The organism is Streptomyces sp. NPDC059454, assembly GCF_042749965.1.
GTDB lineage: Bacteria > Actinomycetota > Actinomycetes > Streptomycetales > Streptomycetaceae > Streptomyces.
Genome location: NZ_JBHYVC010000001.1, coordinates 94,241 through 149,168, shown reverse-complemented (window position 1 = coordinate 149,168; position 54,928 = coordinate 94,241). Strand labels below are relative to the sequence as shown.

The window sequence follows — 54,928 nt, the reverse complement described above, 5'->3', positions numbered from 1 at the left end:
CGTCGTGGAGGCCGCCGAAAGGCTGTTCTACGAGCGTGGCATCCATGCCGTCGGGGTGGACCTGATCGCCGCCGAGGCCGGGGTGACGAAGAAGACCCTCTACGACCGGTTCAGCTCCAAGGAGCAGATCGTCGTGGAGTACCTCGCGGCCCGTGACGAGCGCTGGCGGGCCTTCCTCGCCCTGTATCTCGACGCCGCGGGGCCGAAGCCGACGGCGCGCGTCCTGGCCGTCTTCGACGCCTCACGCGCGTGGGCGGCGGAGCACGGTTCCAAGGGGTGCGGCATGGTCAACGCCCACGCCGAGATCGGCGGTCCGGCCCACCCGGCGCACCCGGCCCGCTCGGTCGTCAACGGTCAGAAGCAGTGGATGCTCGCCCTGTTCACCGACCTCGCGGGGGGCGTCGCCCCAAAGGGGGCCGGCCGGCTGGGCGAAACGCTCATGCTGCTGCACGAGGGGGCACTCGTCGCCCACGGCCTGGACATGTTCGCGGATCCCATCGGCCGGGCCCGAGAGGAGGCGCGCGCCCTCCTCGCCGCCGCCGAGGGCTCCGCGACGCGGCGGTGAGCCCGGGGCCGAGGGGTTCGGCGCCCCGATCTCCGCGATCGGCGTGGGCCCGGCCGTGCCGGGACGGTCGAGATCAACTCGTTCCTGCGGGAGCACCCGTTCCGGCCGGCCGCCGGCGTCCCCCGACGAGGGGCGCCGGTGGTTTCGTCGGCACGGGCATATCCTGACATTCAGTGCGTGCATCGAACGGAAGAGGGTGAGTGCGATGCGCGTGATGCTCAAGGCGACGCTGGACACCGAGAAGTCGAACGAGCTGCTGCGCAGCGGGAAGATGCCCGAGCAGATCAAGGGGATCCTCGACCGGCTGCAGCCGGAGGCGGCCTACTTCGGTCCGCTGGGCGGGCGGCGGACGATGGTGCTGGTCCTCCACATGCAGGACAGCTCGGAGGTGCCCCCGGTGGGCGAACCGTTCTTCACCCACATGAACGCCGAGGTCGAGATGTGCCCCGTCATGAACGCGGAGGACCTTCAGAAGGGACTCGCGCAGCTGGGCTGACCCCCTGCCGTCAGCTGAAGACGATCATCGACCCCTGTGCCAGGCTCCGTGTCGCCGCCGCGTGCAGGCCCAGCCAGACGTGGCGTTCGCGGGCGAAGGGGCTGGGGTCGTAGGGGGCGGGGCCGGCCGGCTCCTCCAGCTCGGTCGGACCGCGCGGGGGCTCGGGTGCGGCCGGGGGGTTCGCCGGGTCGATGCCGATGGACGCGGCGACCAGCTCCAGCTCCCGCAGCAGCACGTGGGAGGAGCCCAAGGGGCCGCCGCCCGCGAGGAGTTCGTCGTTGGCGAGGGGGTGCGGGAAGTCGACGGGGACGTACGCGCCCGCGTGGTCGTAGTGCCAGACCAGGTGGGACTGCTGGGCCGTCGTCTCGAACATCTCCAGCAACTGCTCGTAGTCACCGCCCAGTTCGTCCACCGGCGTGACCGGCAGTCCGCACACCTGGAGCAGGTACACCCGCCGCAGGAAGTGCAGCGCGTCGTAGTCGAAACCCGCGACCGGGGCCACCTCGCCGGACAGTCCCGGCATGTACTGGTACACCGGCACCGGTGGCAGGCCGGCCCCGGCGAGCACCGCGTTGTACTGCGCGAGTTCCTCGGCGAACGGATTGTCGGGCGTGTGGCACAACACGTCGACGAGCGGTACCAGCCACAGGTCACAGGCCAAAAGAGGGCTCCTCGCACAGCGCGGTGGTCAAGGTGGTCGGGGTGTTCGTCGTGGTCAGGGAAGCGTAGCGGCGCCCGGCGCGGGCGGCTCCTCCCGTGCGGACCCCGGTACGGGTCACTTACCCATCCCGTCGGCCGTCAGCCCCTCGATGAGGGAGAGCGCGTGCGTGTTGTACGACTCGACGATCGCGTGGGCCGAATCGGTGTCCCGGCGTGACAGGGCGTCGACCAGATCGGTGTGTTCGGCCCACAGCCGCCCGCGCAGATCGGGCAGCCGCCGCAGATGCTGCACCACACACACCCAGGTCTGGACGCGCAGCCGGTGCAGGAAGTCGGTGAGGTACGGGTTGCCGAACACGGACCCGAGTTCGCGCCAGAAGCGCAGGTCGTAGCCGATCAGCACGGTGACCTCCCCGGCGAGGGCCGCGCGCTGCGCCTCCTCGCCGCGCCTGCGCACTCCGGCGAGGGCGGCGGCGACCCGGGGTTCGTCCGGCCGGAGATGGGCCATGTGGCCGTCGGTCAGCGCGCGGAACATCCCGTCGACCACCAGGGTGCGGGCCTCGATCATGCCCCGGAAGTCGTCGACGGAGTACTCGTGCACCCGGAAACCCCGGTGCTGGTCGGCGTCGAGGAGCCCCTGCGCCGACAGGTCGACCAGCGCCTCCCGGACGGGGGTCGCGGACACCCCGTACTGATCGGCGATCTCCTTGACGGTGAACTCCTGCCCCGGCTGGAGCCGCCCGGCCAGCACCTCGTCACGGAGCGCGTCCGCGATCTGCTGCCGCAGGGTGCTGCGGGTCACGGTGCCGCTGCCGCTGAAGCCGGGCATGGTCGGGCGTCTCCCTCGTCGCGTTCGAGTGACGTGCGCGCGGATGTCTACGAACACGCCACCTTACGCGTTCGAACGGGCCCCGGGGTGTTCGAAAGGGTGCGAGGGGGAGACCGCCTCGCACCCGCTCACGTCGGCCTCCCGGCGCGATCACCCCACGTAGTCGTCCGCCACCGACAGGGCCGCGTCCAGCGCCGCCAGCCCCTCCTTCAGCTCCGCCTCGCTCGCGTTGCACGGCGGCACCACGTGGGTCCGGTTCATGTTCACGAAGGGCCAGACGCCGGCCTCCTTCGCGGCGGCGGCGAAGGCCGCCATCGGGGCGTTCGCCTCACCGGCCGCGTTGTACGGCACCAGCGGCTCCCGGGTCTCCCGGTCGCGCACCAGCTCCAGCGCCCAGAACATGCCGGTCCCGCGGACCTCGCCCACGCTCGGGTGCCGCTCCGCCAGCTCCCGCAGTCCGGGCCCGACGACGGACGCGCCGAGGGCCGCCGCGTTCTCGACGACGCCCTCCTCCTCCATCACACCGATCGTCGCGACGGCGGCGGCGCAGGCCAGCGGATGCCCCGAGTACGTCAGACCGCCCGGGTACGGCCGCTTTCCGAACGTGTCGGCGATCGTCCCGGAGATCGCGACGCCGCCCAGCGGCACATACCCGGAGTTCACGCCCTTCGCGAAGGTCATCAGGTCCGGGACGACGTCGTACAGGTCCGCCGCGAACCACTTCCCGGTCCGCCCGAACCCGGCCATGACCTCGTCGAGGACGAAGACGATGCCGTGCTTGTCGCAGATCTCGCGCACGCCCGCGAGGTAACCGGCGGGCGGCAGCATGATGCCCGCCGTTCCCGGGACGGTCTCCAGGACGACCGCCGCGACGGTCGAAGGACCCTCGAAGGCGATCGTCGTCTCCAGGTGCTCGAGCGCCCGCGCGCACTCCTGCTCCTCGGTCTGAGCGTAGAAGCGGGAGCGGTACAGGAACGGCGCCCAGAAGTGCACGACCCCGGCCGTGCCGCTGTCGGAGGCCCAGCGGCGCGGGTCACCGGTGACGTTGACCGCCTGCTGGGTGCCGCCGTGGTACGAGCGGTAGGCGGAGAGCACCTTGGGGCGGCCGGTGTGCAGCCGCGCCATGCGCAGGGCGTGCTCCACGGCGTCGGCGCCGCCGTTGGTGAAGAAGATCCTGTCCAGGTCCCCCGGGGTCCGCTCGGCGATCAGCCGCGCCGCCTCCGACCGTGCCTCGACGGCGAACGCGGGCGCGAACGTCGTCATCCGCGCCGCCTGCTCCTGGATCGCGGCGACGACCTTCGGGTGCTGGTAGCCGATGTTGGTGTAGACGAGCCCGCTGGTGAAGTCGAGGTAGCGCCGGCCGTCGTAGTCCCAGAAGTACGACCCCTCCGCCCCGGCGACGGCGAGCGGGTCGATGAGTTCCTGAGCGGACCAGGAGTGGAACACGTGCGCACGGTCGGCGGCCTTGACGGCGGCCCCGAGCTCGGGGTTCGGCTGAGGGGTCATACGGCCGAGGGTAGGCCGGGGCCGCGGGGCCGCGACATCGGCGGCCTGTCTGCGGTGGGGGAGTTTCCGCGACAGGTTGTCGACGACATCGATGGACAGCAAGCTGTCTTAATGACAAGATACTGTCATCTGCTGGCGTACCCACAAGGGAGCGGTCATGACCCGCAAGCCCGTGCATCTCGCCCTCTACGACACCTTCGCCGACTGGGAGACCGGTCACGCCACCGCGCATCTGGCGCGCGCCGGCTACGAGGTGCGTACGGTCACCCCGGCCGGGGAGCCCGTCACCGGCATCGGCGGACTCCGCGTCCTGTCCGACCTCGCGCTCGACGGGCTGCGGCCCGAGGACAGCGCGCTGCTGATCCTTCCCGGCGCCGACCGCTGGGACGAGGGCGACGACCTCGCCCCCTTCGCCCGCACCGCCCGCGCCTTCCTCGACGCCGGTGTGCCCGTCGCCGCGATCTGCGGCGCCACCGCCGGGCTCGCCCGCGAAGGGCTGCTCGACGAACGGGCGCACACCGGTGCCGCCGCTCCCTACCTCGCCGCGACCGGGTACGCGGGCGCCGCGCGGTACGTCGAGGCCGACGCGGTCACCGACGGCGGTCTCGTCACCGCCGGTCCGACCGAGCCCGTCGCCTTCGCCCGCGAGATCTTCCGGCTGCTCGGGGTCTACGACGAGGAGGTGGCCGACGCCTGGTACCGGCTGTTCCACGACTCGGACCCCGAGGCGTACGCCGCGTACGCGAAGGCCCTGGCCCGGTGAGCCGGGAGCGTCAGGACCTGCTCAGCCGGGGCGCGATCGGCGCCTTCCGGCTGAACGGCCGGTTCCTCGCGGTCGCCGAGGAACTGGCCCGGCCCGCCGGGCTCACCGCGGCCTGGTGGCAGGTGCTCGGCGCGGTCCTCGGCGAGCCGCTGCCGGTCTCCGGGATCGCCAGGGCCATGGGCATCACCCGGCAGAGCGTGCAGCGCGTCGCCGATCTGCTGGTGGAGCGCGGGCTCGCCGAGTACCGGCCCAACCCGGCCCACCGCCGCGCCAAACTCCTCGCCCCGACCGAGGAGGGACGCGCGGCGGTCAGCCGCGTCGACCCCGGCCACGCGGCCTTCGCGGAGCGGCTGGCGGAGGCGTACGAAGCGGCGTACGGGGAGGCGGAACTCGCCCGGGCGGTGGAGGCGCTGGAACGCCTGTCCACGGTGCTGGACGCACTCGGACCGCCTGTTACGGAACCGTAGACGTCGCCCGGCCCACCGGGTACCGGCCCCGCACTATCCTCGGGATGTTGCTCATCGGGGGAAGGCGGCGCGGCGATGGACAAGCTCGGGCCCGGGGATCCACAGCGCATCGGGGCGTACCGGCTGCTCGCGCGGCTCGGAGCCGGCGGCATGGGGCAGGTCTACCTCGCCCGCTCCGACCGGGGACGTACCGTCGCCGTGAAACTGGTCCGCGAGGAGCTGGCCCAGCGGGAGGAGTTCCGGGCGCGCTTCCGCCAGGAGGTGCGGGCCGCGCGACAGGTCGGCGGCGACTGGACGGCGCCGGTCCTCGACGCGGACACGGAGGCGCCCGTGCCGTGGGTCGCCACCGGGTATGTCGCCGGGCCCAGCCTCCAGCAGGTGGTCGGGCGCGACCACGGGGCGCTGCCCGAGCGTTCGGTACGCATCCTCGCCGCCGGTCTCGCGCACGCGCTGAAGGACATCCACGCCGCCGGGATCATCCACCGGGACCTCAAGCCGTCCAACGTGCTCGTCACCATCGACGGTCCGCGCGTCATCGACTTCGGGATCGCGCGGGCGCTGGAGACGGTGACCGACGGCGGGCTCACCCGCACCGGCGCACTCGTCGGCTCGCCCGGCTTCATGGCGCCCGAGCAGGTGCGCGGCGACCGCATCACACCGGCCTGCGACGTGTTCTGTCTCGGCGCGGTACTCGCCCACGCCGCCACCGGCACGTTCCCGTTCGGCACCGCCGACAGCGGTGTGCACGCGCTGATGTTCCGCATCGCCCAGGAGGAACCCGACCTGGAGCGGGTGCCCGAGGGTCTCGCCGATCTCGTACGCGACTGCCTGCGCAAGGACCCGGCGGCGCGGCCCACGCTGGACCAGGTCCTGCGACGCACCGGTGCGGACGACACCGTCGCCGGCGGCCGCTCCCGCGACCCCTGGCTGCCGGGTGCCCTGGTGGCCCAGCTCGGCCGCCACGCGGTCCGCCTCCTGGACGCGGAGGACCCGGAGACCCCGGTGCCCCCCACACCGGCGGGCGCGCCTCAGACCGCCTGGCCACCGGTACCGCCGGTCAACCCCGCCCCCGCTCCGGCAGCCGGGCAGGGCGGTCCCGCGGGGTATCCCGGTGTGCCCGGAGCCGGGCAGCCGGGTGGTGCCCCCGCTCGGGCGGCCGGGCAGGAGCTGCCGCCCGGGGCGGCGTACCCCGGCGCGCCCGCTGCCGCACAGGACGGTTCCGCCGGAACGGACGCGCCGGCGGCCGGGCAGGCGGTGTCGCGCGGGGCGTACCCCGGCGCGCCCGCCGACGGGCGCCAGGTGCCGTCAGGACCGGCGCATCCCGGCGCGCCCGTCGGGTCATCGGTACCGCCCGGGGCGGGCCACCGCGCCGGTACCCCCGAGCACGCCCGTGCCGCCGACGACTCCGCCGTGCCGCCCGCGGCCGGCCCGGCCTCCCCGCCCTCGCCCGGGCAGCCGGGGATGAATCATCTGCCCACCCTCGTGGCGGGTCAGAACACCCCGGCCCCGGCGCCGGGGCCGTACGGGCACCCCCAGCAGCCCGCGTACGGCTACCCCTACAACGGGTACGCCGCCGGCCCGACTCCGCCCTACGGGTCACCGCCGTTCGGGCCGGCGTCCGAGCCGCGGCGGGACGGCCGTTCCACCGTGCTGCTCGTGGTGATCGCGCTGGTCGTCGCGCTCGCCGCCGGCGGCACCGTGTACGCGTTGATGAGCGGCAAGGACGCCGACAACCGGGCCGGCGGCGACCCCACCACACCCCCGTCGCCCAGCAGCGCGCCCCGGAGCACCGCCCCCGCCACCCCGGACGGCACACAGCCGACCGACACACAGCGGCCCAGCACCTCCGCGCCCGCGGACGGGACCGTTCCCGCCGACTACCTGGGCAGTTGGTCCACCACCATCGACAACGCGAGCGGCGAACACACCCGCGTGCTCACCCTCCAGCAGGGCGAGGTCGGTGACACGGTGATGTCCCTCGTCGCCGACGGGCCCACCGGCAGCGGCACCTACCACTGCGTCTTCGAGGCCCGGCTCACCGGCAGCTCCGGCGGCCGGCTGGAGCTCGGCCCGTCCTCCGTGACGGTCGGGCAGCCGCGCAGCGCCTGCACCCCGGGCTCCGCCAGCGAGATCACCCTCCTCTCCGACGGCTCGCTCCAGCGCGTGAACACGGGCGACGGCGAACAGCTCACCTACACGCGGGACTGACGCACCGCACCGACTCCGCGTTCTTTCAACGGGGTTGAACGTTCGGCGAACTCCTGCGGACGGACATCGCCGACCGCTCCGCACGACCGTACGGTGACTGCCCGGTCGGACGTGCGGGCAGTGGCGGGGGCGGCACGATGCAGTGGCTGAGCGCGGAAAATCTGGTGGCCGTGGCGACGGCGATCCTCGGTGTCGTCGCCTCCGCCGTCATGGTCTGGTACGAGCGGCGGGTACCCCGCCGCAAACGCATCGGGTACCGCGTGCAGTTGGATGTCCCGATCGGTGACGGCCAGCGGTCGAGCCGCACCAGCCGGCGGGAGGGCTGGTTCGACACGGCGGCGGGGATGACGCACGCCAGCATGGTGCTGCTGCGCATCGAGAACGACGGCTCGCAGACCATCGTCCGCGACGACTACCAGAGCCCGGGAAGCCAAGGTCTGACCGTGGAGTTCAGGGAGCGCACCATCCTCGGCGTCTCGGTCACCCAGCCGTCGGAGACCAGCCACCTCCTCGAGCACTTCACCCAGGAGGGCGGCTTCGGCTATCAGGACGGCATCCTGCGCCTCCCGTGCGTCCCACTGAACCGGGGTGCCTACTACAAGCTGCTGGTGCTGCTCTCCGGTGGCCGCGTGGGTGACGAGATCCAGTTGAGCGGCGACCTCAGCGAGGGCGACGTGCACCGCAACCGCAGTGCCACCCCGGACGACAAGGCCCCGCTGTTCAGCCGTGCGGCGCGGCTGATCACCATCACGCTCACGCTGTGCGTGGTGGCCCTGGCGGTGATCGTCGTGGCCCAGGACGACAGCCCGCCCCCCATCGGCTGCAGGAGCGGCACCCTGACCCTCGCCGGCTCGACGGCGTTCGCACCGGTGCTGCGGGAGGTCGCGGAGAAGTACGAGCGGGACTGCGCGGACGAGGACCCACGCATCGAGGTGGACCCGCACGGGTCGACGGCCGGGATACGGGACCTGGCGGCGGCCGGGGCGGAGGCGGAGAACGGCTCGCCGCCACTGGTGGCCCTGTCGGACGGACCCAAGCCGAGCGGGCTGTCCGAACTGCGCGAGAACCAGGTGGCGGTGTCGGTGTTCGCGCTGGTGGTGAACGAGGACGTGCGGCTGCGGAACCTGTCGACGACGGACGTACGACGGCTGTACCGGGGCGAGATCGCGAACTGGAGCGAGCTCGGCGGCCCGGACCTGGCGGTCCACCTGGTCAGCCGGGACGCCAACTCGGGCACGAGACAGGTCTTCCAGCGCCGCGTGCTGGACCGGGGCGAGATCGCCCACTCCTCCGTCGACTGCGTGCACAAGGACGATCCGACCGCCCCCGTCATCCGCTGTGAACTCGACTCCACCGACCAGGTGCTGGAAACCGTCGCCGACATCCCCGGCGCGATCGGCTACAGCGAACACGCCCGCGCCTCCCGGGTGAAAGGGCTGCACCGGCTGAACCTCGACGGGGAGGTCCCGTCCGTCGACGCCATCGAGCGCGGCACGAGCTCCTACCCGTACCGGGAGATCGAGTACGCCTACACCTACGGGCAGCCGCCGGCGAACTCGCTGGCGTCGGGTTTCCTGACGTACCTCACGCGCGGCATCGGCCAGGAGGTGATCCGCACCCACGGCCACCTGCCGTGCTGGACACCGGCGGGGATGGAGCTCTGCGAGCGGCCCGCACCGTGACGAACCGGCTCAGCGCGGCTCGGGCGGACGCTGCCGCGGCATGTTGGGGCGGGCCGGTCCCTGCGGGGACGGGAAACGGCCGGGCGGGAGGGACCCCTCCGGGCGTCCGGCACCCGACACCGCCGTCTGGATGCCCAGCGGCGCGCCACCCGTGCGGAACTCCACCATCCAGTCGGCCGTCTCGACCCGCACCAGCTCGGTGACGTCCTCCGAGAACCGCCGCAGCACCGACAGGCACCGCTCGGCCGCCTCGCTCGCCGTGCCGTCCGCCGGGCCGAGCACCTCGCGCACGCACTCCGACGCCCAGTCGAACTGGAACGCCTGCAGCCGCCGCTGCACGGCCTGCGCGGTCGCCACGTCCCGCATCCAGCCGGACGTCATCCCGAAGAACCGGTCCCCGGCCACACAGGCCACCCCGAGCAGCAGCGCCAGATAACCCCAGGGCGCGGACCCGTCGGCCATCCCGGTCAGATCGAGCAGCGGCAGCGCGGCCCCGGTCAGCGCGCCCACGGCCGTCCCGGCCCGCAGCGCCCACGCGCACCGCCGCTTCCACACCCGGTCCGCGAGGTACCAGGCGGCCGTGTCCAGCGCGCCGCGCTCCACCCACCGGTACAGCTCGTCCAGCCGGGCCGCCGGCTCACCCCAGTCCCCGAGCGGGAACTCCCGCCCCTCCAGGTCGCCCGGCCGCAGCCCGGCCTCCCCTTCGCCCCACCCGTCCTGAGGCCGACCCTCGGGCTGCATCTCCGGCTGACCCACCCGGTATCTCCCTACTGACCCCTGCTGACTCCGCGTACTTTCCGTCCATGAAGTGTGACGCCAGGTGCTCACGCGCCTGACCCTTCCTACCGCCCAACGGGTGGCGGCGCCGGGGGTTCGGGCTCTTCGTCGCCCGGAAGATGGCCGTGATCAGGTATAGGGCCCCACCGTGACTCACTCGAAAGAGTGCCGGGGCAACGGCCTCCGTGACCACGTAGGCTCGTGCCGAACGGTAAAACCCTTACCGACGGACCGACCAAGGAGCTGAATCGTGATCCCCGGTGGTGGCCAGCCGAACATGCAACAGCTGCTCCAGCAGGCCCAGAAGATGCAGCAGGACCTGGCCAGGGCCCAGGAGGAGCTGGCGAGGACCGAGGTCGACGGGCAGTCGGGAGGCGGCCTGGTGAAGGCCACCGTCACCGGCTCCGGCGAGCTGCGCGGCCTCGTGATCGACCCGAAGGCGGTGGACCCGGAGGACACCGAGACCCTCGCCGACCTGATCGTCGCGGCGGTCCAGGCGGCCAACGAGAACGCGCAGGCCCTCCAGCAGCAGAAGCTCGGCCCGCTGGCCCAGGGGCTGGGCGGCGGCGGTCTCCCAGGTCTCCCCTTCTGACCCCTCGAACCTTTCGAAGACGGCCCGCGGGCCTCTACCGTACGTACTGAAGGAACACCAGGAAGGGACGGCAGTCCGTTGTACGAAGGCGTGGTCCAGGACCTCATCGACGAACTGGGGCGGCTGCCCGGCGTCGGTCCCAAGAGCGCGCAGCGGATCGCCTTCCACATCCTCCAGGCGGAACCGACGGACGTACGGCGTCTGGCGCACGCGCTGATGGAGGTCAAGGCGAAGGTCCGCTTCTGCGCGACCTGTGGGAACGTCGCGCAGGAGGAGCAGTGCAACATCTGCCGCGACACCCGCCGCGACCCGGCCGTCATCTGCGTCGTGGAGGAACCGAAGGACGTCGTGGCGATCGAGCGCACCCGTGAGTTCCGGGGCCGCTACCACGTCCTCGGCGGCGCGATCAGCCCGATCGACGGGGTCGGGCCCGACGACCTGCGTATACGAGAACTTCTCGCGCGGTTGGCCGACGGTACGGTCACGGAGCTGATCCTGGCCACGGACCCGAATCTGGAAGGCGAGGCCACGGCGACGTACCTCGCCCGCATGATCAAGCCCATGGGCCTGAAGGTCACCCGCCTGGCCAGCGGCCTCCCGGTGGGTGGCGACCTGGAATACGCGGACGAGGTCACCCTCGGCCGCGCCTTCGAGGGGAGACGACTCCTAGATGTCTGATGCCACGCTGCACGCGACCGACCGGAACCCGGACGACTTCGCGGTCCAGATCGCGGACCAGATCGAGAGCTTCCTGGTCGCCGTCACAGAGGTCGCGAAGGGCGACGAGCCGGACTCGGCGGTCCCCTTCCTCCTCCTGGAGGTCTCCCAGCTCCTCCTGGCCGGCGGCCGTCTGGGCGCGCACGAGGACATCGTCCCCGACGAGCGCTACGAGCCCGACCCCGGACCCGAGGCCGACGTGGACGAACTCCGCGAGAACCTCGCCCGGATGCTCGACCCGATCGACGTCTACTCCGAGGTCTTCGACCCCTACGAGCCCCGCAAGGCCCCGGTCCCGGCCCGCATCTCCGACGACCTCACCGACGTCATCTCCGACCTCCGCCACGGCATGGTCCACTACAAGGCCGGCCGCACCACGGAGGCCCTGTGGTGGTGGCAGTTCTCCTACTTCTCCAACTGGGGGTCCACGGCGTCCGCGGCCCTGCGCGCCCTCCAGTCCGTGGTCGCCCACGTCCGCCTGAACCAGCCCCTCGCCGAACTCGACGGCCTCGACACCGACCAGGGCATGGGCGACGACACCCTGGAGTTCGAGGCGGGCCAGGTCATGGCGGAGGAGATCGGGGAGCCGCTGGGCGTCCGCCCGGTCACGTGACGAAAAAAGCGTGAGCATATAGCAGGCAAGTGTCCATTGGGTGCTCAAATGAGTGCTTGATGGACAGTGTCGGCCGATGTGCTCACGCTTTTTGGATGGGTGTGCCCCTGCCGGCGTCCGCCGCGTGAACGACCGTGTGTACGTGGGCGACGCGGTCAAGGCCGCGGCGCCGGACCGGGGCCGGCTCCTCCCTGTCGAGCGGAAGCCGCCGGTGGGCTTCCGCTTCGTCGTCCACGAGGCGGCGTTGCACAGCCCACAGGCGGACGTGGACCAGTTGCGTCATCTGCTTGAGGTGTCTCGGCTCCGGAACGTCGTGCTTCAGGTGCTCCCGTTCGACAGGGCCGTCCCCGTTGCGCTGATGGGACCGATGGTCCTGCTGGAGACTCGTGACCACGAACGATTCGTTGTCGCCGAAGGTCCGTTGGTGAGCGGACTTTCGGCCGATCCAGGGGTTGTCGGCCTTGCGACGGAGCGGCTTGGCGTGATCCGCACGCAGGCGCTCAGCCCTGCCGAGTCGGCCCGTTCCGTCGAGCGGATGGTGGATCGCCATGAATGACCAGCCGACGTGGTTCAAGTCGAGCTACCGCGACTCGGAGGGCGGCAACTGCGTCGAGGTCGCCGTGACCGACGCCGTCCACATCCGCGACTCCAAGAACCCCACGGGCCCCGGACTCCACGTCACCGCACCCGCCTGGTCGGCGTTCGTCGCCGCTGCTCGGCCGAGCTGACCGGTGCGTCGAACCGAACCTTCGATGGATCAGGCGCCCGTCGCCCGGTCCGAGCGGAGCCGGGTGCGCAGGGCCGGCAGCCGGGCGTGGTCCCCGGAGTCGGCCAGGCCCTCGTCCAGGGCCAGGAGCGAGAGGAGCCGCACCGGGCGGCCGGCGGTGGCCGCGGCCTCCAGTTCGTGGTGGCCGTCGAGGAGGAAGTGGGTCAGGCCCCAGTGCCGGTAGTGGTCGGCCGACAGGTCGAGAGCGGGTTCGCACACGTCCGGCGTCGAGACCGCCACGGCCGTCGGGACCGTTCCCCGGGCCATGAGTTCGACGTACTCCTGGACGCGCTCCCGCGTGTTCCATGTCGGGGGGACCATGGGCACGATGAACTCGTAGAGGTGGGCGGACGCGTCGACCGTGGTCTCGAAGGTCCGGTAGTACGGCGTGTGCGGGTACTCCGGGAGGCCCCAGAACTGGTCGAGCCCCCACGTGGCCACCTGCTCGCCGCTGAAGCAGTCGCCCTCCCGGCCGGGGACGACCGGCCGGGGCTCCACCTGGAGCAGCACCGGAAGGTACTCGCCCTCCGGCAGCAACGCACCGAACGCCTCGACGACGCCGCCGTCGTCCGGACCGGCCAGTGTGCCGGTGAGCCGCTCCCGCACGCGCTCCAGTGACAGCGTCTGCCGGGCGGTCTCCAGTCGGCGGAACAGGAACGGGCACGTTCCGCACCAGGGGCTGAGTTCGAAGGCGGGCTCCCCGTCGACCACGAGCAGCCTGCGGCCCGGTCCGCTCCCGCTCTCCCGCCGTTCCGCCTCGAAGCGCAACCGCGCCCCGGACTCCGGTACGCCGAGCCTGCGCGGCTCGCCCGATTCGATCAACACGTGCCCGACCGTACGGGACGCCGCAGCCAGGCCGTCCGAAAGGCAGCGGCCCGTGTGTGACGCGGGGCACTTTTCCGAGTGGTCCGTGTCGGGATGGGCATGAGCCCCCTGCACGGGCGCCGGGGAGTCTCACCATGCGATATCGCGGAGGCGATTTTCGGGCGCTCGATAGACTGAGCCGACCGCAGCGCACACATATGTGTGCGGGCTGCGGAAAACGACGGACTGAGCGAGGAGCGCACGTGGGCCTTGTCGTGCAGAAGTACGGAGGCTCCTCCGTAGCCGATGCCGAGGGCATCAAGCGCGTCGCCAAGCGGATCGTGGAAGCCAAGAAGAACGGCCACCAGGTGGTCGCCGTGGTTTCCGCGATGGGCGACACGACGGACGAGCTGATCGATCTCGCCGAGCAGGTTTCCCCGATCCCTGCCGGGCGCGAGCTCGACATGCTGCTGACCGCCGGAGAGCGGATCTCCATGGCCCTGCTGGCCATGGCGATCAAAAACCTGGGCCACAACGCCCAGAGCTTCACCGGCAGCCAGGCAGGTGTCATCACCGACTCGGTCCACAACAAAGCCCGCATCATCGATGTCACGCCGGGCCGGATCAAGGCCTCGGTGGACGAGGGCAACATCGCCATCGTCGCCGGTTTCCAGGGCGTCAGCCAGGACACCAAGGACATCACCACGCTCGGCCGCGGCGGCTCCGACACCACCGCCGTCGCCCTCGCCGCCGCGCTCGACGCCGAGGTGTGCGAGATCTACACGGACGTGGACGGTGTGTTCACCGCCGACCCGCGCGTGGTGAGCAAGGCCCGGAAGATCGACTGGATCGCGTTCGAGGACATGCTCGAACTGGCGGCCTCCGGGTCCAAGGTGCTGCTCCACCGCTGTGTGGAGTACGCCCGCCGGTACAACATCCCGATCCACGTCCGCTCGTCCTTCAGCGGACTGCAGGGCACGTGGGTCAGCAGCGAGCCGATGAAGCAAGGGGACAAGCAGGTGGAGCAGGCTCTCATCTCCGGTGTCGCGCACGACACCTCCGAGGCCAAGGTCACGGTCGTCGGTGTGCCGGACAAGCCCGGCGAGGCCGCCTCGATCTTCCGTACGATCGCCGATGCCGAGATCAACATCGACATGGTCGTGCAGAACGTGTCCGCCGCGTCCACGGGCCTGACGGACATCTCCTTCACCCTGCCGAAGACCGAGGGCCGCAAGGCCATCGACGCCCTGGAGAAGAACAAGGGCGCCATCGGCTTCGACTCCCTGCGCTATGACGACCAGATCGGCAAGATCTCCCTGGTCGGCGCCGGTATGAAGACCAACCCGGGGGTCACCGCCGACTTCTTCACGGCGCTCAGCGACGCCGGGGTGAACATCGAGCTGATCTCGACCTCCGAGATCCGTATCTCGGTCGTCACCCGCAAGGACGACGTGCCGGAGGCCGTGCGCGCCGTGCACTCGGCGTTCGGCCTCGACTCGGACAGCGACGAGGCCGTGGTCTACGGAGGCACCGGCCGCTGATGGCCGAGTCCGTACGGCCCGGACGTTCCGGGCGGCCGACGCTCGCGGTCGTGGGGGCGACCGGGGCCGTCGGTACCGTGATGCTCCAGATCCTGTCCCAGCGGGCGGACGTCTGGGGCGAGATCCGACTGATCGCCTCCCCGCGCTCGGCCGGCCGCAAGCTGGCCGTGCGCGGCGAGGAGACCGAGGTCGTGGCGCTCACCGAGGAGGCCTTCGACGGGGTCGACGTCGCGATGTTCGACGTACCCGACGAGGTCTCCGAGCGGTGGGCGCCCGTCGCCGCCGCGCGGGGCGCGGTGGTGGTCGACAACTCGGGCGCGTTCCGCATGGACCCGGACGTGCCGCTCGTCGTCCCCGAGGTCAACCCGCACGCGGTGCGGAGGCGTCCGCGCGGGATCGTCGCGAACCCGAACTGCACCACTCTGTCGATGATCGTCGCGCTGGGCGCGCTGCACGCCGAGTTCGGCCTGCGCGAGCTGGTCGTCTCGTCGTACCAGGCGGTCAGCGGTGCCGGGCACGCGGGCGTGCGGACGCTGCGCGAACAACTGTCCCTGGTGGCCGGTACGGAGCTGGGGACCCATCCCGGTGACGTACGGCGGGCCGTGGGGGACAACACCGGGCCGTTCCCGGAGCCGGTCGCGCTGAACGTCGTACCGTGGGCCGGGTCGCTGCGGGAGGACGGCTGGTCCTCGGAGGAGATGAAGGTGCGGGACGAGTCCCGCAAGATCCTCGGTCTGCCCTCACTGCCGGTGGCGGTCACCTGCGTACGCGTCCCGGTGGTCACCACGCACTCCCTCACCGTGCACGCCCGCTTCGAGGGCGAGGTCACCGTCGACAAGGCGCGCGAGATCCTCGCCACGGCACCCGGAGTGGTCCTGTTCGACAACCCGGCCGCGGGGGAGTTCCCCACCCCCGCCGACGTCGTCGGCACCGATCCGACCTGGGTCGGGCGGGTACGGCGGGCCCTGGACGACCCCACCGCGCTGGAGCTCTTCGTGTGCGGGGACAACCTGCGCAAGGGAGCGGCGCTCAACACCGCGCAGATCGCCGAACTGGTGGCGGTTGAACAGTAAAAAGTTCTGGATCGCACAGCATTCGTTTGTAGGATCTGTGTAAGTCCTGTGCGCGCCGGATTCCCGGCCCTGGCCACTTGATCAGGCCGTTCCGGCGACAGAGGATTGCACCAGGCGTGTACAAGGATTCACCTCCCCGTCATCCGCAACCGGGCGGAGGGCGGGGAGCGTCTTTGCGGTCACCCCCTACCGGGGGCGTGGGGGCGCTGCTCTCCGGACGTGGGGACGTCCGGAACCGGGCGTGGGGACGCCCGTTCATATGAGACACAGGGGAAGAGCGGGACACATGCGGGCATTCGATGTGCTGTCGGTGGTGCTGCCTGACGCGGGCGGGCGGGCGGCCACGTCGGCCGCCGCAAAAGTGCCGCCCCGCGCGTACAACCCTTACGAGGGGAAGCGTGTCCAACTGGCGTGGCTGAGGTACTCGACTTCACAGCGCCGCGTGGCACGGCCCTCCGGCCGCCCCGCCCGGCTCGCCGACCCCGCACGCCCGGCGCGTCCGGCGGCGGCATGCCGGTGATCGCCCCCATGCCCGCAGCGCGCCCCGCCCGCATCCCCGGTCAGCGTGACGGCACCGACGACGTCGTGGCGGCCGGCACCACCGTCGACCACCTCACCGAGACCTACCGCGCGCACTACCGCTCGCTGCTGGGCCTCGCGGCGCTCCTCCTCGACGACACCGCCTCGTGCGAGGACGTCGTGCAGGAGGCGTTCATCCGCGTCCACTCCGCCCGCAAACGCGTCCGGGAGCCGGAGAAGACCCTGGCCTACCTGCGCCAGACGGTCGTCAACCTGTCCCGTTCCGCGCTGCGCCGTCGCATCCTCGGCCTCAAGCTGCTCTCCAAGCCCATGCCCGACATGGCGAGCGCGGAGGAGGGTGCCTACGACCAGCTGGAGCGCGACTCCCTCATCAAGGCGATGAAGGGCCTGCAGCGCCGCCAGCGCGAGGTGCTGGTGCTGCGCTACTTCGCGGACATGACCGAGGCGCAGGTCGCCGAGACCCTCGGCATCTCGCTGGGCTCGGTGAAGGCGTACGGCTCGCGCGGTATCGCGGCGCTGAGGCTGGCCATGGAGGCGCCGGCATGAGCGACGACGAGGACGCGCGGCGCGAGGAGCGCGGGCCGGAGGTCCGGGGGACCCCCCGCCCGTCCGGCGCCGCGCGGACGTCCGAGGGCGTGCCCGCGCCCGAGGACGTACGGGGATCCGGCGACGGGAACGAACCGAAGCACACGCACGCTGGGAACGGAACTGTGAACGACGGCCTGGACGGACAGAGCCCCAAGGGGCTCGACGCGGACGAGCTGGCACTGCGCACCCTGCTGCAGCAGGCGGTGCGGGAGGTGGAGCCGGGCGACGGCACCCTGGAGTATCTGCGCCGGGCCGTCCCGGCCCGCCGGGCCCGCAAGCGCCAGGCCCTCGTCGGGGCGGCCGCGGCCGCCCTCTTCCTCGGCACCGCCGTTCCCGCCCTCGTCCACGTCTCCGGCGTCACCGGCTCCGACGCCAACCCCTCCGCCGTCGGCCACGCCGCGCAGGCACAGGGCGGCACCGGCCAGGGCAAGGACCCGAAGGGCGGCGAGAGCACCGCGGGCGGCACCTCGGACCAGGTCGAGGGGACCGACAAGGGCGACAAGAAGGAGAAGGAGAAGGACGGCGAGAGCACCGGCTCCGGTACGGGTACGACGGAGGGGGCCGATCCCTCGTCCACCGTCGCTGCCGGGACGCCCGCCTGCACCGCCGCCCAGCTCGGCCCGGCGGCCGCGTCCAGCGCCGCCCCGGAATCCACGGGCGCGGTCTACGGCTCGTTCCGGGTCACCAACGTTTCCACCGCGAGCTGTACCGTCGAGGCCGCCGGCTCCGTGAGCGCGATGCCGCAGGGTGCCGCCGACGCCACCAAGGTGGGCTCGGCGCGGCATGTGGCGGGAGACGCGGCGGCCGGGCTGCCCGACCCCTCCCTGGAGGCCGCGGAGCTGGTGCTCGAGCCGGGTGCGGCGTACGAGGTGAAGTTCGCCTGGGTGCCCTCCGAGACCTGCACGGCTCCGGGCGACAGCACGGGCGGCGGCACCGGCGGCCCCTCGCCCGACCCGACACCGACCGGCGACCCGGACACGACGACCGGTACGTCCACGGGCACCGACAGCGGCACGGCCACCCAGCTGGTCAGGGAGGACGGCACGGTGGAGGGCAGCGTGGCGGTGACGTACACGCCGCCCACGGGCTCGGGCCCGGCCACCACGACGGTGAGCAACGCGTGCGCGGGCACGGTGTACTACACAGGGCTGCTGACGGCGGTGTGACGGGCGGGCGGCCCTTCCGGTCCGTCGTCAGACCGCTGACGGACTCGACCGCTCCGGTTCCCGCTCCCCGTCTCCGTCCTGGTCCTCGTCCGGGACCAGGCCCAGTTCCGCGTCGCGGACGAACTCCAGCTCGCGGCGGAACAGCCGGAACCACATGAAGATCACGAAGCCCACGAAGGCGAACCACTCGGCGGTGTAGCCGAGGTTCTGGAACGCCTTCAGGTCCAGCCCGGTACCGCCCGGCGCGGTCGCCGGCACCGCCTCCATGCCCGAGTCGCCGCGGTTGAGCGTGATCCAGGCGTCGTACACGTCGTACTCCACGAGGTTCACCAGCGACGCCGAGCTGATCGCCGCCGTCTGCCCCCGCGGCAGGCCGCCGCGGGCGCTGACGCCGTTGTTGCCCGGGGTCTCGGACGCCTGGAGCGCGCCGGTGACGGTGACCTCACCGGTGGGCGCCGCGGGCACCTCGGCCGGATCGGGGGTGCCGGGCAGCCAGCCCCGGACGACGGGCAGCGCCCGGCCGGTGTCGGTGCGCAGCAGGGTCAGGACGTAGTAGCCGTCCCTGTCGTCCAGCTTCCGGTCGGGCACCAGCAACTGGGTGTCGTACCGACCGCTCGCGGTGGTCTGCTTGCCGGAGGTGGCCTTGGTCACGGGCAGCAGGCCGTCCAGCGGCCTGGCCGCCTCCCGCTTGTCCGTGGCGATCCGCGCCTCGGCGTCGCGGTGGCTGTCCACCCGGTCCTCGAACCGGCCCAGCTGCCAGGACCCCATGAAGACGCAGAAGGGGATGGAGAGCAGCAGGAAGACGTTGATCCCCCACCAGCGGGGCGTCAGCAGAAACCGGTACACGCCCTCAACGGTACGGGTCCGCGGGTGGTTCCCGGCCCGCGGGGTCGTCCTGCGGCGGGCCGTCGCCACGAGGGGCCGGTGAAGGATCGGGGAGAAGTTGTCCACAGGCTGGGGAGCTCGGCGGCGCGACGCCCTCCCGGACGGGCAGTATGGGGTCATGACTGAGAGCAACGGGTCCGACGCGCCGGGCCGGGCGGACCACCAGACCGAACGAGTGGAACAGGGCGCGGGCATGCCCGACTGGGAGAAGCGCTTCCGGGCACCCCGGGTGTCCCTGCCCGACTGGGCGGAGGACGCCCCCGACCGCTCCCTGTTCGTGTCGAACGCGACGGGGACGTACGAGCTGTACGCCTGGGACCGGGTGACGGGCGAGCAGCGGCAGGTGACGGACCGGCCCAACGGCACGACGGACGGTGTGCTCTCGCCGGACGGCGAGTGGATCTGGTGGTTCGACGACAAGGACGGCGACGAGTTCGGCGTGTGGCGCCGGCAGCGGTTCTGGGGCGGCGAGGACGAGCTCGCGGCACCGGGCCTCGACCCTTCGTACCCGGCGGGACTCGCGCTGGGCCGGGACGGCCGTACGGCGGTCGTGGGCCGTTCCACGGACGAGGACGGTACGACGATCCACCTGGCCCGCACGGGCGAGGGGCCCGTGGAGATCTACCGGCACCGCGAGTCGGCGGGCGTCGGGGACCTCTCCCACGACGGTTCGCTGATCGCCGTGGAGCACACCGAGCACGGTGACGCGATGCACTCCGCGCTGCGGGTGCTGCGGCCCGACGGCACGACGGTCGCCGAGCTCGACGACACCGAGGGCGGCACCCGGGAACTGGGCCTGGAGGTGCTGGGCTTCGCACCGGTCGCGGGTGACACCCGGCTGCTCATCGGTCACCAGCGGCGCGGACGCTGGGAGCCCCTGGTGTGGGACGTGGCGACGGGGGAGGAGACCGACCTCGCGCTGGAGCTGCCCGGTGACGTGAGCGCCGAGTGGTACCCGGACGGCACGGGACTGCTCGTCGTGCACGGCTTCGAGGCCCGCGGCGAGCTGTTCCGCTACGACCTGGCCGAGCGCCGGCTGGTGGAGATCCCCACCCCGCGCGGCGCGGTCTCGGGTGCGACGGCCCGGCCCGACGGCAGCGTGGAGTACCTGTGGTCGTCGGCGGCCCAGCCGCCGGCGGTGCGCTCCACGACGGGCGGAGTGGTCCTCGACCCGCCCGGCATGAAGTCGCCCGGGTCGGTCCCGGTGGAGGACGTGTGGGTGGAGGGCCCGGGCGGCCGCATCCACGCGCTCGTCCAGAAGCCGGCCGGCGCGAGCGGTCCGTTCCCGACGGTCTTCGACATCCACGGCGGCCCCACCTGGCACGACAGCGACTCCTTCGCGGCCGGCCCGGCCGCCTGGGTCGACCACGGCTACGCGGTGGTCCGCGTCAACTACCGGGGCTCCACGGGCTACGGCCGCGCCTGGACCGACGCGCTGAAGCACCGGGTGGGCCTGATCGAGCTGGAGGACATCGCGGCGGTACGGGAGTGGGCGATCACCTCGGGTCTCGCCGACCCGGCCCGGCTGGTCCTCACCGGCGGCTCCTGGGGCGGCTACCTCACCCTGCTCGGCATCGGCACGCAGCCCGACGCGTGGGCGGTGGGCATCGCGGCGGTTCCGGTCGCCGACTACGTCACGGCGTACCACGACGAGATGGAAGCGCTGAAGGCGATGGACCGCACGCTGCTCGGCGGCACCCCGGAGGAGGTCCCCGACCGCTTCGAGGCGTCCTCGCCCCTCACCTACGTCGACCGGGTGGAGGCCCCGGTCTACATCTCGGCGGGCGTCAACGACCCCCGCTGCCCCATCCAGCAGATCGAGAACTACGTCGAACGCCTGGAGTCCCGGGACGCGGTCCACGAGGTCTACCGCTACGACGCCGGCCACGGCTCACTGGTAGTGGACGAACGCATCAAGCAAGTCCGCCTGGAACTCGCCTTCGCGGCCAAGCACCTACCCGCGTAGCTGGGGCAGTCGTGCCGCTGGGCCGGCGCCCGCCTTCCAGCGCCTCCGCAGCTGCGGGCAGTCGTGCCTCCCCCAGAGCCCGAAAGGGCCTGGGAGGTGCCCCCAGGGCGGCACGGGTGGGCGCAGCGGCACCCCGCGAACGCGGGCAAGCGAAGCCCACCCCGCCCGGCGACAGCCCCACGCACCCGCGAACGCGGGCAAGTGAAGCCCACCTCCGCCCAGCGGCACGCGGCACGCGGCGTGCGGCACGCGTCACGTCGCACTCCGCGGCCGCGGCCGCGCCCGCCGCCCCAGCAACTCCGCCAGCCCTCGCCGGGTGGCGGCCAGCACCACCCGGTCCTCGGCACGCAGCACGTACGTATCGGGGAGGTCCCACACCAGCCCGGAACCGGGCACCCCCTCCCCGCCGGAGGCGGACCCCGCCGTGTCCAACGCCAGCACCCGCCAAGCCCCCGCCCGAAACGCCTCGCCCACCGTCCGCCCCTCCAGCTGCGCATACCCGCCCACGACGACCGCCGCGAACAGCAGCACCCGCCGCTCCACCGGAATCGCCCCCAGGATCTGCCGCCCCATCATCGCCCCGGCGAACGCGGGCGCGGCCAGATGGGAAACGCTCCGGCTCCGCGTCAGCGCCGAGGGGTGCGCGGTCCGCAGCGTCCGGTACACCGCCTTCGCGAAGTCGTCGTCGTACAGCCGCAGCACCGCCCGCAGATCGGGCCGTACGGACCGCGCGTACAGCACCGCCTCCAGGTTCGTCGTATCCGCACTGGTCAGTGCCAGCAACGCGTCCGCACGATGGATCTTCGCGGACTCCAGCACCCCCTCCTGCGTGACGTCCCCCAGCACCACCGGCACCCGCAACCGCCGCGCCACGGCCAGGCCCCGCGCCTCCGGATCGGCCTCGACGCACACCACCGGGATGTGCAGCTCCCGCAGCCGCGTCAGCACTCGCGTCCCGATCTTGCCCAGCCCGAGCAGCACGACGTGCCCGCCCAGTCCGCGCGGCGGCTTCCGCAGCGCCGACGCCGTGCGGAACGTCCCCAGCGCCTCCAGCACCGCCGCCAGCAGCACCGGCAGCAGCAGCAACCCCACCAGCATGGACAGCAGTTGCAGTACCTGCCGTCCGGTGGACTGGTGGTGCGCGGGCTCGTTGATCGCGAAGAGGTCGAGCAGGGTGACGTACGTGGCGTGCAGCGGATTGTCCCGGGTCACCAGGGTCAGGGCGACCGCGAGGGCGATCACCGCCGCCACCAACCCCGCCAGCGACCACCGCAGCCGTCGCGAGAACAGCGAGGCGAACGGCGGCCCGCCGCGCCCGGCCGGCAACGAAGGCCCGGAGTAGGACAGTTGCTCCAGCACCACCGTCCCCCGCCCGGTCGCCGCCGCCACCGCCGCCGCGTCGGGCAGCAATCGCGGACCCTGCTCGCCGCTGTCCTCCGAACCCTCGTCCCCGGCCGGGTCGTTGCTGGTCGCGGAGAGCAGCGCGAGGGTGCACAGTCCCGGGTCGGCCACCTCGCCGGGCCCCGGCGGCCGGCGCTCCACCGCGCGCAACAGCAGCCCCTCCGCGTCGACGACCTTGCTGGTGCCGACGAGTGCGGTGGCGACCAGCGCGGGCGCGGCCGTGTCGGCGTCGGACAGCACGGTCGTGGCGTTGTCGGCCCCACCGGCCCCGCCATGCTCCGGCGCACCGTCGCTGCCCGCCAACGCGGAGGCCTGATCGAGGAGTTCCTCGATGTGCTGCCCCAGCCGCCGGTTGTAGAGCCGGAGGACGAGCCGCAGTCGGGGGTTGAGCCGGCGGGCGGTCAGGGCGGCACGGATGTTGGCCTCGTCGTCGTCGTACACCAGCGCCAGCGCGGCGGCGCGCTCCACCCCGGCCTCGGCGAGCACGGCCTCGGTCGGCTCGGCGGCCTCCACGACCCGTTCGCCGGAACCGGAACCGGAGCCCGTCGGCCCGTCAAAGGAGGCGCCGTTGCCCCGGTTGACGGCGGTCACGACCCGGTCGAGCAGGGCCGCGGAGGCCGCGCGGGCCCGCCCCACCATCGGCTGCCGCACGCGACGCCCGGCCGGCGGCACGACGAGGGTCACCTGCTCGCCGTACACACCGCGCAGTTCGGCGGCGAGCCGGTGCGCCAGCCCGTCGTCACCGCACACCACCATGTGCGCGGACGGATCGCCGGGCAGGGCCGGGCCGGGAAGGATGCTCACCACAGGTGAAGAGACTGCCTCATCGTGGCGGGTGGTTCCAGGCCGTGTCTGAACGGCCGTGCCCCGTCCTCCGTACCAAGGGGGAGGGACCCGAGCGCGGCCCCGCTCTCTCGCGCGCGTATCCACCGGAGGTGCACCCGGCCCGTGGCCATCACGAAACCGTCCCCGCGCGGCACCGCCGAACCCGACGACGGCCGGGAGGAGAAGACGCACGAGGGGGTGAAGACGAGCGACGAGGCGTCCCACCACCTCACCTCCCCCCTCCTCCTCACCCTCGTCCTCCTCACGGCCGTGATGTTCCAGGACCCCGTCCGCCGCGCCCTGGCCGCGCCGGTGATGCAGAGCTGGATGACGGTGTTCGTGGCGGTGGTCCTCCAGGCCCTGCCCTTCCTGGTGCTCGGCGTCCTGCTGTCGGCGGCGATCGCGGTGTTCGTCCCGCCGTCGTTCTTCGCCCGCGCCCTGCCGGGACGCCCCGCGCTGGCCGTACCCGTAGCGGGCGCGGCGGGGGCGGTGCTGCCGGGCTGCGAGTGCGCGTCCGTGCCGGTGGCGGGCGCGCTGGTGCGCAGGGGAGTGGCGCCGGCGGCCGCCCTGACGTTCCTGCTCTCCGCCCCCGCGATCAACCCGATCGTGCTGACGGCGACGGCGGTCGCCTTCCCCGACGACCCCGAGATGGTCCTCGCCCGTTTCGTCGCGAGCCTGCTGGTGGCGTGCGCGATGGGCTGGCTGTGGCAGCGTCTCGGCCGCACGGACTGGCTGCGCCCGCCCGCTCGTTCGTCGTACGACGGGCGGAGCGGGGGTGCGGCGTTCTGGGGTTCGGTACGGCACGACGTGATGCACGCGGGCGGCTTCCTGGTGGTCGGCGCGATGGCGGCGGCCACGCTGAAGGCGGTGGTCCCGGCGGAGTGGCTGCGCGCGGCGGCCGGCAGCCCGGTGCTGTCGGTGCTGGCCCTGGCCGTCCTGGCGGTGCTGTTGTCGATTTGCTCGGAGGCGGACGCGTTCGTGGCGGCGTCGCTCACCCAGTTCTCGCTGACGGCCCGGCTGGCCTTCCTGGTCGTGGGACCGATGGTCGACCTGAAGCTCTTCGCCCTGCAGGCGGGCACGTTCGGCCGCGCCTTCGCCCTGCGCTTCGCCCCCGTGACCTTCACCCTGGCGGTGGCCGTCTCGGCCCTGGCGGGAGCGGTTCTGCTGTGAAGCCGGCCCTGAACCACCAGGCCCAGGCGGCCCTGCTGTTCCTGCTCGGCGCGACCGTGCTGCACACCGGCCTGACCGACCTCCACCTGCGGTACGTCAAGGCGGGTCTGCGTCCGCTGCTCCTGCTGTCGGGCGCGGTACTGATCGCGACGGCGGCGGCGACGGTCCGGTACGCGTGGCGTCGCGGACCGCACGCGCAGGAGTCGCACCGGGAACCCCGTGTGTCGTGGCTCCTCACCCTCCCCCTCCTCGCCCTGATCCTGGTCGCCCCGCCCGCCCTCGGCTCCTACAGCGCCACGCACACCGGTACGGCCCTGCAGAAACCCCTCGGTTATCCGGAGCTGCCCGAGCGGGGGCCCCTGCGCCTGGGGGTCGGGGAGTACGCGGCCCGCGCGGTCTACGACCACGGTCGTCACCTGCGCGACCGCCCCATCCGCATCACCGGTTTCGTGGCGCTGGACGGCACCGGCACCCCGTATCTGGTCCGCATGGGCCTCAACTGCTGTGCCGCCGACGCCCAGCCGGTCAAGATCGCCCTCACCGGCGGGATCCCTCCGGTGCTGCAGCCGGACACCTGGCTGGAGGTCACCGGCCGCTACACCCCGCGCCGTACGGAGGACCCCGTCAACGGCGGCCCGGTCCCGTACTTCGAGGTCACCCACGCCGAACCGGTCCCGGTCCCGCAGGACCCGTACGACGAGGCGTGGAACGGCTAGGACTGGTAGGGCTGCTGCTGCGACTGCTGCCCGTACCCCTGTCCGCCGCCGACCGCCTGCGCCTGGAGCTGCTCGGCCTGTTCGGCGGTCACCTTCTGCTCGGCGCCGCAGAAGGTGCACTGCGTGACGTACTTCGTCGAGACCGGGAACAGCGGCACGAAGAACAGGGTGAACTTGGTGACCCGCTTCCTGAGCGTGTGCGCGGCGGGATTCCCGCACTGCGCGCACACCAGCGTCAGTATCGCGAGCTGGTGCAGATACCCCTTGGTACCAAAAATGATCATGTCGTCGATCCTTCCCGGGCCTCGGTCCCCCGAACCACCACACCAGACGGTGACCGTGGTCGGCAACGTGACCGGCCACAACACTGCCGTACCCCGCACAAGCGCACCAGCCCCCGGTGTCGGGATGCTGAATCGCGGCGATACGGGCGTCGTCACGCGGCAGTCCCCCCGCCCTCCCCGAGAGAGAAGAGACAACCGTGCAGATCACCGTCTCCACCGTGTCGCTCACCGTCGACGACGTGACCGCCTCGCGGCAGTTCTTCACCACCCACCTCGGCTACAAGGAGCTCGCCGCCGACGACGGGTTCGCCTCGCTGACCCGGGGCGACGCGGCCGTCGACATCGTCCTGCTGCGGCGGGGCACCGAGGTCCTGCCCGCGGACCGGCGCGACCGGCACGCCGCCGGAATCGTCCTGGCCTTCACGGTCACCGGCATCGAGGGCGAGGAACGGCGGCTGCGGGAGCGGGGCCTGGCCATCACCATGCCGCTGCGCAAGGAACCGTGGGGCGAGACGCTCTTCCAGGTCACCGACCCCAACGGGATCGTCGTCCGGTTCGTCGAGTGGGCGGCCCCCGACGGGGCGGGGGCGGGCACGGGCGCCTAGGGTGGACGCCGTACACCCGGAGCCGGTCCGTACGGGAGGGGATGGTGGAGATCACCGGGCAGACCGACGCCGTCCGCCGGACCCGCGCCCCCCTGAGCCGGGCGCGGGTGCTGTCCGCCGCCGTCGCCCTGGCCGACGAGGGCGGGGCCGACGCGCTCAGCATGCGGAAGCTGGCGCAGGTGCTCGGCGTCGTCCCGATGGCGCTGTACAAGCACGTGGCCAACAAGAACGAGCTGCTGGACGGCATGATCGACGTCCTCGTCGGTGAGATCGACCCACCGGCCGAGGACACCGACTGGAAGACCGCCGTCCGGCTGCGGGTGCTGTCCGCCCGCCGCATGCTGCTGCGTCACCCGTGGGCGTCCGGGGTCATCGAGGCGCGGATGAAGGCGCGGGCCGCGCCGACCCCCGCGGTGATGGCGTACCTGGACTCGATGATCGGGATCTTCCGGGGCGGAGGCTTCCCGCTCGACCTGGTCCATCACGCGATGCACGTCATGGGCAGCCGGCTGCTGGGCTTCTCCCAGGAGCTGTTCCACGACAGCCCCGGCCGTGAGCCGGACCCGGACGCGCCGTCGCCCGAGGAGATGGCCGCGCGCTATCCCCACATCACCGAACTCGCGATGGCGGTCGTCCACGACGAGGAGTCCGTCGTCGGCTCCGGCTGCGACGACCAGTACGAGTTCGAGTTCGCCCTGGATCTGACGCTGGACGGTCTGGCCCGGCTGCTGCGCTGACGGCGGACGGCCGGCCCGGCTGCCGCGTCGTCCCTTCCCGGCTCTTGCCAGGTGTACGGCGTACACCCATGATGGTGGGTGTACGCCGTACACCAATGAGGGGGAGATCCGGATGAAGGCGATCGTCCAGGACCGCTTCGGCCCGCCGGACGTCCTGGAACTGGCGGACGTCGACCGCCCCGAGCCCGGGGCCGGCCAGGTACTGGTGCGGGTGCACGCCGCCGCGCTCAACCCCTACGACTGGCACATGCTGCGCGGCGACCCGTACGCGGCCCGGCTGACACCGGGTGTGGGGCTGATCCGCCCGAAGTCACGGGTGGCCGGGCTCGACGCGGCCGGCCGGATCGAGGCGGTCGGCGCCGGTGTGCGCGGGCTCCGGCCCGGCGACGAGGTGCTGGGCTTCTGCCCGGGCTCCTTCGCCGAGTACGCGAGCACCACCCCGGACCTGCTGGTGCCCAAGCCCGCGCACCTGACCTTCGAGCAGGCCGCGGCCGTCCCGGTGGCGGCGGTGACGGCCCTGCGCGGCATCCGGACCGTGGGACGGGTGCGGGCGGGACAGCGGGTACTGGTCAACGGGGCCGGCGGCGGAGTGGGCACGTTCGCCGTGCAGTTGGCCACGGCTCTGGGCGCCGAGGTCACGGGCGTGTGCAGCCCTCGCAACACCGACCTGGTGCGCTCACTGGGCGCCGCGCACGTCATCGACTACACCCGCGAGGACTTCACCGGCACCCGCGCACGCTACGACGTCATCCTGGACAACGTGGGCAACCACCCGCTGACCCGCCTGCGCCGGGCGCTCACCCCGACGGGCACGCTGGTGGGCAACGCCGGCGGTTCGCCCGGTCGGGTGTTCGGCGCGATGGGAGCCACGCTGAAACTGCTCGCGGCCGGCGCGGTCGCCCGGCAGCGGCTCCGGGTCATCCTCCCGGCGGTCCCGTCCGGCCCGGCCCACGAGGACCTCTCGGCCGTCACCGCCCTCGTCGAGTCCGGCCGTCTCACCCCGGTGATCGGCCGGACGTACCCGCTGGCGGAGGCGGCCGAGGGCATGCGCCTGCTGGAAGGGGGGCACGCCCGCGGCAAGGTCGTACTGACGGTGGGGTGACGGCCGCCGCGCGGGTCCACACCGTTTCCCGCCGTCGTCCGAGCCGTGTCGCACGGGGGTCCGGGGGTGGATCACTCCACGGCTCGGGCGGGACGGCCCCGGCCACGGCGTCGACCGTCAGGGCGGGCAGCAGGCTGTGGGCGGCGGGGCGTGGCGGCGGGTCGGGCTGTGCCGACGTGCGCAAGGTGAGGTACGTGCCGTGTCCCGCGCGTGCCGCAGCGGTTGTCCTGTCGGCGTTCCCGAGTGCGAGCAGGCGCAGACGGGTGGTGGGATCGGCCCTCTGTTCCTCCTGCATGTCCGCAGCGCCGAGTGCCAGGTGCCGCACCGCTTCGAAGTCCGTCCTGTCCTCCGGGCGAAGGCGCGGTGGGTCGGCCACATGGTCTCCTGAGGGGTGGGAGGCTTCGATGTCGGTCTCGGAGCAGCGCGGAGGCGGCGCCGGGCCTGCCCCCGGAGGGAGTCGGCCCGGCGCCGCCTCCGAGGGGTGTCAGACACCCACGCCGAAGTCGGCGGCGATCCCGGCCAGGCCCGAGGCGTAGCCCTGCCCGACGGCGCGGAACTTCCACTCGGCGCCATTGCGGTAGAGCTCTCCGAAGACCATCGCGGTCTCGGTGGAGGCGTCCTCGGACAGGTCGTAGCGGGCGATCTCGGCGCCGCCGGCCTGGTTGACGACACGGATGAAGGCGTTGCGGACCTGGCCGAAGCTCTGGCCGCGGTTCTCGGCGTCGTGGATGGACACCGGGAACACGATCCTGTCGACCTCAACGGGTACGGCCGCGAGGTTCACCTTGACGACTTCGTCGTCGCCCTCGCCCTCACCGGTGAGGTTGTCACCGGTGTGCTCCACCGAACCGTCAGGGCTCTTGAGGTTGTTGTAGAAGACGAAGTGCTGATCCGACAGGACCTTGCCGGACGTGTCGAGGAGCAGGGCGGAGGCGTCGAGGTCGTAGTCGGTGCCGGTGGTCGTACGGACGTCCCAGCCCAGACCGACGAGGACGGCGGTCAGGCCCGGTGCCTCCTTGCTGAGCGAGACGTTGCCGCCCTTGGACAGGGAAACTCCCACTGCGTACTCCTTCTCGGCAGTTGCGGTCGAGGCCCGCGCGGAGCACGGGCCGGCCTCAATGAATCTACACGACTGTAGATAATGTGGGAGGGGGTGCGGCCGCACTCCGGGTTCGGTTCGGCCGCGTGTCGCCCCGCGTCGGTTCCGTGAACTGTCGAAGGGCAGGTGATGGGTGATCGGCGGTGTGAGTGCACCCGCGACGGCCGAGCCCCGGGACGCGGCATCGAAGAACTCCCGCCGGACCGACCGGTCGAGGAAGTGCGCCGACGGCCGGCCGCCCGCGAAGGCGCCGGCGATGCCGGTGGACGTTGTGCCGATGCGGCCGCCCGGGTCGCGGTCGGGCGGGATGGCCTTGGCGATCGCTCCGGCGGGGAGTCCTGGTGCCGGCCATGCGGTGACGCCCGTGTTCCCGACGCTCCTTTCGGTGGTCCTGCTTGTCTGTGGGCGTGTCCCGGGACGACGTAACTTCTGCAATTTTGTAGAGATCTTTGTGAGGGTGTCCGGTCTCGTCGGGCGGCATGGGGTTCCTGGGGCGTCTATACGATGTCTGCGCGGGAGACGGACGGCGGCGGAAGGGAGACAGGGCGTGGCTGAGCAGTGGCAGCGTCCCCGACGGCGGGGGCAGGGTGAGCTGGAGGCGCTGGTCCTGGCGGCGCTGCGGGAGGCGGACGGCCCGGCGACGGCCGGGTGGGTGCAGGAGCGCCTGGGCGGCGGCCTCGCCTATACGACCGTCATCACCATCCTGACCCGGCTGCTGGCCAAGGGAGCGGTCACGCGGGAGCGCGTGGGCCGGTCCTTCGCCTGGACGTCCGCGTCCGACCAGGCGGGTCTGGCCGCTCACCGGATGCGCCGGGTGCTGGACTCCGAGAGCGACCGGGAGGCGGTGCTGGCCAGCTTCGTCACCGGCCTGGGGCCAGACGACGAGCGACTGCTGCGGGAACTGCTGGGCCAGTCGCGGAATGAAGGGGAAGACTGAAGCCTCATGGGGGTGTTCGTCTTTCTGCCGCTGGTGCTGCCCTTGACGGCGTGGCCGATCGCGCGCCTCGCCGAGCAGCATCTGCATCCGCGGACCGCGACTCGATTGCTGACCGGCGTGGCGGCTTTGATGGCTGCCTGCAGCACGCTGTGCCTCGGCCTGGTGATGGTGGTCGGCACCGCTCAACTGCCCGGTAACCCGCTGCCGGACGGCTGGTCGGACCCCGAGGTGCGTGAGGCGGTCCCTTACGACGAGGTCGTCGGCAAGGCGGCGATTCCCGCGCTCGTCGTGGTGCTGGTGGCGTGTGGAAGGACGATGTGGCGGCACGGGCGGGTACGCCGTCGTGCCCACCGGGCGCTGGCCGGGCTGCGGGAGACGGAGGCGGCCGTCCTTCCGGATGACGTTCCCTACGCCTACGCGTTGCCGGGCGGCCGGCGGGATCGCGTGGTGGTGACCACGGCCATGCTGGACTGCCTCGAACCGGCCGAGCGCCGGGCGCTGTTCGCCCATGAGCGGGCCCACCTGACAGCCCGCCACCACCGCTTCCTCCTCGCGGCCCAGCTGGCCGCGCGGGCCAACCCGTTCCTGCGTCCGTTGCGTACGGCGGTGGCGTACACGGCGGAGCGGTGGGCGGACGAGGACGCGGCCCAAGCGGTCGGCAGCCGCCGTACCGTGGCCCGGGCGATCGGCAAGGCGGCACTGGTGTCTCGCGGCACTCCGGTGGCGACCTTGGCCGGCTTGGCTGCGGCGGGCCCGGTGCCGCGGCGGGTGGCGGCCTTGCTCGGACCCGCTCCGACAGTGCGCAACTGGCCGTCGCTGTTCACGTCGGTGGGCGTCGCGACGTGGGGCGCGGCGGTGGGAGCCGTGGTGTCGGCGATGTCCTCCGCGAACTCCGCCGTGACGATGGTCCTCATCCTGCACGCGGCCACGCCCCTTTGACCCGGGCGGGTGGGGTGTCAGGTGAGGACGGCGAGTCCGGTGACGAGCCCCCACGAAGGCCAGCAGCGCGGGCGGACGGACGCACAGCACCAGCCAGCCCGCCAGAGCCGGCCCGCGCCCGTCCCGCCCGTCCGTCGGCTCCGGAACCGGCCCACGTGCCCGGCGGGGACGGCGATCAGAGCGCACAGCATGGCCAGGCCGACGAAAATGCCAGGGTTGATCCAGGCGATGCCGGTGGCGAAGTCGGCGAGGAACGCGACTTCGCCCAGCGCGAGGAACGCGCTGATCTTTGCAGCCCGGTTCCGCCCCGCTGCCGTTGGCGTCGGTTCCCCGGCTGCCGTCCGGACGTCGTCGCTGCTGCTCACGCTCGATCCTCCACGGCTTCCGGGTCCCGCATGCGTGCCGATCAAGGGAAATCACGGCTGCGCAGGCGCCGGCAGGGTGAGGCTTTCGCCCCATCGGCCCTTGTCTCAGCGTGAAGGCGGATTCCAGCCGTTCGGCGGACAGGGCACTGGACGTTCGAGCGCAACGGACGACGGACCCGGGCGGAGAAGTGGGCCTCAGCGACGGTGTGAGCGCTCGCGGCGGCCGCTCCAGCCGGCTCGGCATCCCGTCAGGTGTCCGCCGTGTTCCTCCCGGGAGCCAGCCGGACGACCTCCGCGGCGTCGAGGGGAGCGGCATAGGCGTCGGTCGGCCGCGTTCTCGGTCGGATACAGGGACAGGCGCAGCACAAATCGCCCCTTGAGGCGGGCGTGCTCGGTAGGGGCCGGTGAGGGGAACGCGGAGGCCCGCGGGCATGCGGCGCGGGTGCGGGCGGCATCCGTGCCGGAGAACACCTCGATCGCACCGCCGGGATGGACGCTGCCGGGATCGGACACGGTGACCGCGTCGCCGCCCGGTCCGCCGGTCCTCGAAGGTCAGCTTGCCGCGGTAGCCGCCCTGCGTCCCCACAAACCCGTCGGGATCCTCGTCGCGGTGGGTGCAGAGGACCGCGTTCTCGATGGGAGTCCCGCCCCTTCCACCAGACGGAAGACGGTTTCGGCCTCGTCTGTGACGGTCGCGGTGCCCGTGCGCCGGTCCTGGTGGTGTCCGGCGCTGAACGGCAGCGGGATCGGTTCCCCGGGCAGGCCGGAGAGCACGATGCCGACCGGCATCCCGGCACTGGCCAGGACCGCGGCCGTGCGCAGATGCCGCAGTGAGCTCCGCCTCGCGGGTCGGCCGGCGTCCGGCATTCCTGCTCCGGTTGTCGCCGTGTTCGCGGCGGGCCGGCACCGCGAAGGCGTCGGCCCGCCGCACGGCCCGGATCGGTCAGAGGTCGAACTCGTGGGGCGGCAGGTCGAGGGCGTAGCACGCCTCGCGGACCACGGCCTGCTCGTCCTTGTCGAAGTCGCCGTCGGCGCCGCCGATGACGACGCCGATCTGGATGACCGCCCGCGCTTCGGCGGGCTTCTTCTTCGCCTTGGCGATCTCCTGCAGGACGCTCACCCTGCCGAAGCCGAAGTCGGTGGTGAGCTTGTCGAGGTTCTCCTCGAAGCGGCGGCGCAGGTCGTCGGCGGGGAAGTTCCGCAGCACCTCGTTGGTGGCGATGAGCTGGGCCACGCGCTGCCGCTCGGCCGGGTCGACGGTGCCGTCGGCGGCGGCGACGAGCGCGCACATCGCCATGCTCGCGTCGCGGAAGGCGCCGCTCTTCAGGTCGTTCTTCTTCGCCATGAGCTGGGTCTGCATCGTCGATGCGGACTCTTTGAAGCGGTCCCACAGGGCCATGAGAACTCCGTACGGGGTCGGGAGGATGCCCGGGCCGGGATGCTCCGGACAACCTTTCTTCTACATTACTGTAGAAGTTATCGGCAGGGGGTGGAGGAGTGCCTCTGACCGCCCCCTGCTGGCGCGTCCTTTACCGTCTGCCGGGTCCTGGTGTCAGCCCTCGTCCTCCTCGTCACCCTCGAGGAAGTCGCCGACCTCGTCCACGACTTCGGCCGCGACCATGCCGCCGACGACACCGACCGCGAGTCCGGCGGCGCCCGCGGCGACGACGGTGCCCATGCCGGGGCCGGAACGGTGGTGGTCGTGGTGATCGCCGTGTCCGTGGTGGTCGCCGTGTCCGTGCCCGGCGTACGGGGCACCGTGACCGTAGCCGCCGTGGGATCCGTGCGACGCCCGATGCTCGATCAACCGGCGGATCCAGAAGTCGACTTCGGTGTTCCAGTCGCGGGAGTCGTGATGGCCGACGGTGAAGCAGGTCGACGCGTCATGGCCACCGGAGAGGAAGCCGCCGCGCCTGTCGGCTTCCAGGATGACCTCGATGCCGCCCGGGTTGGCCAGGAAGGTCACCTCGATCTCGTTGACCTGGTGGGCGTACTGCGGCGCCGGAGTGAGTTCGATCTCCTGGTGGAAGGGCAGTTGCTGGCCGGTGCCGCCGATGTGCCCGTACTCCAGGTCCGCGGACTTGAAACCGAAACCCAACTGGCCGAGGGCTTCCAGGATCGCCTCCTGCGCGGGCAGCGGGGCGACGCCCAGCTGGTCCAGGTCGCCCTTGTCCTTGGCGCCGGCCACCGCCAGCTCGGTGCGCACGCCGAGGACGATGCCGAGGCCCTGCCCGTACAGCTCGGTGATCGGTGTCTCCCACGGAAGCGTCACCGTGAAGGGGACGTCGTGTCGCTGTCCCGCGCCGAGCCGGAAGCCGCCGCCGACGGTGAACCGCTCGAAGGCGACGACGCCCTCGCTCTCGCCCTCGCCGTGCTCGGCCTCGACCCGGGCCACGAGCTCCAGGGTGATGTGCTCGATGTCGAAGTCGGCGTCCCCGCCCTTGAGATGGACCTGTCCGGTCAGCGTGCCGCCGGGACGGGTGGCTCCCGGGTCGAGGACCGTGTCGACGGTGGGCCCGCCCACGCCGAGTGATCCGAGCAGTCGTTTGAACACCATGGCGGCGTCCGCTCCTTATGCGTGCGTGTGTCTCGTTCGGGTGCGGTGCCACGTGCCGGGGCGGGCGCGCGGCACCACGGTTGTGCGCGGGGCGGGCTACTTGCCCGCGTCCAGCGCGGCGAGGGCCTGCGCCCAGCGGACGTACTTCAACTCGGCCAGGTCGGATACGGTCTTGACCCCGAACGCCTCCTGAAGCAGCTCGCCGTCACGGTCGGAGACGCCCTTGAGGGCCCCCACCGGAGCGGCCAGGATCTCGGGCAGGCTCTTGTCCGCCCATGCCTTGTCCAGCACCTTGTCCAGGTCGATCGAAGCCATGCGTGTCCTCTTCCGTGTGCGAGGCCCGGCCCTGCCGCGGGCCTTCTACAAGAGAGTAGAAGCATAGGGCTGCCGCAGGCCGGGAGGGGCACGGTCGGCGTGGGCGCGCAGGGAAAGGCCGAAAAGGGGCTCTTGCGAGGCCGAACGCGGTGACGAGCTCGCTGCCTGCTGCGGGGGGTGTGTCCGAAGCCTGTGGGCCGGCGGTTCCGTCCGGTGGTTGCAGGCCGCTGGGGAGGCGGCATGGGCGAGAGGGGGAAGCGCCGGGCGAGGGCGCCGAGCACGCCGAGCGCGGCAAGGGCGATCCCCGGCTCCAGCGGCAGGGCCGTCGGCGTGTGCGACGGCCAGCCTTCAACGGCGCACCGGACGCCCGCGAGGCCCTCGCGGGCGCCGGCGACCACCAGGACGTCCCCGGCCCGCAGGGGAGGGGCCGCCCCGGGCGAGGCGATGACCTCCTCGCCGCGCACGACGGCCACGACCGGGGCACTCGTGCGGGCCCGGGTGTCGCCCGGAGCACGGCCGGCGTACGGGATACCGGGGCCGATCCGGATCTGTCCTGCGCTCAGGCCCGGTACCTCCCGGGTCGGGTCGGCGAACCGCCCGGCGATACGCGGGGTGCCCAGGATCTCCGCGACGGTGTCGGCTTCCTCGCTGGTGAACCGGGCTACCGGCCGGGCTACCGTCCGGATCGTCGCTCGTGTGCACCATCAGCTCGAAGCTCCCGGAGCGCCGGGCGACGATCCCGACGCGGTCGCCGTCGCGGTGGGCGAGCTCATGGCGCAGGACCACTCCGGGCAGCAGGATCTCGTCGACGTCCCTCCGCATCAACCCCATCGGCTGCGCGTCAGGTGTCGGCCCGGATCAGCGGTCCGGGCCGCTGCCACGGGTCTTTCGGCACCCACCGCTCGCGACCCGAGCCGCAGCGCCTTCAGGCGGCCAGGTCTCGGTCCGGTACGAGAGACCGCCGGTGTGATGACTCGAAGCGGGCGCCGACAGGGTCGACCAGCCTCCGAAGGGCAGCCAGGTGGACCTGTTGCCCGCCCGGACCCGCCTTGACCTGGCGGCGCGAGGGGGCCGTGCTCCTGCCCGGCGGCCCCCCGTCCGTGGCCTTCCCGCGAGGAGCGGGTGACGTGTTCTGTGGCTCCTTTACAGTTGGTGTAGAGGCAGGCAATCCTGTTTCCACCCACTGTCCACGTGTGTTTCGAGAAGGAGCGACGTACCCCCGATGGGTGAGCCTCCCAGTACCAGCCGTGCCCTTCCCCGCCGGCCTCTCGCGATCGAGGGAGCGGGGGTGGCACGGTGACCGAGATCCTGCTGCTCCTGCTGGCCCTCTTCCTCACACTGGCCTGCGCGGTGTTCGTCGCGGCCGAGTTCTCCCTGACCACCGTCGAGCGCGCCGAACTGGAGCGCGCCGCCGAGGCCGGCGAGCGCGGCGCGGACAGTGCGCTGAAGGCCGTACGACGTCTCACGCTGCAGCTCTCCGGCGCCCAGCTGGGCATCACCGTCACTTCGCTGGTGATCGGCATGCTCGCCGAGCCGTCCCTCGCGGCGCTGCTGCGCGGACCGCTGCGGGTGATCGGCCTGGGCGCTGCCGCCCCGTCGGTGGCGACCGTGCTCGGTGTGGTCGTCTCCACGGTTGTGCTGATGGTGGTGGGCGAGCTGGTGCCGAAGAACTGGGCGATCTCCCGGCCGCTGGCGGTCGCCAAGGTGGTCGCCGGTCCGCAGCGCGCCTTCACGGCCGCGTTCGGCCCGTTCATCGGGCACCTGAACGGCACCGCGAACCGTTTCGTGCGGCGCTTCGGGCTGGAGCCCGCCGAGGAGCTGGCCTCTGCCCGCACAGCCGAGGAGCTGGGCGCGCTGGCCCGGCACTCGGCCGCCGAGGGCGCCCTGGAGGCGGACTCCGCGGAGCTGTTCGTACGGACCCTGCACCTGAGTGAGCTGACCGCCGAGAACGTGATGACGCCGAGAGTCGACGTCAAGGCCCTGGAGGTCCACGCGACGGCCGCCGACGCGGCCAACCTCTCTCACGCGACCGGGCTGTCCCGCTTTCCCGTCTACCGCGACAGCCTGGACGAGGTGGTCGGCACCGTCCACATCCGGGACGTACTCGCCCTGGAGCCGGAGAAGCGGGCCGCCACGCAGGTCACGGAACTGACCGCGGCGCCCTTGCTGGTGCCCGACAGCCTCACCGCCGACCGGCTGCTGGAACGGATGCGCGCGCACCGCACCATGGCCGTGGTCATCGACGAGTACGGCGGCACGGCGGGCGTGGCCACCGTGGAGGACATCGTCGAGGAGGTGGTCGGTGAGGTCCGCGACGAGCACGACCCCTTGGAGGTGCCCGACCTGATCCCCGCCCCTGCGGGCCGGGACGGGCGCGCGGTGTGGGAGGCGGACGGCAGTCTCCGTCTCGACCGGCTCACGGGTGTGGGGCTCACCGCGCCGGAGGGACCGTACGAGACGGTCGCCGGGCTGGTCGCCACCCGTCTGTCCCGCATCCCGACCAAGGGGGACGTCGTGCACCTCGACGGCTGGCGACTCGAGGTGCTGGAGGTCGATCACCACCGCGCCGACCGGATACGCATCACCGAGCCGGCCGCCGCATCGCCCGCCCAGCTCGTGGAGGAGGCCCGATGACCGCGCTGCAGCTCGCCATCGGCGCCCTGACCCTGCTGACCAACGCGTTCTTCGTCGGCGCCGAGTTCGCCCTGATCTCGGTGCGCCGCAGCCAGATCGAACCGCGCGCCCAGGCGGGCGACAAGCGGGCCCGGATGACCCTGTGGGCACTGGAACACCTCTCGGCGATGATGGCCACCGCCCAGCTCGGCATCACCGTCTCCTCGCTGGTGCTGGGTGCGGTCGCCGAGCCCGCCATCGCGCACCTGATGGAGCCCGGCTTCGAGGCGGTGCACCTCCCGCACGGTCTGGTGCACCCGGTCGCGTTCGTCATCGCCCTGACCCTCGCCACGTATCTGCACATGCTGATCGGCGAGATGGTGCCCAAGAACATCGCGCTCGCCGCGCCCGTGCCCAGTGCCCTCCTGCTGGGCCCGCCCTTGGTGGCGCTGACCCGGGCGCTGAGGCCGTTCGTCTTCGGCGTCAACGCCTTCGCCAACGTCCTGCTGAAGCTGCTGCGTGTGGAGCCGAAGGACGAGGTCGGGTCGGTCTACACCGACGACCAGCTCGTCCGCATGGTCGTGGACTCCAGCGAGGCCGGGCTGCTCGGCCCCGCCGACGGCGAGCGGCTGCGCGACGCGCTGGAGCTGGGCACCCGGCCAGTGGGCGAGATCCTCGTCCCGGCGCAGCGGATGCGCACCGTCGACGACACGGTCACCCCGGCCCGGCTGGAACGGCTGGCGGCGGAGGCGGGCTTCTCCCGGTTCCCGGTCACCGGCCCTGACGGCGTCGTCCTGGGCTACCTGCACATCAAGGACACCCTCGGCCTGGCCGACCGCGACCGGCCGTTCCCGCGCACCGCGCTGCACAAGGTCACCCGGGTGCGCATCGACACGCCGCTGGACGACACCCTCACCGCCCTGCGTGCCGAGGGCAGTCATCTGGCCGCCGTGGTCGGGGAGAGCGGCACGGTCATCGGCTTTGTGACCATGGAGGACGTACTGTCCGAACTGGTCGGACCGGCGGCTCCGGCCACCGCGTGACCGCCGGGCCGCCCCGTGCGCGCCCCCGCACGGGGCGACCTGGTTCGGCTTGCGTGACCACGTGGTGAGGTCGAGCGGCGGCACACGACGGCCGGCCGCCGCCTGGACTGGGTCGCCGAGGTCACCGGCATCGAGCTGCCCGAGGAGGAGGACTTCGACACCGTGGTCGGCCTGACCGTCGACCTGCGCGGCCGCTTGCCGGCCGTCGGTGACCGCTTCGCGGCGAGGCTTCCCGAGGGTGGCGACGTGGTGATCGACCTACGGACTCTTGACCGGCACTACCGGAACGGCTTCGTGTCGAGAGGACGGCCGGGAAGGCGGAGACGCGGGCATGTGTGTCCCGACGGCGCTCTTCGTCACCGTCCTGCCGCCGATCGGCAGCGGCTTCTTCGCCGCGGTCGGATTCGTGCCGGCCGCCGCCGTACGGCACGGATGGAGCAGGCCCGCGACGACGCCGGAAGGCTTACCGGCGTGGTGAGCCCGGACGGTCTGCTGACCCGCTCCCTCCGGTCCCGGACGGCCTGCTGACCAGCGCCTTCCGGACCCGAACGGCCTGGCCGGCGCCCTTCTTCCGAGCGCCCCGGGTTCCCCCGGGACGCTCGTGCACGTCCGTACGGACGGAGCCGCCACGCTTGCCCGGTACCGCTTGGGCACCAGAAACTACAGTGCTGTAGAAAGTTTCTTCCGGAACATGATCGCCGACGTCCGGGCCCGCTCGTACGAGCCGACCGGGGCCGAGCGCAGCGCACGCGAGGAGACAAGACAGCGCGATGTCCGAGCACCGAGTTCGCAGGGTCCGCACGGCTCTGGCCCTACGATGCCGAGCCGTCACGGAGGCCCGCTGGTTCGCCCTCACCGTATTCGCTCTGATCCTCGTGAACGCCGTACTGCTGGGCATCGAGACGTACCCCGGAGTGGTCGCCGACTGGCACCACTGGTTACGTCTGGCCGAGCATGCCTGCCTGGTCGCCTTCACCGTTGAGATCGTGCTGCGTCTGGCCGCGCACGCCGACCGGCCCCGGAACTTCTTCGAGGACCCGTGGAACCTGTTCGACCTGGTCGTTGTCCTGTGCGCCTTCCTGCCCTTCCTGCGCGAGAACAGCACCATCCTGCGGCTTCTGCGCCTGGCCCGCGTGCTGCGCACCGCCCGCTTCCTGCCGCAGCTGCGCGTCGTGCTCGTCGCGGTGGCCCGCAGCCTGCCGGGCACCCTGAGTTTCCTGCTCGTAGGCGCGCTGCTGCTGTACCTGTACGCGATGGTGGGCTGGGTCTTCTTCGGCCGCCACGACCCCGAGCACTACGGTTCCCTCGGCCGTGCCGTGCTCACCCTCTTCCTGCTGATGACCCTGGACGGCATCGGTGACGCCGTCCACGCCGGCCTGGACATCTCGCGCTGGAGTCTCCTCTACTACGCCTCCTACGTCCTGCTCGCCTCCTTCGTCCTCGTCAACGTCCTCATCGGCGTCGTCATCACCTCCCTCGACGAAGCCCGCGACATGGACCGGGTGGGGCCCCCGGTACGGCCGCCACGCATCGACCCCCCGACAGGCGATCACCTGTCACTGCGCCGCCGCATCGATGAGACCCGCCGAGCTCTGGACGAACTCGAACAGGAACTGGGCCGATCCGCGCCTCACTCATCGGCAACAACCGACCGGCCGGCGTTCATGGGAGCCCGGAGACAGGTGTGAGCGGGCGGAGAGCGCAGCGACGGGACGCAGCTCCCACGCGAAGGCGCGGTCCTCCGCGCCACGGACAAGGGCGTGTCCTGGGGAGCACTTCCTCCGCGGTACGTGACAGTCGACTTCCGTTGCCGCCTCACACCGACGCATGGTGTTCATGCCCGCAGCGCTGACCGACCTGTGGCCTCTGAGCTGGAGTATCGGTGCCTTCCTCCTGGCCACGGCTGTCACCGTGGTGTGCAGTATCCGGCTCGCATGAGCGGGAGACACCCTCGCCGACCGCACCGGACGGGGCCACGCCCTGTTCGGGGCCGTCCTTTCCGGGCTCGTGACGTCCCTCCCGGGCACCGTGATGACCGCGGTCGGCGTCGCTCTTCCTGCGGCACCGGAGACCGCTCCTGGGAGGAGCCGGCCAAGACCTTCTCCCGGATTTCTCCCAAGCGATCTCCAGGAACCGCTCAGGGGCCCGACCCGCACTGCGGATCAGGCCCCTGACCTGGTACTTCACTGTCGGGGTGGCGGGATTTGAACCCACGACCTCTTCGTCCCGAACGAAGCGCGCTGCCAAGCTGCGCTACACCCCGATCGTCGCTGCTGTCGCGGCGACGACGTTTACTTTAGCCCACCGGGGGCCGGAGACGAAATCCGGTTTTCGAGGGGCGGCGGACCGGGTTGGGGCGGGTGTGGTCCAGGGCCACGAGGAGGACGGCCAGGGCGTAGAGGGCGAGGCCCAGGAGGAGGGCGTTGGCGAGGACGTTCCGGTAGCCGTGCCGGGCGACGTCGAGGAAGGGGTAGAGGTAGCGGGCGGGGGAGTCGGGGAGGAATACGCCCCGGGCCAGGGTGAAGGCCAGGTAGGCCAGGGGGTACAGCAGCCAGGTGGCGGCCTGGCGCAGGCGGGTGCGGGCCGGCGGGGAGAGGAGGAGCCAGTCCAGTACCGCGGCGACGGGGAGCACCGTGTGCAGGGTGTGGGCGGCGAGCGGCTCCAGCCAGGAGGTTCCGGTCGCGTCGCCGGCCGTCGAGAAGGGCGGGGCCGCGTCCGCCAGGAGGATGTGGTGGGCCAGGGACGCCATGATCACGTACAGCAGGGCCGCCCCCGTGAGAGCGCCCGGCAGGGGGTGGCGGGCGCTCCAGGCGCGGCGGGCCGAGGTGAGCGTGACCAGGGCCAGGAGGAGCGCGCTCTGGACCGCGAAGTGGCTCAGCACCCGGGCCGGGCTGCCGAGGAGGGTGCCCACCAGCACCGCGCCCGCCGCCAGCAGTGCCAGGAGCAGGCGGTACGCCGCGGTCAGCGGGCGGCGTACCAGCGGGACGACGGCTCTGGCGGGGGCGAAGAGGGCGGCCGACGCCGGATGCGTACGCGGCAGGGCGGGGATGTCCGGGAGGTCCCTGGGTATCGGGGCGGTCATGCACCCCAGCGTGGGCGGACGTCCGGTTCGGGGCGACGCGGGTGGGCCGGACGGGTTACCCGGCGGCGCCCTGCTCGCGGCCCACCAGGGTCATCAGCGTCGCCTCCGGGGGGCAGGCGAAGCGGACCGGGGTGTAGCGGCTGGCGCCACAGCCCGCGGAGACGTGGAGGTAGGACGTGCGGCCCTCGGACGTGTGCGTGGACAGGCCCTTGACGCGGTCCGTGTCCAGGTCGCAGTTGGTGACCAGGGCGCCGTAGAAGGGGATGCAGAGCTGGCCGCCGTGGGTGTGGCCGGCCAGGATCAGCGGGTAGCCGTCGGCCGCGAAGGAGTCCAGGACACGCAGGTACGGGGCGTGGACGACGCCCATCGAGAAGTCCGCCGTGTCCGACGGGCCGCCCGAGACCTCCGCGTACCGGTCGCGCTTGATGTGCGGGTCGTCCAGGCCGGTCAGCTCGATCGACGTGCCCTCGATCTTCAGGGTGCCCCTGGTGTTCGTCAGGTTCAGCCAGCCCGCCGCGTCGAAGCCGTCCCGCAGGTCCTCCCACGGGTTGTGGACCACGCCGACCGCCTGTGCGTTGCCGTTCAGACCGTGGCGGCCCTGGACCTTCTCGACCAGGTAGCGGGCGGGGTTGCGCAGGGTGGGGCCGTAGTAGTCGTTGGAGCCGAAGACGTACGCGCCCGGGAACTCCATCAGGGGGCCGAGTGCGTCGAGGACTTCCGGCACGCCCTCGGGGTCGGACAGGTTGTCGCCCGTGTTGAGCACGAAGTCGGGGCGCAGGCCCGCCAGGGAGCGCAGCCAGCGCTGCTTCTTGCGCTGGCCGCCGACCATGTGGATGTCGGAGACCTGGAGCACGCGCAGGGGGCGCATCCCGGACGGGAGGACGGGGACGGTCACCCGTCGGAGGCGGAAGGAGCGGGCCTCGAAGCCCGCCGCGTACAGCAGCCCGGCGGCGCCGGCCGCCGTGATTCCCAGGGGGATCTTGTATCGCGCGCGCATGCGTCCATCGTGTCAGACCCGGGTGGGCGCTCCGAACGCCCGTGGATACGGCGCCTCTTAAATCAGCAGGCGTTCCGCCTCCCGCACCTGCGACAATCCAGCCATGACCACGCTCAAGTCGAAGCTGCAGGAAGACCTCAACGCCGCGATCAAGGAGCGCGACGAGCTCCGCTCCTCGACGCTCCGGCTGACGCTCGCCGCGATCACCAAGGAGGAGGTCGCGGGGAAGGAGAAGCGCGAGCTTTCCGACGACGAGGTGCAGAAGGTGATCACCCGCGAGGCGAAGAAGCGCCGTGAGGCGGCGGATGCCTTCGCGCAGGGGGGCCGCCCCGAGCAGTCCGAGCGGGAGAAGGCGGAGGGCGAGGTGCTGGCGCAGTACCTGCCCCAGCAGCTGTCCGACGAGGAGCTGGACGCGATCGTCGCCCAGGCCGTTCAGGAGGCGAAGGCGGCGGGGGCGGAAGGGCCGCGGGCCATGGGCGCCGTGATGAAGATCGTGAACCCGAAGGTGGCCGGGCAGGCGGAGGGCGGCCGGGTCGCCGCCGCGGTGAAGAAGCTGCTGGCCGGCTGACCGACGGTTCCGGTGCGGCGTGCGGTCGGCTGAGCGACGGTTCCGGTGTCGCGTGCGGTCGGCTGAGCCGGTGGCTCCGGTGCGGCGCGCGGCCGGCTGAGTCCGCTCCCGTCACAGCGCGAGTACGTCGTACGACGTCGAACGGCCCCTCCCCCCCGATAGCGCGCGGGGGGAGGGGCCGTTCGACGTGTCCGGCCAAGGCCGTCAGTCGCGTCCCCCGGGGCCGTCGCCCGCTCCCCGGATGAAGCCCTCCGGGATGGAGAACGTCGGGTCCGGCTCGGCGCCGCCCGTGCCTCCCGTGCCGTTGCCGCCCCCGTTGGCGTTGCCGCCGCTGGTCAGGCCGCCGATGGGACCGTCGTCGCCGTTGTTGCCGTCGTCGTCACGGTCGCCGCCGCCGTCGCCCTCGCCGTCACCCTCGTCGCGGTCCGGGGCGTCCGGGATGTGGATGATGTTGAAGGACGGGGACTCCTGGCCCGCCAGGGCGCCGGTCATGGCGTCCTTCCAGATGGGACCCGGGACCGCGCCACCGAAGACGAGCGGGTGGTACCGGCCGCCGATCGTGATGTTCTTCATCTCGACCTTCTGGCTCGCGCTGCCCACCCAGACAGCGCCCGACATGTTCGGCGTGTAGCCGACGAACCAGGCGTTCTTGCGCTCGTCCGTCGTACCCGTCTTACCGGCGTTGTCGCGGTCGCTGAGGCCGGCCTCCTGACCCGTACCGGAGTCGACCACGCCCTGCAGCAGGCTGTTCACCGTGTCCGCGGTCTTCTCGCTCATCGCGCGCGAGCACGTCGACTTCGGCACCTCGAGCGACTTCTGCTCGTTGCCGATCTTCTGCGTGATCGACTCGATGGCGACCGGCGTGCAGTACATGCCCCGGGAGGCGAAGGCGGCGTACGCGCTCGCCATCGTGAGGGGCGAGAGGCCGGTGGAGCCGAGGGTCATGGAGGAGGGGACCTCGGGGATCTTCTTCCCGTTGCCCTGGACCACGCCGAGCTTGTCGGTCATCGTCACCACGGGGCACATGCCGATGTCCTCGATCATCTGCACGAAGTAGGTGTTGACCGACTTGGCCATCGCGTCCTTGAGCGCGTACGGCCCCACCTCGGACTCGTTCTCGTTCTCCAGCTTGTAGTCGCCGTCGTTCACCCAGGGCTTGTCGCAGCCGCGCACGGTCGCCGGGTACGGCATCTCGAACGGGGCGGAGTAGGTCTGCGTCGGCGGCCTGCCCTCCTCCAGCGCGGCCGCCGCCACGAACGGCTTGAACGTCGAACCCGTCGGGAAGCCGAAGTTGGAGCCGCCCATGGCAGAGTCGACCGAGAAGTTGATCTCCGTCTCGTTCTTGCCGTAGCCGTACGGCTTCGACTGGCCCATCGCGACGATCTTGCCGGTGCCGGGCTCGACCAGCGTGGACGCCGCGGCGACCGAGTCCGACTGGTAGACGTGGTCCTTCAGCGACTGCTGCACCGAGTCCTGCGCCTGCGGGTCGAGCGTCGTACGGATGGTCAGGCCGCCCTGGTTCCAGATCCTCGCCCGGTCGGTCTTGGTCTTTCCGAAGACCGGGTCGCTCAGGAACACCTCGCGCACGTAGTCGCAGAAGAAGCTCGCGTCGTCGACCGCCGTGATGCAGCCGTTCTTCGGCTTGCTGACCTTCAGGCCCAGCGGGGCCTTCGCCGCCTCGGCGGCCTCCTCCCGGGAGACGTCGCCGACCTCGGCCATCCGCTGGAGGACGGTGTTGCGCCGCTTCTTCGCCTCGGCCTCGTCGTTGACCGGGTCGTAGCGGCTCGGTGACTGGACGAGGCCGGCGAGGAGGGCGGACTCCTGGAGGTTGAGGTCCTTGGCGGACTTGGAGAAGTAGCGCCGGGCGGCGGCCTCGACACCGTAGGCCTGCTGGCCGAAGAAGGTGATGTTCAGGTAGTTCTCGAGGATCTTCTTCTTGCCCAGCTCCTCCTCGACCTGGATCGCGTACTTCAGTTCGGCGATCTTGCGGCCGATGGTCTGCTGGGTGGCCTGCGCGACCTTCGTCGGGTCGTCGCCCGCCTCCTCGACGAAGACGTTCTTCACGTACTGCTGCGTGAGCGTGGACGCGCCCTCGGAGACCTCGCCGCTGCGCGCGTTCTTGTTGAGTGCGCGCAGGACGCCCTTGAGGTCGATCGCGCCGTGCTCGTAGAAGCGGGAGTCCTCGATCGCGACGATCGCCTTCTGCAGGTACGGCGAGATGTCCTTGAGGTCGACCACCGTGCGGTCACGCGAGTAGACGGTGGCGATCTGGCCGCCGTCGGCGTCGAGGATGGTGGTGCGCTGGCTCAGCGGCGGCGTCTTGAGGTTGGCCGGGAGCTCGTCGAAGCTCTCGACCGATCCCTTGGCCGCCAGGCCGAGCGCGCCCACGGCGGGCAGCGCGATGCCGGCCATGACGGCCCCCGCGAGGACACTGACACCGAGGAACTTGGCGGCCTGCTGCGTGGGAGACAGACCACCGCCCGAGCGCTTCTTTGGCATGGGAGCAGCCTACGTTCTCATTCGCCGGACAAGCGTATATGCCTTGGCCTAAGCTGCTCTCGACTGTCACAGCGGTGAGGCCACGTATCAATACGTCCGGCGACCCCGAATCGTTCCGGATCTCCTCGATTTTTTTCGTACGAGTTTCTGCCGAGGAGTGTGGAGGCCGTGTCCGGATCCACCGCGTGTGTCATGTGGTGCCCGTTGTGTCGCAACTGAACTGACCTGGAATGCCGGGTTCGTCGCGCATGTCGTCCCCTCACTCCCCCGGGTGATCTGCCGCTTACCCATAGTCCGTTCGGACCATTCAAGATTGGGCCCGCTGGGGGTGTTGCGCTGTGCCCACCTTCCGTAACGTCCTCAACTGGCGGCGGTGAATATGCCGCTGCCGCCGTGGGGGAGCCTCGATTCGGGAGAGGACGGCGCCGGTATGGGCTGGGTTACCGACTGGAGTGCGCAGGCTGCCTGCCGCACTACCGATCCGGATGAACTGTTCGTTCAGGGAGCAGCGCAGAACAGGGCCAAGGCGGTGTGCACCGGATGTCCGGTACGCACCGAATGCCTGGCCGACGCGCTCGACAACCGCGTCGAGTTCGGCGTGTGGGGGGGCATGACGGAGCGTGAGCGCCGCGCACTGCTGCGCCGGCGGCCGACCGTGACCTCCTGGCGCAGGCTGCTGGAGACCGCGCGCTCGGAGTACGAGCGGGGACCGGGTGTCCTGCCGCTCAACGACGACGAGGTGTACGAGAACTACGCGGCGGTGAGCTGAGGGCCCTCGGGGGCTCCTGGTCCTGCCCGGTTCCGGCCGGGGTGTCGTCAGGGCGTTTCGGGCAGCTCCGGCCGGTTGGCCGCGAGTCGGTCGCCGATGTCCCGCAGTCCCGTGAGGTCGTGCACATCGCCGGGCAGCGCGGCCACCTCGGTCACCGCCACCTCGGGGTGGAGTGCGGTGAAGCGGTCGCGTGTGCGCTGCTCGCGCGAGAGCAGCCGCATCCGCTCGGCGTGCAGCCTCAGCAGGCCCGCGGTGAGCCGGTCGACGGACCGGTCCGTGTCGGCGTCCGCATCCGTGCCCTTCGTGCTCGTGCCTTCGGTGTCGTCCGCGATGGTGGGGGAGCCTGTGCCGGGGACGTCCTGAGCCGGTGTCCCGGAAGCGGGGGATGACGCGGAGGGTTCTGAACTTCCGTACGTTTCGGGAGAGTTACGAAGTCCAGCCTTCCCGTCCTCCTGATCCACAATGCGGGAGTCCTCAAGATTTTCCGCGGCGGCCAGCGCCCGCTCGGCCGACAGCCGGTCCGCGCCGCTGCCGTGCACCCGGTTGAGGACCAGCCCGGCCAGCGGCATCTCCTCCGCCGCCAGCCGCTCCACGAAGTACGCGGCCTCGCGCAGCGCGTCCCGCTCCGGGGCCGCCACCACCAGGAACGCCGTCCCGGGCGCCTGGAGCAGCTTGTACGTGGCGTCCGCGCGGGTACGGAACCCGCCGAACATCGAGTCCATCGCGGCCACGAACGTCTGCACGTCCCTCAGCAGCTGACCGCCGAGCACCTTGCCCAGGACGCCGGTCATCATCGACATCCCGACGTTCAGGAACTTCATCCCCGCACGGCCGCCGACCTTCGCCGGGGCCAGCAGGACGCGGATGAGCTTGCCGTCGAGGAAGGACCCGAGCCGCTTGGGGGCGTCCAGGAAGTCCAGCGCGGAACGGGACGGCGGGGTGTCGACCACGATGAGGTCCCACTCGTCCCGGGACCGCAGCTGGCCCAGCTTCTCCATCGCCATGTACTCCTGCGTGCCCGCGAAGCCCGCCGAGAGCGACTGGTAGAAGGGGTTGCCCAGGATCGCGGCGGCCCGGTCGGGGTCCGCGTGCCCCTCGACGATCTCGTCGAAGGTGCGCTTCATGTCGAGCATCATCGCGTGCAGTTCGCCGCCCGCGGAGTCGTCGACGCCCTTCACCCGGCGCGGGGTGTTGTCGAGCGAGTCGATGCCCATGGACTGGGCGAGCCGGCGGGCCGGGTCGATGGTGAGGACCACCACCTTGCGTCCCCGCTCGGCCGCGCGCAGACCGAGTGCCGCGGCGGTGGTCGTCTTGCCGACCCCGCCCGAGCCGCAGCACACCACGATCCGGGTGGCGGGGTCCTCGATCAGCGGGTCGATGTCGAGCGTGCGGGCGGGGGAGAGGCGGTGACGGGCCGGGTCCTGGGCCTGCGCCGGTTCCGGACGACGACTCATGACATCCCCTGCTTCCGGTGCTTCCGACTCATGACGGGGCGGGTACGGCGGTGGCTGTGGTGCCGGTGGTGCGTGGCGGGGCGGGTACGGCGGCGGCAGGCGCTTCGGGGCCGCACCGTGTGGGTGCGGCCGGTCATGACACGCCCTGCGCACGCAGTTCCCTGGCCAGTTGGTACAGGCCGGCCAGGTCCATGCCCTCCGCGAACAGCGGAAGCTCGTGCAACGGCACGTCGAGGGCGGCCAGCACGGCGCGCTGCTCGGTCTCCAGCGCGTACCGCTCGGCGTACTCCTCCGCCTGCGCGAGCAACGGGTCCACCAGCCGCTCGGCGTGTCCCCCGCGTCGCGCGCCGCCGAGGCCGGCGGACGACAGCGCCCGCGCGATGGAGGAACGAGGGACCGCCGCCGCGAGTTCCAGGCCGTCCCCGTCCAGCACCTCGGGCCGGACCATGTTCACCATGACCCGTCCCACCGGCAGCCGCGCGGCGCGCAGTTCCGCGATGCCGTCGGAGGTCTCCTGTACCGGCATCTCCTCCAGCAGCGTCACCAGGTGCACGGCCGTCTCCGGCGATTTCAGCACCCGCATGACCGCCTGCGCCTGATTGTGTATCGGGCCGATCTTGGCGAGTCCGGCGACTTCGTCGTTGACGTTGAGGAAGCGGGTGATGCGGCCGGTCGGCGGGGCGTCCATCACGACGTAGTCGTAGACGAACCGCCCCTGCTTGTCCTTGCGGCGTACCGCCTCGCACGCCTTGCCGGTGAGCAGGACGTCCCGCACGCCGGGTGCGATCGTGGTGGCGAAGTCGATCGCGCCGAGCTTTCTGAGGGCCCGGCCGGCGCTGCCGAGCTTGTAGAACATCTGGAGGTAGTCCAGAAGGGCCAGCTCGGCGTCGATGGCGAGGGCGTACACCTCGCCGCCCCCCGGAGCGACGGCGATCTTCCGTTCCTCGTAGGGCAGTGCCTCCGTCTCGAAGAGTTGTGCGATGCCCTGGCGGCCCTCGACCTCGACGAGGAGCGTCCGCTTCCCCTCCGTGGCCAGGGCCAGCGCGAGGGCCGCGGCCACCGTGGTCTTGCCGGTTCCGCCCTTGCCACTGACGACCTGGAGCCTGCTCACGTCTTCGAGCCTAAAGGCTCGCCCCGCGCCCCGGCGGCTCCGGGTGGCGGTTGCCGGCCGTCGCGTCCCGCGCGCGGGGGTGGTGCGGGGGCCGCGTCCCGCGCGGGCGGGGTCTAGAGTCGGCCGCATGACCAAGTGGGAATATGCGACTGTGCCGCTGCTCGTCCACGCAACGAAGCAGATTCTGGACACCTGGGGCGAGGACGGCTGGGAGCTCGTCCAGGTCGTGCCCGGGCCGAACAACCCCGAGCAGTTGGTGGCCTACCTGAAGCGCGAGAAGCAGGCATGAGCGCCGTCGAGGCGAAACTGGCCGAGCTGGGCCTGAGCCTGCCGGAGGTCGTCCCGCCGCTGGCCGCGTACCAGCCGGCCGTGCGGTCGGGGCGGTACGTCTTCACCGCCGGCCAGCTGCCCATGGTGGACGGCAAGCTTCCGCTGACCGGGAAGGTCGGCGCGGAGGTCACGCCGGAGGAGGCGAAGGACCTGGCGCGCACCTGCGCGCTGAACGCCCTCGCCGCGGTCAAGTCCGTCGCCGGGGACCTGGACCGGGTGGCGCGCGTGGTGAAGGTCGTCGGCTTCGTGGCCTCCGCCGCGGACTTCACCGGCCAGCCGGCCGTCCTCAACGGCGCGAGCGAGCTGCTCGGCGAGGTCCTCGGCGACAAGGGCGTCCACGCCCGCAGCGCGGTGGGCGTCGCGGTGCTGCCGCTGGACGCGCCGGTGGAGGTCGAGATCCAGGTGGAGCTCACGGAGGCGTAGCCCGCGCCGACGGGTCCCGGGGCGTGCGACGCGCGGGGCGCGTGACCCGGCGATCCCGGCACCGTGCCGGGCCCCGGCGTCCGGCGTGATGGCGTGGCCCGGTGGCTGGGGCGCCCTGTCGTGCGGGTGCCCGGGACGCCGGTGCCCGGTCCGACGGCACCCCTGGTGACCGTGGCATCCGACGTGCGGGTACCGGGACCCCGGCGCCCGGTGTGACGGCACGTTCTCGAGCCCCTGGCGTCCGGCGCGCGGATGCACGCGGATGCACGCGGGAGGTCCTCGCGTGGCCGGGTTCGGCACCCGGGTGCACCCACGGGGTCGGTGACGCGGGCCGCCCGACCGGTCTCGGGTGAGACGCGTGCGGCTCGTCCGGGCGGCCGTGCCCCGGGTGACTGTGCACCGGGCGTGAGCCGCGCGGTCGCCGCCGTGTCCCGTCCGGCGCCCGCCGTGTCGTCCGCCGGCCCCGCCGGCCCCGCGGGTTCCCTGGGCACTCGAACATCCGCCCGTCACCAGATAGCCTCCGGCCATGGTGAATGCGCAGGCCGGCGGACAGTGGTATCCGCCGGAGTGGCCGGAGCGGATCCGTGCGCTGGCGGGCGGCGATCTCACGCCGGTCGTGCCGAAGCGCGCGGCCACCGTCATGCTGCTCAAGAACACCGGCGACGGGCCCGCCGTGCACATGCTGCGCCGGCGTGCCTCCATGGCGTTCGCGGGCGGCGCGTACGCCTATCCCGGCGGCGGCGTCGACCCGCGGGACGACGACCGGCACGTCCGCTGGGCGGGCCCCACGCGCGCGTGGTGGGCCGACCGGCTCGGCGTCGACGGGGCGGGGGCCCAGGCGATCGTCTGCGCGGCCGTGCGGGAGACGTACGAGGAGGCCGGCGTCCTGCTCGCCGGACCCACCCCCGACTCCGTGGTCGGCGACACGACCGGCGACGACTGGGAGGCGGACCGCGCCGCGCTCGTCGCGCGGGAGACGTCCTTCGCGGAGTTCCTGGACCGCCGCGGACTGGTCCTGCGCTCGGACCTGCTCGGCGCGTGGACGCGCTGGATCACGCCCGAGTTCGAGTCCCGCCGCTACGACACCTGGTTCTTCGTCGCCGGGCTCCCCGAGGGCCAGCGCACCCGCAACGCCTCCACGGAGGCCGACCGCACGGTGTGGACCACACCCCGCGCGGCGGCGGAGGCGTACGACCGGGGCGAGCTGCTGATGATGCCCCCGACCATCGCCACCCTGCGTCAGCTCACGGCGTACGCCACGGCCGCGGAGGCGCTCGACGCGGCGCCCGCGCGGGACCTCACGCCGGTGCTGGCCTCCGCGCGCCTGGTGGAGGGCGAGATCGTGCTCTCCTGGCCGGGACACGACGAGTTCACGAAGCGCATCCCGACCGGTGGAGCCCCCGCATGACGGACGCAAGCACCCTTCCCGGCCGGCCACGGGGCGGCGTCCTCTCCGGACCCGCCACCGCGCGTGCCGTCAACGTGCTGGCCCCCAACCCCTCGGCGATGACCCTGGACGGCACCAACACCTGGATCCTGTCGGAGCCGGACTCCGACCTCGCGGTCGTGGTCGATCCCGGCCCGCTGGACGACGGACACCTGCGGCACGTCGTCGGCACCGCGGAACAGGCCGGAAAGCGCGTCGCCCTCACCCTCCTGACGCACGGTCACCCCGACCACGCCGAGGGCGCCGCCCGTTTCGCCGAGCTGACCGGCACGAAGGTGCGGGCGCTGGACCCGGCGCTGCGGCTCGGCGACGAGGGGCTGGCCGCCGGGGACGTCATCACCGTCGGGGGCCTGGAGCTGAGGGTCGTACCGACCCCCGGCCATACGGCCGACTCCCTGTGCTTCCACCTCCCGGCCGATCGTGCGGTCCTCACGGGCGACACCGTCCTGGGCCGCGGTACGACCGTCGTGGCCCACCCCGACGGCCGCCTCGGCGACTACCTGGACACGCTGCGCCGGCTCAGGTCGCTCACGGTCGACGACGGCGTCCACACGGTGCTGCCCGGCCACGGACCCGTCCTGGAGGACGCCCAGGGCGCCGTCGAGTTCTACCTCGCCCACCGGGCCCACCGCCTCGCCCAGGTCGAGACGGCCGTCGAGGACGGCCACCGCACCCCGGCCGAGGTCGTCGCCCACGTCTACGCCGACGTCGACCGCTCCCTGTGGCCGGCCGCGGAACTGTCGGTACGCGCCCAACTGGAGTATCTGCGGGAGCACGGGCTCATCTAGCCCTCGGGGTCCGCGCGGCGCGTACGCCTGGCGTGTGCCTGCCGTGCGCGGACGCGACGGAGCCCCGCCTCCCACGGGAAGCGGGGCTCCGGTGCCCGGTGTCAGCGGGAGCGCTTCGCGAGGCGTTCGACGTCCAGGAGGATCACCGCACGGGCCTCCAGGCGGAGCCAGCCGCGCTGGGCGAAGTCGGCCAGGGCCTTGTTGACCGTCTCGCGGGACGCGCCGACCAACTGGGCCAGTTCCTCCTGCGTGAGGTCGTGCACGACGTGGATGCCCTCCTCGGACTGCACGCCGAAGCGACGGGAGAGGTCCAGCAGAGCGCGGGCGACGCGGCCCGGGACGTCCGAGAAGACCAGGTCCGACATCGCGTCGTTGGTCTTGCGCAGCCGGCGCGCGACGGCCCGCAGCAGCGCCGTGGCCACCTCGGGACGGGCGCTCAGCCAGGGCGTCAGGTCGCCGTGGCCCAGACCGAGCAGCTTGACCTCGGTGAGCGCCGTGGCGGTCGCGGTGCGCGGGCCCGGGTCGAAGAGCGACAGCTCACCGATCAGCTCGCCAGGACCGACCACGGCGAGCATGTTCTCGCGGCCGTCGGGGGACGTGCGGTGCAGCTTGACCTTGCCCTCGGTGACCACGTACAGGCGGTCACCGGGGTCGCCCTCGTGGAACAGGGAGTCGCCCCGTGCGAGGGTCACCTCACTCATGGAGGCGCGAAGCTCGGCGGCCTGCTCGTCGTCGAGCGCCGCGAAAAGCGGATTCCGCCGCAGAACGTCGTCCACGAGTTCTCTCCTTGTCGACCTGCTCAGGGGATCTTGTTCCCCCACGTACCAGGGGACCGTGGTTCCCATTTTGCCGGACGGTCCAAACAGTGTGATCTGTCACAAGGATGCCGTACGGGCCGGTCGGGGTAAGCGGCAGGGGGGCCAATTGGACGCCGGTCTTCGGGGTCCGGGGCGGATGTCGGTGCCGGGTCGTAGGCTGACCGGGTGTCCAAATCGCCGGTGAGAGCACAGGCCGAGGGAGCTGCGCGAGTGGGTGTACGTCGTGATTCCGCCGTGGGCGAACAGGGCTCCGATGGCGGTAGGGAAACGGCGAAAGCGACAAAGAGGCCGCCGTCGGAGAAGGAGCCGACGGCGGCCCGCGAGAGCGGGGCGGCCGGGGAGACGGACGCGCCGGTGAAGAAGACGGCGGTGAAGAAGACGGCGGTGAAGAAGACGGCGGTGAAGAAGGCGGCCGGGGCGAAGAGGACAGTCGGGGCGAAGAAGACCGCGGCCAAGAAGACCGCCCCCGTCAAAAGGGCCCCGGCCGTCAAGAAGCCGCTCGTCGCCCCGGAGAAGGCGACCGCCTCCGTGAGGGCCGCCCCGGTGAAGACCGTCGTCAAGCCGGCCGGGGACGAGTCGCGCACCGCGCTGGTCCGCCGCGCGCGCCGGATCAACCGTGAGCTCGCCGAGGTGTTCCCGTACGCGCACCCGGAGCTGGACTTCGAGAACCCCTTCCAACTCGTCGTCGCCACCGTGCTGTCGGCCCAGACCACCGACCTGCGCGTCAACCAGACGACCCCCGCCCTCTTCGCGAAGTACCCCACCCCCGAGGACCTGGCCGCCGCCAACCCCGAGGAGGTGGAGGAGATCCTGCGTCCCACCGGCTTCTTCCGGGCCAAGACCAGGTCGGTCATAGGCCTGTCGAAGGTGCTGGCGGAGGACTTCGGCGGCGAGGTGCCCGGCCGGCTCGAGGATCTCGTCACACTGCCCGGCGTCGGCCGCAAGACGGCGTTCGTCGTGCTCGGCAACGCGTTCGGCCGCCCGGGAATCACCGTGGACACCCACTTCCAGCGCCTGGTGCGCCGCTGGCGCTGGACCGGGGAGACCGACCCGGACAAGATCGAGGCGGCTGTCGGCGCGCTCTTCCCCAAGAGCGACTGGACCGACCTGTCCCACCACGTCATCTGGCACGGCCGCCGCATCTGCCACGCCCGCAAGCCCGCCTGCGGCGCCTGCCCCGTCGCGCCGCTCTGTCCGGCGTACGGCGAGGGCGAGACGGACCCGGAGAAGGCGAAGAAGCTGCTGAAGTACGAGAAGGGCGGCCTCCCGGGCCAGCGTCTGAAGCCCCCGCAGGCCTATCTGGACGCCGGTGGCAGGCCCGCGCCGCCGCTGGGGGCCGCCGGATGACGGGGCGGCACACGCGGCGGCCCGCGGAACGATCTCGGGGCCGCCGGGCGTTGGACCGCTGGGACGGGGCCGGACGACGGGGGTGGCGATGACGCGGACGAGCGGTACCCAGGGCGGTCCGGTGACGCTCAGCCGGGAAGGACTGCCCTCCTGGCTGGACCCGGTGTCCCGCGCGGCGGAGACGGTCGCGCCGGGACAACTGAGCCGCTTCCTGCCCCCGGAGAACGGCACGGGGCGCCAGTCCGCCGTCCTCATCCTCTTCGGCGAGGGCGAGCGCGGCCCGGAGCTGCTGCTCATGGAGCGGGCGAGTTCGCTGCGCTCGCACGCCGGGCAGCCGTCCTTCCCCGGTGGCGCCCTCGACCCCGAGGACGGCGACCCGCAGGGTGACGGACCGCTGCGGGCCGCGCTGCGCGAGGCCGAGGAGGAGACGGGGCTCGAACCGTCCGGCGTCCAGCTGTTCGGCGTACTGCCGAAGCTCTACATCCCGGTCAGCGGTTTCGTCGTCACGCCCGTGCTGGGCTGGTGGCGCGTGCCCAGTCCGGTGGGGGTCGTCGACCCGAACGAGACGGCGCGGGTGTTCACCGTCCCGGTGGCGGATCTCACCCACCCGGACAACCGTGCGACCGCGGTCCACCCCAGTGGTCACCAGGGCCCGGCATTCCTGGTCGAATCGGCCCTCGTGTGGGGCTTCACCGCCGGGGTCATCGACCGGTTGCTGCACTTCGCGGGGTGGGAGCGGCCCTGGGACCGGGACAGGCGGGTCCCGCTGGACTGGCGGTCATGACAGGGTGGGCGCCGTGCTGGGTCGGACGAGGCGAGGCTTGAAGCGGTGAACGTGCTGGACATCCTGTTGCTCGTCGCCGCCGTGTGGTTCGCGGTCGTCGGCTACCGCCAGGGCTTCGTCGTCGGCATCCTGTCGGTGATCGGCTTCCTGGGCGGCGGTCTCGCCGCCGTCTACGCGCTACCCGTCATCTGGGACGCCCTGACGGACGACTCCGAGGTCGGTACGACGGCCGCCGTCGTCGCGGTCGTCGTCGTCATAGTCTGCGCCTCCGTCGGCCAGGCACTGACCACCCACCTCGGCAACAAACTGCGCCGTCACATCACCTGGTCCCCGGCCCGCGCGCTGGACGCGACGGGCGGCGTCCTTGTCAACGTCGTCGCGATGCTCCTGGTCGCCTGGCTGATCGGCTCGGCCCTCGCCGGTACGACGCTGCCGACGCTCGGCAAGGAGGTCCGCGGCTCCAAGGTGCTGCTCGGGGTGTCCCGGGCGCTGCCCGACCGGGCCGACACCTGGTTCGCCGACTTCTCCTCCATTCTCGCGCAGAACGGCTTCCCGCAGGTCTTCAGCCCCTTCGCCAGCGAGCCGATCACCGAGGTCCG

General features: G+C 72.0%; 55 protein-coding genes, 1 tRNA gene and 2 pseudogenes (2 of these 58 cut by a window edge). 38 read left to right on the top strand and 20 right to left on the bottom strand.

The genetic code is table 11. The features are described from left to right. Together ACFXAE_RS00720 and ACFXAE_RS00715 are read left to right on the top strand one after the other, a co-directional pair. Positions 1-565: the 3' portion of a TetR/AcrR family transcriptional regulator gene (locus ACFXAE_RS00720; protein ID WP_384706199.1), read on the top strand. The gene continues 53 nt to the left of window position 1, outside the view; the window shows 565 of its 618 coding nt (coding positions 54-618); the start codon falls outside the window, past its left edge; it ends in the stop codon at positions 563-565. Between the two features lie 205 nt (positions 566-770). Next, positions 771-1,061, top strand: coding sequence for a hypothetical protein (locus tag ACFXAE_RS00715; RefSeq protein WP_384706197.1), 291 nt, complete (start codon positions 771-773; stop codon positions 1,059-1,061). 10 nt (positions 1,062-1,071) lie between these two features. Here ACFXAE_RS00715 and ACFXAE_RS00710 read toward each other — a convergent pair whose 3' ends face one another. The 3 genes from ACFXAE_RS00710 to ACFXAE_RS00700 form a co-directional block, all read right to left on the bottom strand. Continuing rightward, positions 1,072-1,722, bottom strand: coding sequence for a hypothetical protein (locus tag ACFXAE_RS00710; protein WP_384706195.1), 651 nt, complete (start codon positions 1,720-1,722; stop codon positions 1,072-1,074). A 114-nt stretch (positions 1,723-1,836) separates the two neighbouring features. Further along, positions 1,837-2,550, bottom strand: coding sequence for a GntR family transcriptional regulator (locus tag ACFXAE_RS00705; protein ID WP_384706193.1), 714 nt, complete (start codon positions 2,548-2,550; stop codon positions 1,837-1,839). 150 nt (positions 2,551-2,700) lie between these two features. Continuing rightward, complete coding sequence (locus ACFXAE_RS00700; protein ID WP_384706191.1) at positions 2,701-4,056, bottom strand: aspartate aminotransferase family protein; 1,356 nt, start codon at positions 4,054-4,056, stop codon at positions 2,701-2,703. A 157-nt stretch (positions 4,057-4,213) separates the two neighbouring features. Between ACFXAE_RS00700 and ACFXAE_RS00695 the strand changes: the two genes are divergently transcribed. The 4 genes from ACFXAE_RS00695 to ACFXAE_RS00680 all read left to right on the top strand — a co-directional run bounded on the left by ACFXAE_RS00695 (position 4,214) and on the right by ACFXAE_RS00680 (position 9,176). Continuing rightward, positions 4,214-4,819: a type 1 glutamine amidotransferase family protein gene (locus ACFXAE_RS00695; protein ID WP_384706189.1), complete on the top strand. Its 606-nt coding sequence runs from the start codon at positions 4,214-4,216 to the stop codon at positions 4,817-4,819. Next, the gene (locus ACFXAE_RS00690; protein WP_384706187.1) at positions 4,816-5,286 is read left to right on the top strand and encodes a MarR family winged helix-turn-helix transcriptional regulator; all 471 of its coding nucleotides are present in this window, start codon (positions 4,816-4,818) and stop codon (positions 5,284-5,286) included. Before ACFXAE_RS00695 ends, ACFXAE_RS00690 begins: the two co-directional genes overlap by 4 nt. A gap of 75 nt (positions 5,287-5,361) precedes the next feature. After that, positions 5,362-7,494 (top strand): protein kinase, encoded by a 2,133-nt coding sequence (locus ACFXAE_RS00685; RefSeq protein ID WP_384706185.1) that lies wholly within the window; start codon positions 5,362-5,364, stop codon positions 7,492-7,494. A 137-nt stretch (positions 7,495-7,631) separates the two neighbouring features. Then, on the top strand, positions 7,632-9,176 hold the full coding sequence (locus ACFXAE_RS00680; protein WP_384706183.1) for a substrate-binding domain-containing protein: 1,545 nt from the start codon (positions 7,632-7,634) through the stop codon (positions 9,174-9,176). A 9-nt stretch (positions 9,177-9,185) separates the two neighbouring features. Here ACFXAE_RS00680 and ACFXAE_RS00675 read toward each other — a convergent pair whose 3' ends face one another. Next, the gene (locus ACFXAE_RS00675) at positions 9,186-9,932 is read right to left on the bottom strand and encodes an SLATT domain-containing protein (protein WP_384706181.1); all 747 of its coding nucleotides are present in this window, start codon (positions 9,930-9,932) and stop codon (positions 9,186-9,188) included. 271 nt (positions 9,933-10,203) lie between these two features. Between ACFXAE_RS00675 and ACFXAE_RS00670 the strand changes: the two genes are divergently transcribed. From ACFXAE_RS00670 to ACFXAE_RS00650, 5 genes are all read left to right on the top strand, one after another. After that, positions 10,204-10,545, top strand: a complete 342-nt coding sequence (locus tag ACFXAE_RS00670) for a YbaB/EbfC family nucleoid-associated protein (RefSeq protein ID WP_030863093.1) — start codon at positions 10,204-10,206, stop codon at positions 10,543-10,545. A gap of 78 nt (positions 10,546-10,623) precedes the next feature. After that, positions 10,624-11,223: a recombination mediator RecR gene (gene recR / locus ACFXAE_RS00665; protein ID WP_030863096.1), complete on the top strand. Its 600-nt coding sequence runs from the start codon at positions 10,624-10,626 to the stop codon at positions 11,221-11,223. Further along, the gene (locus tag ACFXAE_RS00660; RefSeq protein WP_384706179.1) at positions 11,216-11,875 is read left to right on the top strand and encodes a DUF5063 domain-containing protein; all 660 of its coding nucleotides are present in this window, start codon (positions 11,216-11,218) and stop codon (positions 11,873-11,875) included. Before recR ends, ACFXAE_RS00660 begins: the two co-directional genes overlap by 8 nt. A gap of 142 nt (positions 11,876-12,017) precedes the next feature. Beyond that, positions 12,018-12,431 (top strand): Scr1 family TA system antitoxin-like transcriptional regulator, encoded by a 414-nt coding sequence (locus tag ACFXAE_RS00655; protein ID WP_384706177.1) that lies wholly within the window; start codon positions 12,018-12,020, stop codon positions 12,429-12,431. Next, positions 12,424-12,603 (top strand): DUF397 domain-containing protein, encoded by a 180-nt coding sequence (locus ACFXAE_RS00650; RefSeq protein ID WP_384706175.1) that lies wholly within the window; start codon positions 12,424-12,426, stop codon positions 12,601-12,603. The genes ACFXAE_RS00655 and ACFXAE_RS00650 overlap by 8 nt, the downstream gene beginning before the upstream one ends. A 29-nt stretch (positions 12,604-12,632) precedes the next feature. On the opposite strand, the gene ACFXAE_RS00645 is transcribed toward ACFXAE_RS00650, so the two are convergent. Beyond that, on the bottom strand, positions 12,633-13,466 hold the full coding sequence (locus tag ACFXAE_RS00645; RefSeq protein ID WP_384706173.1) for a hypothetical protein: 834 nt from the start codon (positions 13,464-13,466) through the stop codon (positions 12,633-12,635). Positions 13,467-13,708: 242 nt separating this feature from the next. On the opposite strand from ACFXAE_RS00645, the gene ACFXAE_RS00640 reads away from it, so the two are divergent. The 4 genes from ACFXAE_RS00640 to ACFXAE_RS00625 all read left to right on the top strand — a co-directional run bounded on the left by ACFXAE_RS00640 (position 13,709) and on the right by ACFXAE_RS00625 (position 18,353). Next, on the top strand, positions 13,709-14,986 hold the full coding sequence (locus ACFXAE_RS00640) for an aspartate kinase (RefSeq protein ID WP_037933648.1): 1,278 nt from the start codon (positions 13,709-13,711) through the stop codon (positions 14,984-14,986). Continuing rightward, a complete protein-coding gene (locus ACFXAE_RS00635) occupies positions 14,986-16,059 on the top strand; it encodes an aspartate-semialdehyde dehydrogenase (protein WP_384706171.1) in 1,074 nt (357 codons plus the stop codon). The genes ACFXAE_RS00640 and ACFXAE_RS00635 overlap by 1 nt, the downstream gene beginning before the upstream one ends. A gap of 510 nt (positions 16,060-16,569) precedes the next feature. Further along, positions 16,570-17,145 (top strand): SigE family RNA polymerase sigma factor, encoded by a 576-nt coding sequence (locus ACFXAE_RS00630; RefSeq protein WP_384706169.1) that lies wholly within the window; start codon positions 16,570-16,572, stop codon positions 17,143-17,145. Continuing rightward, positions 17,142-18,353 (top strand): hypothetical protein, encoded by a 1,212-nt coding sequence (locus ACFXAE_RS00625; RefSeq protein ID WP_384706167.1) that lies wholly within the window; start codon positions 17,142-17,144, stop codon positions 18,351-18,353. Before ACFXAE_RS00630 ends, ACFXAE_RS00625 begins: the two co-directional genes overlap by 4 nt. Positions 18,354-18,380: 27 nt before the next feature. Here the strand turns inward: ACFXAE_RS00625 and ACFXAE_RS00620 are convergent, their stop codons facing one another. Next, positions 18,381-19,199 carry an SURF1 family protein gene (locus ACFXAE_RS00620; RefSeq protein WP_384706165.1) on the bottom strand — a complete coding sequence of 273 codons (819 nt, stop codon included), beginning with the start codon at positions 19,197-19,199 and terminating at the stop codon, positions 18,381-18,383. A 157-nt stretch (positions 19,200-19,356) separates the two neighbouring features. On the opposite strand from ACFXAE_RS00620, the gene ACFXAE_RS00615 reads away from it, so the two are divergent. Beyond that, the gene (locus tag ACFXAE_RS00615) at positions 19,357-21,204 is read left to right on the top strand and encodes a S9 family peptidase (protein ID WP_384706163.1); all 1,848 of its coding nucleotides are present in this window, start codon (positions 19,357-19,359) and stop codon (positions 21,202-21,204) included. A 252-nt stretch (positions 21,205-21,456) separates the two neighbouring features. On the opposite strand, the gene ACFXAE_RS00610 is transcribed toward ACFXAE_RS00615, so the two are convergent. Then, a complete protein-coding gene (locus ACFXAE_RS00610; protein ID WP_384706442.1) occupies positions 21,457-23,361 on the bottom strand; it encodes an NAD-binding protein in 1,905 nt (634 codons plus the stop codon). A gap of 267 nt (positions 23,362-23,628) precedes the next feature. Between ACFXAE_RS00610 and ACFXAE_RS00605 the strand changes: the two genes are divergently transcribed. Beyond that, positions 23,629-24,600 carry a permease gene (locus ACFXAE_RS00605; RefSeq protein ID WP_384706440.1) on the top strand — a complete coding sequence of 324 codons (972 nt, stop codon included), beginning with the start codon at positions 23,629-23,631 and terminating at the stop codon, positions 24,598-24,600. 8 nt (positions 24,601-24,608) lie between these two features. Then, positions 24,609-25,316 carry a TIGR03943 family putative permease subunit gene (locus ACFXAE_RS00600; RefSeq protein ID WP_384706439.1) on the top strand — a complete coding sequence of 236 codons (708 nt, stop codon included), beginning with the start codon at positions 24,609-24,611 and terminating at the stop codon, positions 25,314-25,316. On the opposite strand, the gene ACFXAE_RS00595 is transcribed toward ACFXAE_RS00600, so the two are convergent. Further along, entirely contained in the window at positions 25,313-25,600 is a 288-nt protein-coding gene (locus ACFXAE_RS00595) for a zinc-ribbon domain-containing protein (protein WP_384706161.1), read from the bottom strand. The genes ACFXAE_RS00600 and ACFXAE_RS00595 overlap by 4 nt on opposite strands. 197 nt (positions 25,601-25,797) lie before the next feature. Between ACFXAE_RS00595 and ACFXAE_RS00590 the strand changes: the two genes are divergently transcribed. The 3 genes from ACFXAE_RS00590 to ACFXAE_RS00580 all read left to right on the top strand — a co-directional run bounded on the left by ACFXAE_RS00590 (position 25,798) and on the right by ACFXAE_RS00580 (position 28,044). Next, the gene (locus tag ACFXAE_RS00590; protein ID WP_384706159.1) at positions 25,798-26,205 is read left to right on the top strand and encodes a VOC family protein; all 408 of its coding nucleotides are present in this window, start codon (positions 25,798-25,800) and stop codon (positions 26,203-26,205) included. A gap of 41 nt (positions 26,206-26,246) precedes the next feature. Continuing rightward, on the top strand, positions 26,247-26,942 hold the full coding sequence (locus tag ACFXAE_RS00585; RefSeq protein WP_384706157.1) for a TetR/AcrR family transcriptional regulator: 696 nt from the start codon (positions 26,247-26,249) through the stop codon (positions 26,940-26,942). Between the two features lie 112 nt (positions 26,943-27,054). Continuing rightward, positions 27,055-28,044: an NAD(P)-dependent alcohol dehydrogenase gene (locus tag ACFXAE_RS00580; RefSeq protein ID WP_384706155.1), complete on the top strand. Its 990-nt coding sequence runs from the start codon at positions 27,055-27,057 to the stop codon at positions 28,042-28,044. Between the two features lie 484 nt (positions 28,045-28,528). Here ACFXAE_RS00580 and ACFXAE_RS00575 read toward each other — a convergent pair whose 3' ends face one another. Continuing rightward, positions 28,529-29,104, bottom strand: a complete 576-nt coding sequence (locus ACFXAE_RS00575) for a TerD family protein (protein ID WP_384706153.1) — start codon at positions 29,102-29,104, stop codon at positions 28,529-28,531. A 586-nt stretch (positions 29,105-29,690) separates the two neighbouring features. On the opposite strand from ACFXAE_RS00575, the gene ACFXAE_RS00570 reads away from it, so the two are divergent. Both ACFXAE_RS00570 and ACFXAE_RS00565 read left to right on the top strand, forming a co-directional pair. Beyond that, complete coding sequence (locus ACFXAE_RS00570) at positions 29,691-30,080, top strand: BlaI/MecI/CopY family transcriptional regulator (RefSeq protein ID WP_384706151.1); 390 nt, start codon at positions 29,691-29,693, stop codon at positions 30,078-30,080. 6 nt (positions 30,081-30,086) lie between these two features. Continuing rightward, complete coding sequence (locus ACFXAE_RS00565; protein ID WP_384706149.1) at positions 30,087-31,019, top strand: M56 family metallopeptidase; 933 nt, start codon at positions 30,087-30,089, stop codon at positions 31,017-31,019. 17 nt (positions 31,020-31,036) lie between these two features. Here ACFXAE_RS00565 and ACFXAE_RS00560 read toward each other — a convergent pair whose 3' ends face one another. The 4 genes from ACFXAE_RS00560 to ACFXAE_RS00545 form a co-directional block, all read right to left on the bottom strand. Next, positions 31,037-31,384 carry a hypothetical protein gene (locus ACFXAE_RS00560; RefSeq protein ID WP_384706147.1) on the bottom strand — a complete coding sequence of 116 codons (348 nt, stop codon included), beginning with the start codon at positions 31,382-31,384 and terminating at the stop codon, positions 31,037-31,039. 943 nt (positions 31,385-32,327) lie between these two features. After that, positions 32,328-32,783 carry a tellurite resistance TerB family protein gene (locus ACFXAE_RS00555; RefSeq protein ID WP_384706145.1) on the bottom strand — a complete coding sequence of 152 codons (456 nt, stop codon included), beginning with the start codon at positions 32,781-32,783 and terminating at the stop codon, positions 32,328-32,330. Positions 32,784-32,936: 153 nt separating this feature from the next. Then, positions 32,937-33,941 (bottom strand): sporulation protein, encoded by a 1,005-nt coding sequence (locus ACFXAE_RS00550; RefSeq protein WP_384706143.1) that lies wholly within the window; start codon positions 33,939-33,941, stop codon positions 32,937-32,939. A 96-nt stretch (positions 33,942-34,037) separates the two neighbouring features. Continuing rightward, positions 34,038-34,256 (bottom strand): hypothetical protein, encoded by a 219-nt coding sequence (locus tag ACFXAE_RS00545; protein WP_384706141.1) that lies wholly within the window; start codon positions 34,254-34,256, stop codon positions 34,038-34,040. 1,296 nt (positions 34,257-35,552) lie between these two features. On the opposite strand from ACFXAE_RS00545, the gene ACFXAE_RS00540 reads away from it, so the two are divergent. The 6 genes and pseudogenes from ACFXAE_RS00540 to ACFXAE_RS00515 all read left to right on the top strand — a co-directional run. Next, the gene (locus ACFXAE_RS00540) at positions 35,553-36,890 is read left to right on the top strand and encodes a hemolysin family protein (protein WP_384706139.1); all 1,338 of its coding nucleotides are present in this window, start codon (positions 35,553-35,555) and stop codon (positions 36,888-36,890) included. Then, positions 36,887-37,912, top strand: a complete 1,026-nt coding sequence (locus ACFXAE_RS00535) for a hemolysin family protein (RefSeq protein WP_384706137.1) — start codon at positions 36,887-36,889, stop codon at positions 37,910-37,912. The genes ACFXAE_RS00540 and ACFXAE_RS00535 overlap by 4 nt, the downstream gene beginning before the upstream one ends. Positions 37,913-38,014: 102 nt before the next feature. Further along, a pseudogene (locus ACFXAE_RS00530) lies at positions 38,015-38,125 on the top strand (transporter associated domain-containing protein); the annotation flags it as partial. A gap of 118 nt (positions 38,126-38,243) precedes the next feature. Further along, positions 38,244-38,390 carry a hypothetical protein gene (locus ACFXAE_RS00525; protein WP_384706135.1) on the top strand — a complete coding sequence of 49 codons (147 nt, stop codon included), beginning with the start codon at positions 38,244-38,246 and terminating at the stop codon, positions 38,388-38,390. A gap of 292 nt (positions 38,391-38,682) precedes the next feature. Next, entirely contained in the window at positions 38,683-39,600 is a 918-nt protein-coding gene (locus ACFXAE_RS00520) for an ion transporter (protein WP_384706133.1), read from the top strand. Positions 39,601-39,748: 148 nt separating this feature from the next. Continuing rightward, positions 39,749-39,964, top strand: a pseudogene (locus ACFXAE_RS00515) (cation transporter); the annotation flags it as partial. 137 nt (positions 39,965-40,101) lie between these two features. Here ACFXAE_RS00515 and ACFXAE_RS00510 read toward each other — a convergent pair. The 3 genes from ACFXAE_RS00510 to ACFXAE_RS00500 all read right to left on the bottom strand — a co-directional run bounded on the left by ACFXAE_RS00510 (position 40,102) and on the right by ACFXAE_RS00500 (position 41,991). Next, a tRNA-Pro gene (locus tag ACFXAE_RS00510) sits at positions 40,102-40,175 on the bottom strand. 33 nt (positions 40,176-40,208) lie between these two features. Next, positions 40,209-40,994 (bottom strand): Pr6Pr family membrane protein, encoded by a 786-nt coding sequence (locus ACFXAE_RS00505; protein WP_384706131.1) that lies wholly within the window; start codon positions 40,992-40,994, stop codon positions 40,209-40,211. A 55-nt stretch (positions 40,995-41,049) separates the two neighbouring features. Then, positions 41,050-41,991: a metallophosphoesterase gene (locus ACFXAE_RS00500; protein ID WP_384706129.1), complete on the bottom strand. Its 942-nt coding sequence runs from the start codon at positions 41,989-41,991 to the stop codon at positions 41,050-41,052. Positions 41,992-42,094: 103 nt separating this feature from the next. On the opposite strand from ACFXAE_RS00500, the gene ACFXAE_RS00495 reads away from it, so the two are divergent. Then, positions 42,095-42,559 carry a GatB/YqeY domain-containing protein gene (locus ACFXAE_RS00495; RefSeq protein WP_384706127.1) on the top strand — a complete coding sequence of 155 codons (465 nt, stop codon included), beginning with the start codon at positions 42,095-42,097 and terminating at the stop codon, positions 42,557-42,559. A gap of 204 nt (positions 42,560-42,763) precedes the next feature. Here the strand turns inward: ACFXAE_RS00495 and ACFXAE_RS00490 are convergent, their stop codons facing one another. Continuing rightward, complete coding sequence (locus ACFXAE_RS00490; RefSeq protein WP_384706125.1) at positions 42,764-45,058, bottom strand: transglycosylase domain-containing protein; 2,295 nt, start codon at positions 45,056-45,058, stop codon at positions 42,764-42,766. Positions 45,059-45,488: 430 nt separating this feature from the next. Here ACFXAE_RS00490 and wblA point away from each other — a divergent pair, with 430 nt between their 5' ends. Next, positions 45,489-45,827, top strand: coding sequence for a transcriptional regulator WblA (gene wblA / locus ACFXAE_RS00485; protein ID WP_384706437.1), 339 nt, complete (start codon positions 45,489-45,491; stop codon positions 45,825-45,827). Between the two features lie 47 nt (positions 45,828-45,874). On the opposite strand, the gene ACFXAE_RS00480 is transcribed toward wblA, so the two are convergent. Together ACFXAE_RS00480 and ACFXAE_RS00475 are read right to left on the bottom strand one after the other, a co-directional pair. Continuing rightward, positions 45,875-47,281 carry an ArsA family ATPase gene (locus tag ACFXAE_RS00480; protein WP_384706123.1) on the bottom strand — a complete coding sequence of 469 codons (1,407 nt, stop codon included), beginning with the start codon at positions 47,279-47,281 and terminating at the stop codon, positions 45,875-45,877. Positions 47,282-47,414: 133 nt separating this feature from the next. Next, entirely contained in the window at positions 47,415-48,392 is a 978-nt protein-coding gene (locus ACFXAE_RS00475; protein ID WP_384706121.1) for an ArsA family ATPase, read from the bottom strand. A 127-nt stretch (positions 48,393-48,519) separates the two neighbouring features. On the opposite strand from ACFXAE_RS00475, the gene ACFXAE_RS00470 reads away from it, so the two are divergent. The 4 genes from ACFXAE_RS00470 to ACFXAE_RS00455 all read left to right on the top strand — a co-directional run bounded on the left by ACFXAE_RS00470 (position 48,520) and on the right by ACFXAE_RS00455 (position 51,380). After that, positions 48,520-48,681 carry a DUF4177 domain-containing protein gene (locus ACFXAE_RS00470; RefSeq protein ID WP_003975360.1) on the top strand — a complete coding sequence of 54 codons (162 nt, stop codon included), beginning with the start codon at positions 48,520-48,522 and terminating at the stop codon, positions 48,679-48,681. Continuing rightward, the gene (locus tag ACFXAE_RS00465) at positions 48,678-49,145 is read left to right on the top strand and encodes a RidA family protein (RefSeq protein ID WP_384706119.1); all 468 of its coding nucleotides are present in this window, start codon (positions 48,678-48,680) and stop codon (positions 49,143-49,145) included. The genes ACFXAE_RS00470 and ACFXAE_RS00465 overlap by 4 nt, the downstream gene beginning before the upstream one ends. A gap of 526 nt (positions 49,146-49,671) precedes the next feature. Continuing rightward, on the top strand, positions 49,672-50,553 hold the full coding sequence (locus tag ACFXAE_RS00460; RefSeq protein ID WP_384706117.1) for an NUDIX hydrolase: 882 nt from the start codon (positions 49,672-49,674) through the stop codon (positions 50,551-50,553). After that, positions 50,550-51,380 (top strand): MBL fold metallo-hydrolase, encoded by an 831-nt coding sequence (locus ACFXAE_RS00455; RefSeq protein WP_384706115.1) that lies wholly within the window; start codon positions 50,550-50,552, stop codon positions 51,378-51,380. The genes ACFXAE_RS00460 and ACFXAE_RS00455 overlap by 4 nt, the downstream gene beginning before the upstream one ends. A 101-nt stretch (positions 51,381-51,481) precedes the next feature. Here ACFXAE_RS00455 and ACFXAE_RS00450 read toward each other — a convergent pair whose 3' ends face one another. Beyond that, on the bottom strand, positions 51,482-52,156 hold the full coding sequence (locus ACFXAE_RS00450; RefSeq protein WP_006132548.1) for a Crp/Fnr family transcriptional regulator: 675 nt from the start codon (positions 52,154-52,156) through the stop codon (positions 51,482-51,484). Between the two features lie 276 nt (positions 52,157-52,432). Between ACFXAE_RS00450 and nth the strand changes: the two genes are divergently transcribed. The 3 genes from nth to ACFXAE_RS00435 form a co-directional block, all read left to right on the top strand. Then, positions 52,433-53,545 (top strand): endonuclease III, encoded by a 1,113-nt coding sequence (gene nth / locus ACFXAE_RS00445; protein WP_384706435.1) that lies wholly within the window; start codon positions 52,433-52,435, stop codon positions 53,543-53,545. A gap of 88 nt (positions 53,546-53,633) precedes the next feature. Beyond that, a complete protein-coding gene (locus ACFXAE_RS00440) occupies positions 53,634-54,329 on the top strand; it encodes an NUDIX hydrolase (protein ID WP_384706113.1) in 696 nt (231 codons plus the stop codon). Between the two features lie 45 nt (positions 54,330-54,374). Next, positions 54,375-54,928, top strand: partial view of a MarP family serine protease gene (locus tag ACFXAE_RS00435; RefSeq protein WP_384706111.1) — the 5' portion only. Its footprint extends 646 nt past the window's final position; 554 of the gene's 1,200 nt are visible here — the first part of the coding sequence; it begins with the start codon at positions 54,375-54,377; the stop codon falls past the right edge of the window.

Excerpts from the sequence above, each read along its gene's own strand:
- ACFXAE_RS00715 (WP_384706197.1), top strand. The coding sequence starts at position 771 with ATGCGCGTGATGCTCAAGGCGACGCTGGACACCGAGAAGTCGAACGAG.
- ACFXAE_RS00705 (WP_384706193.1), bottom strand. The coding sequence starts at position 2,550 with ATGCCCGGCTTCAGCGGCAGCGGCACCGTGACCCGCAGCACCCTGCGG.
- ACFXAE_RS00700 (WP_384706191.1), bottom strand. The coding sequence starts at position 4,056 with ATGACCCCTCAGCCGAACCCCGAGCTCGGGGCCGCCGTCAAGGCCGCC.
- ACFXAE_RS00695 (WP_384706189.1), top strand. The coding sequence starts at position 4,214 with ATGACCCGCAAGCCCGTGCATCTCGCCCTCTACGACACCTTCGCCGAC.
- ACFXAE_RS00685 (WP_384706185.1), top strand. The coding sequence starts at position 5,362 with ATGGACAAGCTCGGGCCCGGGGATCCACAGCGCATCGGGGCGTACCGG.
- ACFXAE_RS00680 (WP_384706183.1), top strand. The coding sequence starts at position 7,632 with ATGCAGTGGCTGAGCGCGGAAAATCTGGTGGCCGTGGCGACGGCGATC.
- ACFXAE_RS00660 (WP_384706179.1), top strand. The coding sequence starts at position 11,216 with ATGTCTGATGCCACGCTGCACGCGACCGACCGGAACCCGGACGACTTC.
- ACFXAE_RS00650 (WP_384706175.1), top strand. The coding sequence starts at position 12,424 with ATGAATGACCAGCCGACGTGGTTCAAGTCGAGCTACCGCGACTCGGAG.
- ACFXAE_RS00635 (WP_384706171.1), top strand. The coding sequence starts at position 14,986 with ATGGCCGAGTCCGTACGGCCCGGACGTTCCGGGCGGCCGACGCTCGCG.
- ACFXAE_RS00630 (WP_384706169.1), top strand. The coding sequence starts at position 16,570 with ATGCCGGTGATCGCCCCCATGCCCGCAGCGCGCCCCGCCCGCATCCCC.
- ACFXAE_RS00625 (WP_384706167.1), top strand. The coding sequence starts at position 17,142 with ATGAGCGACGACGAGGACGCGCGGCGCGAGGAGCGCGGGCCGGAGGTC.
- ACFXAE_RS00615 (WP_384706163.1), top strand. The coding sequence starts at position 19,357 with ATGACTGAGAGCAACGGGTCCGACGCGCCGGGCCGGGCGGACCACCAG.
- ACFXAE_RS00610 (WP_384706442.1), bottom strand. The coding sequence starts at position 23,361 with ATGGTGGTGTGCGGTGACGACGGGCTGGCGCACCGGCTCGCCGCCGAA.
- ACFXAE_RS00595 (WP_384706161.1), bottom strand. The coding sequence starts at position 25,600 with ATGATCATTTTTGGTACCAAGGGGTATCTGCACCAGCTCGCGATACTG.
- ACFXAE_RS00585 (WP_384706157.1), top strand. The coding sequence starts at position 26,247 with ATGGTGGAGATCACCGGGCAGACCGACGCCGTCCGCCGGACCCGCGCC.
- ACFXAE_RS00580 (WP_384706155.1), top strand. The coding sequence starts at position 27,055 with ATGAAGGCGATCGTCCAGGACCGCTTCGGCCCGCCGGACGTCCTGGAA.
- ACFXAE_RS00565 (WP_384706149.1), top strand. The coding sequence starts at position 30,087 with ATGGGGGTGTTCGTCTTTCTGCCGCTGGTGCTGCCCTTGACGGCGTGG.
- ACFXAE_RS00555 (WP_384706145.1), bottom strand. The coding sequence starts at position 32,783 with ATGGCCCTGTGGGACCGCTTCAAAGAGTCCGCATCGACGATGCAGACC.
- ACFXAE_RS00550 (WP_384706143.1), bottom strand. The coding sequence starts at position 33,941 with ATGGTGTTCAAACGACTGCTCGGATCACTCGGCGTGGGCGGGCCCACC.
- ACFXAE_RS00545 (WP_384706141.1), bottom strand. The coding sequence starts at position 34,256 with ATGGCTTCGATCGACCTGGACAAGGTGCTGGACAAGGCATGGGCGGAC.
- ACFXAE_RS00535 (WP_384706137.1), top strand. The coding sequence starts at position 36,887 with ATGACCGCGCTGCAGCTCGCCATCGGCGCCCTGACCCTGCTGACCAAC.
- ACFXAE_RS00525 (WP_384706135.1), top strand. The coding sequence starts at position 38,244 with ATGTGTGTCCCGACGGCGCTCTTCGTCACCGTCCTGCCGCCGATCGGC.
- ACFXAE_RS00520 (WP_384706133.1), top strand. The coding sequence starts at position 38,683 with ATGTCCGAGCACCGAGTTCGCAGGGTCCGCACGGCTCTGGCCCTACGA.
- ACFXAE_RS00505 (WP_384706131.1), bottom strand. The coding sequence starts at position 40,994 with ATGACCGCCCCGATACCCAGGGACCTCCCGGACATCCCCGCCCTGCCG.
- ACFXAE_RS00500 (WP_384706129.1), bottom strand. The coding sequence starts at position 41,991 with ATGCGCGCGCGATACAAGATCCCCCTGGGAATCACGGCGGCCGGCGCC.
- ACFXAE_RS00495 (WP_384706127.1), top strand. The coding sequence starts at position 42,095 with ATGACCACGCTCAAGTCGAAGCTGCAGGAAGACCTCAACGCCGCGATC.
- ACFXAE_RS00490 (WP_384706125.1), bottom strand. The coding sequence starts at position 45,058 with ATGCCAAAGAAGCGCTCGGGCGGTGGTCTGTCTCCCACGCAGCAGGCC.
- wblA (WP_384706437.1), top strand. The coding sequence starts at position 45,489 with ATGGGCTGGGTTACCGACTGGAGTGCGCAGGCTGCCTGCCGCACTACC.
- ACFXAE_RS00480 (WP_384706123.1), bottom strand. The coding sequence starts at position 47,281 with ATGAGTCGTCGTCCGGAACCGGCGCAGGCCCAGGACCCGGCCCGTCAC.
- ACFXAE_RS00470 (WP_003975360.1), top strand. The coding sequence starts at position 48,520 with ATGACCAAGTGGGAATATGCGACTGTGCCGCTGCTCGTCCACGCAACG.
- ACFXAE_RS00465 (WP_384706119.1), top strand. The coding sequence starts at position 48,678 with ATGAGCGCCGTCGAGGCGAAACTGGCCGAGCTGGGCCTGAGCCTGCCG.
- ACFXAE_RS00460 (WP_384706117.1), top strand. The coding sequence starts at position 49,672 with ATGGTGAATGCGCAGGCCGGCGGACAGTGGTATCCGCCGGAGTGGCCG.
- ACFXAE_RS00455 (WP_384706115.1), top strand. The coding sequence starts at position 50,550 with ATGACGGACGCAAGCACCCTTCCCGGCCGGCCACGGGGCGGCGTCCTC.
- ACFXAE_RS00440 (WP_384706113.1), top strand. The coding sequence starts at position 53,634 with ATGACGCGGACGAGCGGTACCCAGGGCGGTCCGGTGACGCTCAGCCGG.